The 57,671-nt window shown below is 32.8% G+C and carries 42 protein-coding genes and 1 tRNA gene (1 of these 43 running past the window's edge); 14 read left to right on the top strand and 29 right to left on the bottom strand.

The window, feature by feature from the left end:
• Window positions 1-220: 220 nt before the first annotated feature.
• Window positions 221-305: transfer RNA gene (locus EG346_RS21135), tRNA-Ser, on the top strand.
• A gap of 149 nt (window positions 306-454) precedes the next feature.
• On the opposite strand, the gene EG346_RS21130 is transcribed toward EG346_RS21135, so the two are convergent.
• From EG346_RS21130 to EG346_RS21070, 13 genes are all read right to left on the bottom strand, one after another.
• Window positions 455-1,630, bottom strand: coding sequence for a zinc metalloprotease (locus EG346_RS21130; protein ID WP_028123562.1), 1,176 nt, complete (start codon window positions 1,628-1,630; stop codon window positions 455-457).
• Entirely contained in the window at window positions 1,630-3,489 is a 1,860-nt protein-coding gene (locus tag EG346_RS24935; protein ID WP_034975277.1) for a prenyltransferase/squalene oxidase repeat-containing protein, read from the bottom strand. The genes EG346_RS21130 and EG346_RS24935 overlap by 1 nt, the downstream gene beginning before the upstream one ends.
• Window positions 3,479-4,627: a hypothetical protein gene (locus EG346_RS21120; RefSeq protein ID WP_028123564.1), complete on the bottom strand. Its 1,149-nt coding sequence runs from the start codon at window positions 4,625-4,627 to the stop codon at window positions 3,479-3,481. The genes EG346_RS24935 and EG346_RS21120 overlap by 11 nt, the downstream gene beginning before the upstream one ends.
• Window positions 4,624-4,917 carry a hypothetical protein gene (locus EG346_RS21115; protein ID WP_028123565.1) on the bottom strand — a complete coding sequence of 98 codons (294 nt, stop codon included), beginning with the start codon at window positions 4,915-4,917 and terminating at the stop codon, window positions 4,624-4,626. Before EG346_RS21115 ends, EG346_RS21120 begins: the two co-directional genes overlap by 4 nt.
• Window positions 4,918-4,970: 53 nt before the next feature.
• Entirely contained in the window at window positions 4,971-5,174 is a 204-nt protein-coding gene (locus EG346_RS21110; RefSeq protein WP_028123566.1) for a hypothetical protein, read from the bottom strand.
• Between the two features lie 217 nt (window positions 5,175-5,391).
• Window positions 5,392-5,955 (bottom strand): hypothetical protein, encoded by a 564-nt coding sequence (locus EG346_RS21105; RefSeq protein WP_028123567.1) that lies wholly within the window; start codon window positions 5,953-5,955, stop codon window positions 5,392-5,394.
• Between the two features lie 5 nt (window positions 5,956-5,960).
• A complete protein-coding gene (locus tag EG346_RS21100; protein WP_051259716.1) occupies window positions 5,961-6,815 on the bottom strand; it encodes a relaxase/mobilization nuclease domain-containing protein in 855 nt (284 codons plus the stop codon).
• Window positions 6,812-7,282 (bottom strand): hypothetical protein, encoded by a 471-nt coding sequence (locus EG346_RS21095; RefSeq protein WP_028123568.1) that lies wholly within the window; start codon window positions 7,280-7,282, stop codon window positions 6,812-6,814. Before EG346_RS21095 ends, EG346_RS21100 begins: the two co-directional genes overlap by 4 nt.
• A gap of 169 nt (window positions 7,283-7,451) precedes the next feature.
• The gene (locus EG346_RS21090; protein WP_103294177.1) at window positions 7,452-8,330 is read right to left on the bottom strand and encodes a DUF8464 domain-containing protein; all 879 of its coding nucleotides are present in this window, start codon (window positions 8,328-8,330) and stop codon (window positions 7,452-7,454) included.
• A gap of 266 nt (window positions 8,331-8,596) precedes the next feature.
• Entirely contained in the window at window positions 8,597-9,835 is a 1,239-nt protein-coding gene (locus EG346_RS21085; protein ID WP_103294176.1) for a primase-helicase family protein, read from the bottom strand.
• Window positions 9,836-9,911: 76 nt separating this feature from the next.
• Window positions 9,912-10,190 carry a helix-turn-helix domain-containing protein gene (locus EG346_RS21080; RefSeq protein ID WP_103294175.1) on the bottom strand — a complete coding sequence of 93 codons (279 nt, stop codon included), beginning with the start codon at window positions 10,188-10,190 and terminating at the stop codon, window positions 9,912-9,914.
• 78 nt (window positions 10,191-10,268) lie between these two features.
• Window positions 10,269-11,003 carry a hypothetical protein gene (locus tag EG346_RS21075; protein ID WP_103294174.1) on the bottom strand — a complete coding sequence of 245 codons (735 nt, stop codon included), beginning with the start codon at window positions 11,001-11,003 and terminating at the stop codon, window positions 10,269-10,271.
• A gap of 15 nt (window positions 11,004-11,018) precedes the next feature.
• On the bottom strand, window positions 11,019-12,260 hold the full coding sequence (locus tag EG346_RS21070) for a tyrosine-type recombinase/integrase (protein WP_103294173.1): 1,242 nt from the start codon (window positions 12,258-12,260) through the stop codon (window positions 11,019-11,021).
• A gap of 405 nt (window positions 12,261-12,665) precedes the next feature.
• Between EG346_RS21070 and EG346_RS21065 the strand changes: the two genes are divergently transcribed.
• Window positions 12,666-13,874 carry a site-specific integrase gene (locus tag EG346_RS21065; protein ID WP_123881339.1) on the top strand — a complete coding sequence of 403 codons (1,209 nt, stop codon included), beginning with the start codon at window positions 12,666-12,668 and terminating at the stop codon, window positions 13,872-13,874.
• A gap of 84 nt (window positions 13,875-13,958) precedes the next feature.
• On the opposite strand, the gene EG346_RS21060 is transcribed toward EG346_RS21065, so the two are convergent.
• A complete protein-coding gene (locus tag EG346_RS21060; RefSeq protein WP_123881337.1) occupies window positions 13,959-15,116 on the bottom strand; it encodes a site-specific integrase in 1,158 nt (385 codons plus the stop codon).
• A 102-nt stretch (window positions 15,117-15,218) separates the two neighbouring features.
• On the opposite strand from EG346_RS21060, the gene EG346_RS21055 reads away from it, so the two are divergent.
• The gene (locus EG346_RS21055; protein WP_185148140.1) at window positions 15,219-16,250 is read left to right on the top strand and encodes a type IIL restriction-modification enzyme MmeI; all 1,032 of its coding nucleotides are present in this window, start codon (window positions 15,219-15,221) and stop codon (window positions 16,248-16,250) included.
• Here EG346_RS21055 and EG346_RS21050 read toward each other — a convergent pair.
• The 10 genes from EG346_RS21050 to EG346_RS21005 all read right to left on the bottom strand — a co-directional run bounded on the left by EG346_RS21050 (window position 16,247) and on the right by EG346_RS21005 (window position 33,961).
• A complete protein-coding gene (locus EG346_RS21050) occupies window positions 16,247-20,050 on the bottom strand; it encodes an Eco57I restriction-modification methylase domain-containing protein (RefSeq protein WP_228429352.1) in 3,804 nt (1,267 codons plus the stop codon). The two genes, EG346_RS21055 and EG346_RS21050, sit on opposite strands and share 4 nt — an antisense overlap.
• A gap of 2 nt (window positions 20,051-20,052) precedes the next feature.
• On the bottom strand, window positions 20,053-22,890 hold the full coding sequence (locus tag EG346_RS21045; RefSeq protein WP_123881335.1) for a helicase-related protein: 2,838 nt from the start codon (window positions 22,888-22,890) through the stop codon (window positions 20,053-20,055).
• A gap of 38 nt (window positions 22,891-22,928) precedes the next feature.
• Window positions 22,929-28,157: a DEAD/DEAH box helicase family protein gene (locus tag EG346_RS21040; RefSeq protein WP_123881333.1), complete on the bottom strand. Its 5,229-nt coding sequence runs from the start codon at window positions 28,155-28,157 to the stop codon at window positions 22,929-22,931.
• Window positions 28,158-28,672: 515 nt separating this feature from the next.
• A complete protein-coding gene (locus EG346_RS21035; RefSeq protein WP_123881330.1) occupies window positions 28,673-29,122 on the bottom strand; it encodes a hypothetical protein in 450 nt (149 codons plus the stop codon).
• Window position 29,123: 1 nt separating this feature from the next.
• The gene (locus tag EG346_RS21030; RefSeq protein WP_123881328.1) at window positions 29,124-29,489 is read right to left on the bottom strand and encodes a hypothetical protein; all 366 of its coding nucleotides are present in this window, start codon (window positions 29,487-29,489) and stop codon (window positions 29,124-29,126) included.
• 75 nt (window positions 29,490-29,564) lie between these two features.
• A complete protein-coding gene (locus EG346_RS21025; protein WP_123881326.1) occupies window positions 29,565-29,987 on the bottom strand; it encodes a hypothetical protein in 423 nt (140 codons plus the stop codon).
• Complete coding sequence (locus tag EG346_RS21020; RefSeq protein WP_123881324.1) at window positions 29,984-30,292, bottom strand: hypothetical protein; 309 nt, start codon at window positions 30,290-30,292, stop codon at window positions 29,984-29,986. Before EG346_RS21020 ends, EG346_RS21025 begins: the two co-directional genes overlap by 4 nt.
• A gap of 291 nt (window positions 30,293-30,583) precedes the next feature.
• Complete coding sequence (locus tag EG346_RS21015; RefSeq protein ID WP_123881322.1) at window positions 30,584-32,605, bottom strand: AAA family ATPase; 2,022 nt, start codon at window positions 32,603-32,605, stop codon at window positions 30,584-30,586.
• Between the two features lie 209 nt (window positions 32,606-32,814).
• On the bottom strand, window positions 32,815-32,937 hold the full coding sequence (locus tag EG346_RS21010) for a DUF3606 domain-containing protein (RefSeq protein ID WP_123881320.1): 123 nt from the start codon (window positions 32,935-32,937) through the stop codon (window positions 32,815-32,817).
• 301 nt (window positions 32,938-33,238) lie between these two features.
• Complete coding sequence (locus EG346_RS21005; protein ID WP_228429350.1) at window positions 33,239-33,961, bottom strand: phosphodiester glycosidase family protein; 723 nt, start codon at window positions 33,959-33,961, stop codon at window positions 33,239-33,241.
• Window positions 33,962-34,276: 315 nt separating this feature from the next.
• Between EG346_RS21005 and EG346_RS21000 the strand changes: the two genes are divergently transcribed.
• Window positions 34,277-35,236, top strand: coding sequence for a tyrosine-type recombinase/integrase (locus EG346_RS21000; protein ID WP_394343284.1), 960 nt, complete (start codon window positions 34,277-34,279; stop codon window positions 35,234-35,236).
• Complete coding sequence (locus tag EG346_RS20995) at window positions 35,220-36,326, top strand: IS91 family transposase (protein WP_079467321.1); 1,107 nt, start codon at window positions 35,220-35,222, stop codon at window positions 36,324-36,326. Before EG346_RS21000 ends, EG346_RS20995 begins: the two co-directional genes overlap by 17 nt.
• Window positions 36,327-36,566: 240 nt before the next feature.
• Here the strand turns inward: EG346_RS20995 and EG346_RS20990 are convergent, their stop codons facing one another.
• Window positions 36,567-37,334, bottom strand: coding sequence for a hypothetical protein (locus tag EG346_RS20990; protein WP_123881316.1), 768 nt, complete (start codon window positions 37,332-37,334; stop codon window positions 36,567-36,569).
• Between the two features lie 283 nt (window positions 37,335-37,617).
• The gene (locus tag EG346_RS20985) at window positions 37,618-37,905 is read right to left on the bottom strand and encodes a helix-turn-helix domain-containing protein (protein ID WP_123881314.1); all 288 of its coding nucleotides are present in this window, start codon (window positions 37,903-37,905) and stop codon (window positions 37,618-37,620) included.
• A 623-nt stretch (window positions 37,906-38,528) separates the two neighbouring features.
• On the opposite strand from EG346_RS20985, the gene EG346_RS20980 reads away from it, so the two are divergent.
• From EG346_RS20980 to EG346_RS20970, 3 genes are read left to right on the top strand one after another with little or no spacing between them, the layout of a single operon-like run.
• A complete protein-coding gene (locus EG346_RS20980) occupies window positions 38,529-39,830 on the top strand; it encodes a TlpA family protein disulfide reductase (protein WP_123881312.1) in 1,302 nt (433 codons plus the stop codon).
• Between the two features lie 58 nt (window positions 39,831-39,888).
• A complete protein-coding gene (locus tag EG346_RS20975) occupies window positions 39,889-43,068 on the top strand; it encodes a SusC/RagA family TonB-linked outer membrane protein (RefSeq protein ID WP_123881310.1) in 3,180 nt (1,059 codons plus the stop codon).
• Between the two features lie 11 nt (window positions 43,069-43,079).
• Entirely contained in the window at window positions 43,080-44,429 is a 1,350-nt protein-coding gene (locus EG346_RS20970; RefSeq protein WP_123881308.1) for a RagB/SusD family nutrient uptake outer membrane protein, read from the top strand.
• A 61-nt stretch (window positions 44,430-44,490) separates the two neighbouring features.
• Here the strand turns inward: EG346_RS20970 and EG346_RS20965 are convergent, their stop codons facing one another.
• Window positions 44,491-44,805, bottom strand: coding sequence for a hypothetical protein (locus EG346_RS20965; protein ID WP_099766247.1), 315 nt, complete (start codon window positions 44,803-44,805; stop codon window positions 44,491-44,493).
• A 280-nt stretch (window positions 44,806-45,085) separates the two neighbouring features.
• Window positions 45,086-45,514, bottom strand: coding sequence for a MauE/DoxX family redox-associated membrane protein (locus EG346_RS20960; RefSeq protein ID WP_123881306.1), 429 nt, complete (start codon window positions 45,512-45,514; stop codon window positions 45,086-45,088).
• 272 nt (window positions 45,515-45,786) lie between these two features.
• On the opposite strand from EG346_RS20960, the gene EG346_RS20955 reads away from it, so the two are divergent.
• From EG346_RS20955 to EG346_RS20945, 3 genes are all read left to right on the top strand, one after another.
• Complete coding sequence (locus EG346_RS20955) at window positions 45,787-47,487, top strand: helix-turn-helix domain-containing protein (protein ID WP_123881304.1); 1,701 nt, start codon at window positions 45,787-45,789, stop codon at window positions 47,485-47,487.
• An 810-nt stretch (window positions 47,488-48,297) separates the two neighbouring features.
• Window positions 48,298-48,558 carry a helix-turn-helix domain-containing protein gene (locus tag EG346_RS20950; protein ID WP_034731777.1) on the top strand — a complete coding sequence of 87 codons (261 nt, stop codon included), beginning with the start codon at window positions 48,298-48,300 and terminating at the stop codon, window positions 48,556-48,558.
• A gap of 15 nt (window positions 48,559-48,573) precedes the next feature.
• Entirely contained in the window at window positions 48,574-48,906 is a 333-nt protein-coding gene (locus EG346_RS20945; protein ID WP_228426243.1) for a hypothetical protein, read from the top strand.
• A 168-nt stretch (window positions 48,907-49,074) separates the two neighbouring features.
• On the opposite strand, the gene EG346_RS20940 is transcribed toward EG346_RS20945, so the two are convergent.
• On the bottom strand, window positions 49,075-50,163 hold the full coding sequence (locus EG346_RS20940) for a putative endonuclease domain-containing protein (RefSeq protein WP_123881302.1): 1,089 nt from the start codon (window positions 50,161-50,163) through the stop codon (window positions 49,075-49,077).
• A gap of 292 nt (window positions 50,164-50,455) precedes the next feature.
• On the opposite strand from EG346_RS20940, the gene EG346_RS20935 reads away from it, so the two are divergent.
• From EG346_RS20935 to EG346_RS20925, 3 genes are all read left to right on the top strand, one after another.
• A complete protein-coding gene (locus EG346_RS20935) occupies window positions 50,456-55,303 on the top strand; it encodes a sacsin N-terminal ATP-binding-like domain-containing protein (RefSeq protein WP_123881300.1) in 4,848 nt (1,615 codons plus the stop codon).
• Between the two features lie 771 nt (window positions 55,304-56,074).
• Window positions 56,075-57,187 carry a hypothetical protein gene (locus tag EG346_RS20930; protein ID WP_123881299.1) on the top strand — a complete coding sequence of 371 codons (1,113 nt, stop codon included), beginning with the start codon at window positions 56,075-56,077 and terminating at the stop codon, window positions 57,185-57,187.
• 450 nt (window positions 57,188-57,637) lie between these two features.
• On the top strand, window positions 57,638-57,671 hold the start of the coding sequence (locus EG346_RS20925; protein ID WP_123881297.1) for a hypothetical protein. It continues 764 nt past the right edge of the window; the window shows 34 of its 798 coding nt (coding positions 1-34); it begins with the start codon at window positions 57,638-57,640; its stop codon lies beyond the right edge, outside the window.

Raw genomic sequence — 57,671 nt, 5'->3', positions numbered from 1 at the left:
TTTGAAAGTTTCTACATCAGTCAGGTATAAAAGCTTTGTCTTCGAATCTTATTCTGTATCAGAATATTGCATGTGCTATTTGTAAAGATGAAATTTAAATAAATACAGAACCCTGGCTCACCAATTTATTTTTTTTGTATAAAGACTAAAAAATATTTTGTCAGTTTTAAAAAACGTTATATATTTGCACCACTGAAAACAACGGTATAACCGTCATTCAGGAGAGATGGCAGAGTGGTCGATTGCGATAGTCTTGAAAACTATTGACTGTAACAGGTCCGGGGGTTCGAATCCCTCTCTCTCCGCAAAAAAAGCCTATAAACAACGTGTTTATAGGCTTTTTAATTTTCGGGTGCTAATTTAGGTGCTAATTTTTCTATATGAAATTTCATTTTAAAAGTCAATTCTATAACTTTAAATTGTGCAGTTATTTAGTGTGTTTGAAAAACAATAATTATCTCTTCATTATTCCTAAAATTATCTTGACACTTATAATGTAAAAAATTAAGACTGATAATAGTTTGAATAATTCATTAAAGCTTAAATTAAACTTCCATTGAAAGATTGAGATAACTATTTTATAAATTGTTATGGGAAAATTTATAATTGAATACCAATTTAAAAATATTTGATAATAGAAAAACAGAGCTATCATTACAATGTTAAAGCCCCCATATAAAGCAATAAGATAATCCTTTTTCGTTAGTATAGACTTTTCATTTTTAAAAGTAGATAATAGAATCAATTTTAAGTTGTTCATGGCATGGAAATTAAGATTAGGCTTGTTCAACAAGTCTGACAATATCCAATATCCATCAGCTCGCAAAAATGGGATTAGATTGTATAATGCTTTTACTGAAATAGCCAATGCCAAAATTTCCAGTATATGATATTTTATAAAAAAACCAATAATTAATAGTAATAAGCAAAAAATAATTTCAAAATAAATACCTGCACTATTTACTATAATTCTTTTCCACTTACTTAATCTCCATATATCCGTCACGTCTGCAAAAAATGCTGGTATGAAATACAAGTAAAAACCAAAGCCAATTCCTCCATGTCTTGCCTTGAAAAAATGGGATGCACTTGCATGTCCCAGCTCATGAAAAATAGTACTTATAAAAAGTAGCAATATAAAATATGGCACAAAAGTATTAGAGTTGAGAGTCGGATTATTATAATAATTTGTATAAATACTATATCCAAAAATAATGATTGAAAAAAAAATAACCGAATAAAAAACTTTCCTGACAAACAATAGTTTCAAGAAGGGAACTATTGTTGAAATTACTTCTGGTTTAAGAAAAATGAAACCATATTTTATATAGTCCGGAATTTTTGATTGTTCTTTTATTGAATCATCGTGACCAAAAGTTCCATACTGTTTTAGCTGACCAAAAAGCAATATAATTTGTGAATCTGAAATAGGTACTTTATGGCTTTTTTGAAAATCCATATTAATTTGTGATACTGTTCTGCTCCCATCTGCTAAACTTAATAAATCATAGTATTTCTGATTCAGTTTAGTATATTTATTAAGTTTTACATTATGCAGTAAATATTCACTTTCATTGAATTTTGAAAATTCAATATCTGATGATAGTTTATATACAGGGCTTTCCTCCATTATAGTAAAGCCTTTAATGCGTAAGCAGTAGTAAGCGTCTTACTTTTGTAAGGCTCATGGGCTTTAGGTTTAATAAAATTTTCCGCCTTCCAACTACCATTTTCATGCTGATGTTCTATTAAAAATTGTTGTGCGCTATTTTTCATTTTCTCAAGTTCAGGAAACTCTAATAAATTCATGCAAAAAATAGCAAAAGAAGTTGACAAATTTTTATATTGATTCTCATCAAAACTTCCATCAGCATTTTGGAAACCAATCAAAAAGTCTTTTATTTTCTGCTTGACAGCTCCATATTGTGTAGGAAACTCATTAAGCAACCTCAGACAAACATATGTACCATAAAGTTTACCATAGTACCATCTGCTCTCCCAATACCCTTGCTCTTTTTGCTCTGAAATAATATACTTGATTGCTTTTTCTATGGTGGACTTGTATTTTTCTGAATCTAATAAGGTTAAAGCATATACAAAGTTGGCTACAACTTCCACATCTGCCCCTTTTCCCCATTTGGTAGAATTGAATAAATCCTGTTTTTTCTGTTTTTCAGTAAGATTTACTTTAGGAAGAATCCAAGTTTCTATTCCACCACTAGGCTGTGTTCTTTCAGATACGGCAATACTAATTGCTTTTATACAATATTTATCTACCAATTTCCCATTTCCTGTTTTGATAAACTGTTGCATAATTTGCCCTAGATCGTCAATATCTGCTGCTATTTCCTGAACAGTTGGAAAATAAGACCAAGCTCCAATATTGTCCTTATTTTGTCTTCCTTCTATATATTGATTTTCTTTTTCAATAAAAACTTGAAGATTAAGATTAAAAGAATGTGCAATTTCCAACAAACAATCATTCAATAATGCTCTTTGAAAAGTATCTGAAGAATGGATATCAATTTCATTCTCGAATCCTTCCATACCTCCTAAATACATAAAATGCTTTAAATCAACATAATTTTGAAGAAAATCACTCTTAATGAATTGCAAGCCTTTAAAAAAAAAGTCTATTGTGACTTTATTAAAATCAAAAAAGTAATCTTCTTGAATTAATTTTCTTTTTGTATTTGCTTTTTCTTCTATTGTTTTGACATAACCATTAACTGAATCCTTGGTTTGAAGAATTGTTTTTTCAAAGTCGCAGATTGTATCCAGCCACAAACTATCCGGTGGCAATTTTTCAATTACTTTTTTAGCCTTCTCCAAATAATAAATTGATTTTTCAAAAAGAATAACACTTGTTCCATCTATATAAAACAACTTATTTAAAATATTTACATCATATTTATATTTGGAAAAGTCTAATGTTTTGGATAATTCATATACCGCCCAATTAAATTGTTTTTTGTTAAAGTCCTCTGTGAAATCTATAATATCATCATATAATTGAAACCCTATCGAAAAATATTTATGAGATTCGAGCAGTAAATTATAAATTTCGCTATTGTTACTATTTTCTGAAAAAATAAATAAACTATCAATAGCTACTTTTCCAAAGGCAGATTTCATATCTGCAACTTTATTATAATTCTCTTCACTTGGATTATTCCAAAGGTTTTTTTCTAATGATATTGCCTTGCGAAACTCTCTTTTTCTTGTTTCCCAAAGATTCCAAAAATTGTTACCATCTTCATATATTGTGGATAAAATTTTTATTGCATTCTCTTGTAAATCTAAAACATTAAATATTCTATGATTTTCTTGATTATCAATAACAGCATCTAATTGCAAAATAGATTGATAAAAATAAAAGCCTGCTTTTGAAAGCAGGTCTATTGTCACCTTATCTATATCTGGAAAATAATCGTGAAATAGTTTAGGATAATATTCGTAAAATTCTGGAGATTTCTTTTTATGGCTCATCAATAAATTTCTGTTCTTCTTTGGAAAGTAAAGTATTATTTTCTTTAATCTCTTTATTAGCAATATTTTCGGTTAGATTTTTATTTAAATCAATTTTATTTTTCAATCCTTTTTTATCTGATTCTAAAAATTTTTGAAAATTTATTTCTTGAATAAATGAAACGGGATACTTTTTTTCTTTGTATAGCGCATAACCTTTAATTTCGGTATAAACTAAAGCTGGTAGATATTTTCCGTCTTTTTTATAAAAATCATATTTGATATTATTTGAAGTGGCTACACCTTCGTAAGCTTCTCCTCGTTTGTTCTTGTTCTTGAACGACTGAGACATATTTGTTATATAAAGATCAAAACTACTAATGACTTTGTCTGTTTTGCTATATGTAAATTTTCCTTTATATGTATTTATTTCATCTTTTGTTTCAAAATAAATAATTTGAATGTTCTGGTTTTCTGAAAGTATTTTTGAAACAAATACACTATTTTTTGTATCATTTAAAAAACCAATAATTTCACTATTAAAAAATAACTTCTGAATAAAGTTTTTGGGAGTTATTTGAATATCTGTATTAAAGGGATAATCATTAGAAGATACTTTAGTTTTAAAATATTTAATGTTGTTAAAGCCGATTTGGACAAAAGAGTCGACATTATCTTGTGCCTTAAAATTATAGGCATTTGCTAAAGCCCATATGTCAATATTGGCTATTAAAAGGTTAATCATTTTCCCATCAATATAACCTTTTTGCTTTATTGTAGATTGATATAGAGAGGGCTTACTGTAATATATGCTTAGATAATCTTTTAAAGCATTTTGAAACATTTGCCTTATATCTATTTTGGATATTTTCACCTCTTCAATATCTTTATATAATGGCTTTAATTTTATAATAGGAGTTAAAGACTCCAATGTTAACTCTTCATATCCTTGAGCAAAAATATTCAGTGGTTTCTTATCATTTTTTAGTTCTACTTCCCCATCATCGTTACTATACAGCACCACATTATCAGACATAATTCTAACATTTTGAAGAGGTTTGTTTTCTTCAGAATCAATAATTCTTACTTTGATATTTTGAGGAAAATAAAATTGTAATGATAACCCCAAATAGGCTATTAAAAATAATATGGACTTCATTTAGTTGTATTATCTCTTTGATATATTAATGTTCTATCAAATCCATTTTGAAAATAAATCCGATTTGTAAAATTATCTCTGTAAATAACTTCTTTTTCTTTTCCAAGAGAAAAATTAAAACCACTCTTTTTTTGTGGTTTTTTAAAATCTATTACTATTTCTTTTTTGTTGCTTAATCCTAATATTGCAGTATCTTTTTTATATTTAAGAGAATCAGTATACTTTGGAAGTAACTGTGCGTTAATTTGTGAGGATATCAACAAAATTGTTGTAAAAAAAACTACTCTCATAAAAATTGAAATATAAAAACAGCTAATACATAGATTGTATTAGCTGTTACTTTTTAAAATGTCCAAGTGGCACTACCTCCAACGGCAGTAGTATTGGTTTCAATTGTTTCACCAGCATCAAACATTGTAGGTGCAGATACACTTACGTCCCAAGCCTTCATTTCAAATCTTTGTTCCAATTCTTCCATTTGGAAATTTTCTAATAATTCATTTTTTTCAACTTCTTGATCTAGTTGAGTAAAATTTTCTGCATTCATAATATTTTTTTATAAAATTTGACTATAGCAAATTTAAAATAAATTTTTAATTGTGCAATTTTTATATAAATTATTATGTATGATTTAAGACTATTAAGAATAAATTTTCAAATATTTACCGTTTTAATCTACTCTTTTGGTTCTGTTTATTTTTAATATTTTCCAACCCACTTACTATTTTGTTTTCCAAACTTTAAAAAAAATAAAGACAATAGACCTATTTAGCTTCGTAACCATCTTTGAATCTCAGGAATTTCTCCGCATCTTTCGGGTTTTTATTAATCCATTTTTGTACAAGTTCGGTGTTGTTTTCTAATTTTTGAATGTCGTCTTTAGGATATAGCAGTTTTCCATCCTTTTCAAATTCGGAAAGGATTTCCTCTCTAAGCTCGCTTTTGGAACGGATACTTTCGGAATACCATTTGAATGCAAGATTTCCACTTATTAGAATTGTCGAAAATGACAGTAAAATTGCACCAAAAATACCCCAAACAAGATTCGATTTTCGTAAAGCTTCAATACTTTGCTGAGATAATTCCGCAATAATTATTTTCGGGATTTGACTTACGGTTTTCTTAAATATTTCATTTTCTTTTTGATAAGTTCTTGATGTTTCATCGATTATATTTATCAAAGCCGATACAGATTGTTCAAGTTCTGAAGATACATTCATATAATCTTCAACTGAAGCTTTAGTTTCTGTGTTAGATTCAATATTTGCTTTACAGGATTCTATAACTTGATTCAAAATCTCCATTCCGTCTTTTTGTGTATTGTCCATAATTTTTAACGTTTAAATTTTTTATTGTTCTCTATTTTCATTTCATTATTTCTCAAATCCTCATTCCGTTTATTTTGTCTAAGAAATTCCGAATCATTTGATGTTTTCAATTGTTCCGAGCGTTTTGTTTTATCTTCAAAGATTTTCTTTATTTCCGATATTTTCAGCTTGCTAGTAATTTCCGAAAGCTTGTATCCTGCTTTATACTGACGTGAGGTTTCATCGTTGATATCTGTTTTAAGAACGATTCTCATTCCCGAAATCCCGACCTTGACATTGCTCGACAATGAAACCAAATAACCCCGATTCGACATTTCCAAAACCAGCTCTTCAAAATTTTTAGAATTTCCGATACTGGCAACCAGATTCTCATACATCTCATTTCTTTTATCAATGCCTGTTTCGATGTCTGTCTTTATACCCAAATCTCTACAGATTTCCCTTACAGCCTTACCGAAATTCTCCCCGATATTGTGGGATTTGACCGTACATTTTCCAAAAGTGTCAATCCGGTTTACCACGAAATGAATATGCTTTTGTTTCGTAGAATTGTGGACATCCAAGCGATATTGGTTGTTTTCCGAAACTCCGACTTTTGCAAGAGCCTGTATCGTGATTTTCGCCAGTTCTGCATCAGAAAGTTGGTCGCCTGTTTCTTTTGGTGGTGAGATATAACCTGTCAAAGCCCATTTTTTGACATTGGAATTTCTTTTTGCTATTGCTTTCATTTCCAAAAATTGTTCTTCAGGACTGCTTCCGAGAAGATTGTTTGTTCCAAGCATCTTCGCCGTTCCTTTGTCAGTTCCGTTGTATTCCAAAGCGATTTTGGAAATCAGTCTTGTTGTTGCCGAATTATTCATAATTCTTCATTCATCAGATTCTCCCGTTCGTGAATCTTTTGATAGAGGTATTGTTTTATCAATGTCAAAACGGTTTCGATTTCCAGCAGGATATTTTTTTTATTTTCAAAAGCAGACCATTCGGAATTTCGCAAAAGGTTGGTGATTCGGATAAAGTTATTGCCATATTCCAAAAGGATTTTATCAGTTTCAAATTCCTTAGCTTTCAACTCCTCTTTTGTTGCTACCATTCGAAGAAGGGTCGAAATTTTCAAACTGTATTTATTAGCTTCGTCCTCCAGAAACTTAAATTCCTTTTCGGTAAATCGCACGGAAACAACTCGTAAAAGATGGTTCGCACTTTTCTTTTTCAGCCCTCCTTTTTTTCCGAGTTCACGGAAGTATTGTTTCCTTTTTTCCGTCTCTTTTTTTTGTTCCTGCTCACGGGAGACTTTCAGGACAAAACTTTTCAAAAAATCATTCTCCATATTTTTGTGTATTTATTATTTATCAACATTCAGTTTGTTTTTCAAGACGTTTTTGACGATAGGAAAAAACCAAAAAGTTCCAATTTTACAATTAGCGTCCACGCTTTTTGTAAACATTGGGTACTTTTTGCACTAACTACCCACCATATTTCACCTGTGTTTATTTTACTCACCTTCTCCTGTGTATCACTTGCCGTTCATTGGCTGGATTTTTGTAAACCAGCCAATCATTCAAGTCTTTAAAATCTGAATACAAAACACGACAATCTTCTGCTATTTCATTTTCGTTTTTAATCATTTCAATAGCTCTGTTTCCTGCCTCGTCATTGTCAAAATAAAGCTCAATATTTTTATAATTTCCGAGAGAGTTTTTAATGTTGGAAATCATCGATACGGAATTCAAAATGATATAATCAGAAGTGTCTTTTTGTAAAAATTTCTCTACATTTTTAAAGGAAAGAAAATCGAAAAAACCTTCGAAAATTCGAAGCGATTCTGAATCGTTTTTTATGGTTGAAATATCTTTTTTACCCAAGCAGATTTTTGAATATTTATTGCGGATTTCATAACCGCCAGAATCGTTCTTGAAACCAATTCCGAAATTATTTTTATCTTTCATTCGGTAATGAATTTCGTATAAGAACTGAGTTTGATTTTCAACTTTCCTTTCTCTCAAATATTCCAAAAGTGCAGGGTGCTGGATTTCTTTCACGTCACGTATCTCATAATTTTCGCTAGGGTTTTCGAACTTCTGATCAGGAATATTTTGCTTTTGAAAAGAAGAAAAACTCTGCTTCTCTGCCCAAACCAAAACTTCATTGACCGAAGCGTTCAGGTACTTCTTCATAAAGTCGGTATTGTTTCCACCGATTCCTTCTGAAAATAGGTACCATTTGTTTAAACTTTTATTGATTTTAAAAGAGGCTTGGGATTCGCTGGCAAAGGGGTTGAGATACCAAGCTTCTTTTTCATTTTGTTTCGTGGGAAGGTGTCCGAGAGAAAGGAGGACTTCTTCCAGCGATATGCTGTTGAATTGTTTGCAGTTCATTTTGTAATTTTTAATGTTTTTTAGTAATAAATAGCAGGTGTCCTGTCGGTTTAAGTGGACGGGTTTGGTTTTGACTAATTTTTGATGAATTGATGAGAAAACCTTGTAATTAATTGAATTATCGTATTTTACATCCTCATCAAAATCTCATCATCTCATCAAACTTGAGATGTTTTACTCATCATTCTCTCATCAAAAACAAGGTTTCCAAAATTTGATGAGGCTTTTAATGAGAGATAACAGATTGATTTTCTTTTCATTATCTGTTAATTCATCATTTCATCAAATTTTTGGAGAATAAAATTTCTTTCTATTGTAAAATACCGCCCTGTTTTGTTCTGTTGGAAAAAACTTAAACCATAATCTAGGTCGTATTTGATATAGGCTAATGAATTGTTTTGAGGCTCAAGCTTCCAGATTTCCTTTAGGAGTTTTCGGACATCATTAACAGTCCAATAATTATTTCTGAACATTTTACCCAGCATACTGAAAATATCTTGCGGTACGCAATGAATCTTGCTGTCTTCTGTGCTTTCAAAAAATTCATATAGCAGTTCAGTGATCTTTGATTCGAGTTTATTGTTGTTTTTCCAAACCAATTTCTGAAGGGCTTTGGTTCTGATCTCGGAATCTGTGAACCACATTCTTGTCTCCTTCCGGCTGTGAAATGGTCTTTGGATTAGGTATCGAAGGAAATGGGGAATCTCATTGTTGAGATTGCGTAGAAATTCAGTGTTCTCGCTTTTGATTGATCTTACTTTAATAATCCAGAATCGGATCTCATTTTCATCAATCTGAATGAAGTTATCTTCATTGTTGGAACAGAGAATGAATTTTCCAAAGAATTCTACTTCTTCACGGTCTTTTCCTTTTGCCTCTTTCTTATCTTTATCAGTAGTGGAAAGGTATTTTAGGCGTTCGGTAATTTCCTTTTTGTCGAAGAATACTTCATCAATAGCAACAATCAACATCGATGTCCAATCCGAATTGAACTGACTGCTGAACGAATCTCCTTTGATGTAGGTCATATTAAGCCCGAAGATGGATTTCAGCCATTTAATGAATGTGGATTTTCCTGTAGATCTTTCTTTGCTTACAAGACAAAGGATTGGTAACATTTGTATGGGATATTGCAACAATATTTTAATATAGTCTAAACCCAGTTCCAACTGTTCTCCGAAAATATGTTCCATAAACTTCAAGGAAAATGGATTTTTTTCTTTTAAAGCTTCAAAGTTGATATTTTCTTCAACAGGCTGGTAAGGGATTTCATTATAAGTATTGTAGAATCCTTGAATGATCTGCTGGTATTGCAGATGGGAGGGGATGCAACAGAAGCCATCATACTTGGGAACTTTAGAAACATATACTTTTCCGTAGTCGCTGATAATGGTCTCCTTATTCCAGCGAACTAATATTGAGATCTTATCTCCGGAAATTAATGGTTTTTCAATCGTTTTATAGTACGTTGTTCCTACTCTTAGATAAGGAATTTTTTCGCTCATTTTAAAAAGATTTGCTTCCGTAAGGATGTTACGGAAAGGTTGAACAATAGTGATTCGGATAAACAAATGAGTTCGTCTATCTTTTATACTTTAGAGATTTGACATCGTTTAAAGCATTCATTAGATCCAAATGGCTGATTCGGTAGAATCGTCCGATTTGTTCCGCTTTAATGTTTCCTTTTAAAATGTGCGAGCGTACGGTCTGATAATCAAGTTTAAGAATTTCTGAACACTCTTTGATAGAGTACAGCTTCTTTTTCAACTCGATTTCAGGTTCTTTTTTAAGAGAATAAAGTATCTCTTTTACTTCCCCTAATTCATCAAGAATGGTTTGGAATGGATTGCTTGTCTGCATAACGATATTGTTTTATTTGCAGACAAAATTGTATGATTGGAATAACTAATCATACAATTCTACTCAATTGCGTAAAGTTTAATAGCTGATATTAAATAGTTTAGATAATTCCTGATAGATAATCTCTTCAAAATCATTGGGTTTCACAAGGACTGCTCTTGAAAATGTTCCTTTGTCAAAGGTGGAATTGTATTCATTTTCCATAGCTTCAATAATCCTGGTATCCTGAAAATCTGGATTAATAATATGATTGTCCTTCAAGAATCGGTGTATTCTGATAAAAGAAGATTTTTGATCTACAAGTAGATTGTGATTTTCATCAATGAATTTTTTGTCTTTCAAAAAATCAATGAAAATTTCTGAACTGTTTTCACCTATCATAATATCAGATAGGCGAATTTCTCTTTTTGTTTTGCTTTCTAAAGCAAAATATAGAAGAAGGGTAGCTTCAGCACCGTTGAGAAAATTCCCCTGCAACTTCATCATATTACTTGAACTTATTAGGGTGTTAGATTCTTTTCTGTATTGGCCTAAACAGTATTGGATCTTCTCTTCAAAATTATGATTTCTGGATGCGTCAATGTCTTTGAAGTGAAAACTGAAAAAATTATCCAACTTTTCGTACCGAATCAAAAACTCATTTTTCATTTTTTCAGTAAGAACAATTTTGCCAGCTTTCTGTTTGGCTTTGTCAATTCTTTTTGATAGCAACTTTTGAATTCTTTCTCCTCTGATCCGATAATAAATCATCATAGGATAACCTACAAATTCTTCCCAAAAGTTCCATTGTCCGTATAATTTCTTCTGATCCATAAACTAAATTAATAATTATTTAAAAACTTCGTTCATATAATTAACTTTATCATCTTCACTTGGTCTGTAATAGGCATTGAAGACCTCTAAACTCGTATGTCCTGTGTAACTCATAATCACTTTGTCCGGAACTTTATTGTTCTTCATTATCGTAATAAAGCTTCTTCGGGCGGTATGTGAAGATATTCTTTCCCAGAACTCAGTTTTCTTTTCGACAAGTTCATCCCCATACTTCATTGTCTTTTTGATATCCTCTGTGAAGTCCATTTTCTTGAAAACTTCTTTAATAAATTCATTCATCTTTTGATTGGAAATATTTGGAAGTTCATAATCGTATTTTTCAAGAATTGCTCTGGAAATACTGTTTAAAGGAATTGCCAAATTTTTGGATTTACTTTTCAGATCAATCACTCGTATAAAGTCTCCTTGAATATCTTCTTTTGAAATAGAGCTGTAGTTTCCAAAACGCATTCCGGTTACACAACCAAATACAAATAGATCTCTGACCCTTTCCAATCTCTTACTAGTGCTGAAATCATATTGATGGATTTTTTCTACCTGCTCGTAGTTAAGTGCTATCTCGTCCGTTCGGAACTTAGGAGGTTTTTTAAAATTGATAAAACCATTGTTGTAAGTGTATTTTTTGCTCAAAGTCCAATAAAAGAACGTTTTTAACAATCCCACGTTTCTATGGACGGTATTGGCAGAATGGTCTTTTTCTTCAATACAGTATTTGAGAAACTTATTATAAATCTTTTCATCGAAATTCCCTAAGCTTAATTTTAGTTTATATTCCTCTTGGAAATTCTCTAACAACTTTTTGTTATATTCATATCTGTTTTTTGTTGATTTAGATATTCCTTTTCCTGAATAATCATTTTCTTTTTCTTGAACAAATTCATCGTAGATTCTGAAAAAATCATCCTTTCTTTTGATCTTTTTAAATTCTTCATCAAATCGTTGTCTTATAATATCAATTGTTATCTCTTCTCCGATGTTCTTGTAACGATTGACAATTTCGGTGAAATAACCGATGTATCTATCGAGTTGTTTTTTTATACTTCTATGGCTCTCGGCTCTTTTTGTTCTTCCATTTAGATCGTTAGGTTGTCGGTTCTCGAAATCCCATTCTTCGGGTTTAATTTTTTCACCAGTAGAATAGATAAAATTCTTATTTTCATTTCCAAAATAAGAACGGAAGTAAATTAATGTTTCCTTTTCGCTGTTGGGTTCTTTAAGTTTGAAGGTAGAATTCATAAGGTGCTAAATTAGGTGCTAATACTTTCATAATTAAACATAAAAACAACTTGTTTTCATTGATACAAATATACTTAAAATATTGATAAATAGGATACTTATACAAAATTAGATATGTTAATTTTAACAAGGTTCATTTCCCTCACTCTCCGCTGGTTGAGAAACTAAAATAAGCTAAAACGCTGTAAACATCAATGTTTACAGCGTTTTTTGTTTTTGCGCTAGTATCAAAAAAAATCAAAATAGGTCACGATTTTTATGACCTATTCCGTGACCCATCCTGAAAATTTGAAAATAGGTCACGAAAAACTCAGGGAAACCCGACCAATAGGCAGTCTAACGATTGTACATCTTGCAGAAAGTGGTAACAAAAAGTAAATTATTAACAATTAAAGTTACCACACTATGAACAAAACATTCAACCTATTATTCTTTATCAAAAAGAATAAAATCAGAACAAACGGAACTGCTCCCATCTACTTACGGATCACGATAGATGGCAAGGCAGCGGACATTGCCGCTAAAAGGTACATCGACCCACAGAAATGGGATGTTAAAGCACATAAAGCAGTTGGCAACTCTCAGGAGGCGAAAACGCTTAATGTCTATATTAAAACTTTGGAACAACAAGTGTACGATTCTCACTACCAGATGCTGAAAGAAGAAGACTTTGTAACATCTGAAGGTTTAAAATCTAAACTGCTTGGAACTGATGTTTCAACACGAATGCTCATTCCTATTTTTCAGGATCATAATGATAAAGTGGAAGCACTGGTTGGTCAGGATTTTGCGCCTGGAACATTGGAGCGTTATAAAACATCGTTAAAGCATACGCAGGAATTTTTAATCTGGAAATATAAAACTTCTGATATTGACATTACAAAGATCGACCACGCTTTTATTATGGATTATGACTTCTGGCTTCGCAGTGTACGTAAATGCGCAAACAATACCGCGGTAAAGTATATCAAGAATTTCAAAAAGATCATTCTATTATGTATGGCGAATGGCTGGCTCTCCAAAGATCCTTTTTTAAGCTACAAAGCAAAGCTTAAGGTAGTGGAACGTCCATATCTTACCAAAGAGGAAATTCAGACGATTTATGAAAAGGAATTTGCATCAGACAGATTGATTCAGGTGCGTGATATTTTTCTTTTTAGTTGCTATACAGGTTTAGCGTATGTTGATGTAAAGAAATTGACGAAATCTAACGTCAATATTGGAATAGATGGCGATCAATGGATATTCACACATCGTCAGAAAACGGATACCTCAACAAGAATTCCGTTATTGCCTTTAGCCCAGAAGCTAATTTTAAAATATGAAAATCATCCGGAAAGTGTAAATTCAAATGTCCTGTTTCCTGTTCTCAGTAATCAGAAAATGAATTCCTATCTCAAAGAAATTGCGAGTGTTTGTGAAATCAATAAAGAGTTGACATTTCACATCGCAAGACATACATTTGCGACTACGGTTACATTGTCTAATGGAGTACCAATTGAAAGCGTAAGCAAAATGCTAGGTCATACGAATATAAAAACTACTCAGCATTATGCGAAGATCTTGGATAAGAAAGTGAGTGATGATATGGCGTTTTTAAAAGATAAATTTTAATGATAAAAATCAAAGAATATCACAGTATCAAATTTGATCCGATACTGTGATATTTTGATTGTTATATTTTTCATACTAAATATGTTATTTATCCCACTTTTTCATTTCTTTTATTTTAACTGTATCAACAATTTTTGCATAAACTTGTGTTGTACGAATACTTGTGTGTCCTAACAATTTGCTGACTACTTCTATTGGAATCCCTAGTGAGATTGATGTAGTAGCAAATGTATGTCTGGCTACATGACAAGTAACCTTCTTATTGAAACCAAGCTCTATTCCGATCTTTTTTAATACTTTATTGGTCACTTTGTTACAATACATTCTGAAAACATTGCTTTCGTTAAAGGTTTTAGAAGGAAGAAACATTTTTGCTTTTTTACTTAGAGGAATATTTACTAAATATCCGGTTTTGTGCATACGAAGATGTATAGAATTATCAATTATAGAGTCGGTCGAGAATGTTTTTAAATCTGAAAACCGAAGTCCAGTATAGCAAGCAAATAAAAAATAACCTAGAATATTTTTTTCTAATGGTTTCGTGAAATCATTCTTTGAGTAATAATCGGTAAGTCTATTTAGTTCTTTAATTGATAGGAAATCTCTTTTACCATCAACTTTTTTTATGGAAGTATATTGAAATGGATTCGTTTTTATGTAGCCGAAACGCATAGAGATATTTACAAATGTTCGCAGCACTCTTAGACTTTTACTGGCAGTATTTTCATTATTGCCTAAAGTTGTTAGCATATATTGTTTGTAATCGTTTATGAATTTTTCGTTAATATCCGAAAAGATAATTTCTTTCTTAAATTTAAGAATCTTAGAAATCTGAGATTTATATCCGAACCAAGTTTCCGACTTAAATTTTGTTTTATTTTCTTCTAAATAACTGAGAATATAATTAGTAAAACTTTGTTCTGTTAAATAATGATTTAAACCAAGTAGGCGGTCTTTGAACTGTACTAATGACAAAGGATATTCTTCATTTAAAAAATTATCCACCAGCAATTTGATGGATTTTTTATCTATAGCTTCCAGTATCATATTATACCTTCCATAATGATTATTTTGAGATTTAACCCTTTGACTTCTCAATGACCAGTCTCGCATAGGAATTTTTACAGGTGTAGCAATTTCTATTTTCTTTCCTTTTAAAAATGCTCTCAAATAAATTGGATATAACCCTTCTTTGTTCTTTTCTTTTTTTATTACAAAGCGATAGCTTATCTGTATACTCATAATTATAAGTGAAGTATTTGTGAAGTAAATAAATGTTTAAATTACAATATAGAGATATTTAAACTGATACAAATCAACAGATATGCTTACGTATATGCAGATATGGGAAAACCTAGGCCGCTAAAAAGTAATTCGGGTAAAAGTTTTCAGGGAAGCATTGTGCTTGGAAAAGGATTTATATTAACACCAGCAGAAGCTTTTGCTTTGATTAATAAAGATCCCAGAAACAAAGAAGTATTATATCCTTACCTTAATGGAGATGATCTTAATAACAGTCCTACTCAAGATCCATCTCGATGGGTAATTAACTTTTTAGATTGGTCAGAAGAGAAGGCTCGAAGCTATCCAGACTGCTTTGACATAGTGGAACGTTTAGTCAAACCAGAGCGTTTTATACAGAAAGATAAAGGAGCTAAAGAAAAATGGTGGCAGTTTTTAAGATCCAGAAAAGAACTTTATGCTACTATATCTGAGTTAGACCAGGTAATGGTTTTAAATCGTCATGCCAAATATTTATTAATTTCTATTTGTAAAAATAATATGATCTTTTCTGAGGCAACTATCGTATTTGCATTCAATACATTTTCAGAATTAGCCATACTAAACTCTTCTATCCATGATGTCTGGGCTTGGAAAAATAGTTCAACAATGGGGGCTTCTACATTACGGTACTCTGGCACGAACGCTTTTGAGACTTTCCCTTTTCCTACAGTTAAATCTGAGAAATTAAATAGTCTGGGAAATGAACTTCATCTAACTCGTTTAAAAATAATGAAGCATTATCAATTAGGTTTAACAGATTTACAAAATATATTCCATAATATTCATCTTGACAATAAAACTGAAATATACGATGATATAATTAAGCTAAGAGAGATATACAAATCGATTGATTTCGAAATCATTAAATTATATAAATGGAATGATATAGATTTGAAACATTACTTTTACGAATTAAATCATCTTCCTGAAAACGATCGCTCAAGATTTACAATAAATCCTACTGTAAAAAAAGAAATTCTGAAGCGGTTATTACTATTAAATCTTGAGCAATCTAAATCTGATAACTTAGGTAAAAAAAGATTAAGAGTTGTTTCAAAAAATTCAACCAACACTTTATTTCCCGAAGATTAAAATAGTTTCGGGAAATTGTATTTTTTCTTTTGATTATCTACCTTTTTATGATTAGGCTTAATGTTTTTTGAATTTTCAGATACTTCCTCTTTGTAACGCTGGTGATTGAGCATGAGCAGACGTTTTAGTATTTCCTTACGAGCTTTTGGGTGAATGGTGTAGCGAATTCGATCAATTTCAGGTAAATATTCAACATCATAAAAATCATTTTGTAAATTTATGTCTGTCCAACCATATTCCTTTATTACTGCTTCATCTATTAATTTATGTAAAAGGCGAAGTCTTTTAATTCCATCAATCACTTCTTCAAAAGAAGTATTTATATCTATTTTAATCAAATGATTCCGTAAGAGTTTTACTTGTTTATCATTTTCATTAATTTCTTCTGAAATACCCGACGAATGAAAAAGATTATAAATTTTTGTAAGTCCGAGTTGAGTTTTTAACATTAACTCCTTACGAGATAATAAATACGCATTTCCCAAATCTGCTAGGTTTTCGATATCTTTAGGAAATGCAAAATTTTCAAAACAGTCATTAGGTGCAAAATTAATTCCATTTGAACCTATTGTAGAAGTGTTTTTCCAAACCCAACAATCATATATCGTGGATTGTAAAATCGCAAAAATTCCTTTTTCTTCAAATGTTAAAACAACAATCTTATCCATAAAAACATTGGAAGATTCAATAAAAGTTGTTACGAAATACTTTGATACTCTCGTAATCACCATTACCTGGTCTAACTCAGATATGGCATTATATAGAGCAGGTCTTTTCTCACCATATATCCACCACTTTTGAGGTAGCGGCTTTCTTAAAGCATATGTACCTATAATTTCATTGCCATCATTGTCTTTTTTCCATCGCTGTCTTTCAGACTTAACCAACTTTTCAACAATCTCGTAACAGTCAGGATAAGATCGAGCCTTCTCTTCATCCCAGTCAAAGAAATTTATGACCCATCTTGAGGGTTTTTGTTCAGGATCATTGTTTAAGTCGTCACCATTTAAATATGGGAAAAGTACGTCCTTATTTCGCGGGTCTTTTTCTATCAGTTTTTCTGCTTCTTCTGTCGTTAAAACAAACCCCTTCCCCAATACGATACTTCCTTGGAAACTCTTTCCTTTATTCGACAACAAAGGCCTAGGTTTTCCCATCACTTCGGAATCATCCAAATAGGAGGTAATTCGATCCACAGATTTATTATCTAAAATAAACTGTTTTTTCCATTCACCTTTATGGATTGTAATCAAAGAAACCTCGACGGCAGCTTGTCCCGGCCATTTCATAGAACGAATCGCATGATTAATAACCCCATTGCTTGAACATATAACATCTAAACCGCCTTCACGTGCAGATCCCTGAGCAATAGTATTCGTAGAAATTAAAGACTGAAATCCATTTGTTTTAATTACATCAAAAATTCTCCTGAAAAAATAAGTAACTAAATCTACCGCTCCAACTGGTCTGTAGGTATGTTTTAGATACTCAAGGAAGTTTGTTCCATAATTCCCGGTAAGCTTTTGTCCTCCTAAGAATGGTGGATTACCTAAAATACAGTCAAAACCACCTTGTTGGAAAACTTCCGGAAATTCCAGGAACCAATGAAAAAATTTTTTGTGTTCCGCAATTGCCATACTTGCACCTCGATCTAAAATTTGGGTACCAGAATTCAAATAAGTTTTGTATTTACTATGTGTCGTCAGTTTTTCTTTGTTTTCTGTAGTTTTGGGAATAAAGAACTGTGCTACTTGTAAGTTTGCCAATTGCTTGAGTCTAAACCATTTTTTGCCATTGGTTAAATCGTGATAAGCATTGGCTTTTTTTTCAATCTGCTCAGAAGTACTTTCCGGCATTTGGTTAAACTGATTTATAGATTTTTGTACGTCTACAAAATCTTCATTAACGGTATTCAGATCAAAAAGTTCGCTCATCTGCGATTTACGCTCCTCGTCATTACGCTTTTTAAAAGCGGAAGCTATTGTTTTTTCGTCATCAGGAAGAGCCTTAAACGCTTCACTGGCAATGCCATTTTGGAGTTCTTCATAATGTGCTAATCCCAAAATGGCGTTACCATTTTTAATATGATGGTCTAAAAAATTTAATGGCTCACCAGGATCATGAGCTTCTAACCATAAAGCTACTTTACATAGTTCTACAGCTAAGGGATTTAAGTCAACTCCATAAATACAGTTTTTAATTACATCGCGAATTGCTATACGCAAAACAGATGGTGTAGGCTGATCTTCATTGCTTCTTATTCTTGCGAGTTCAAAGCCAATTCTTCGAGCAGCGGAAAGCAAAATATGCCCACTTCCACAAGCCACATCACATACTGTAATACTCAACATTGCCTTTTCAGGATCAGCTTCTTTTAATTTGTCGGCAATCACATGATCCAAAGAATGGATAATCAATGGTTTTACCAACTCTTCAGGAGTATAGTGTGAACCTGATGAAGACCGGGCATCTCCTTGTTTAAATCTAAATTCGGCATTTTCTACCACGGGCTCAAATTCTAACAATCCTTCATACACCGAGCCAAATTCTTCTACATCTAAATCGGCATAGTTTACCCGAATGGTATGTCTGTTTTCATTTTCAAATGTGACTAAAGATTTAAATACATTCAATACATCTTTATTATTCAATGCGGTTGATTCGATACTCGCGATAGCGTTTCTATTAAAAATTCCAGAACTTAACGCATCAATTCCTAATTCTTTGCCATAATATCTATCTTCAAAAAGCCTGAATGTTGTCATTAATGATTGCCAAAGATCCGTCTTCTTTGGATCAATATAAATGGCTTTATTGACCAGAAAGGTAAGCCGTTGAATGCTGTAATACTTGTAGTAAATATCCTTGAGCTTCTTTTTATCATCGGTTAAATTTTCTTTATAAATCAGATTACGTTCTTCGATGACTAATAGAAATAATATGCGATAAACAGATCTTAGGATATGTAAGTAGTAGTCTTTTGCGGAAAGTGTTTCTGTTTCAAAAGCACTTCTTAATTCAGTATTTTCTTGCTGTGCAAGTAATCCATTAGCTAAAGATAGTATTGAACCTTTAACAGCATCGCTTAAACGTTCACGGATGCGTGAACCTGAAGCTAAAGCCTCATTATGATAATATTCAAGCGTAGCATCTTTTCCATCTTCTTTTTTATCATTGATACGCGAAGCATGTAACAGACGGTAGAAAATAGCAAATTCAGCATAGTGCCCTTCTTCCATCATTTGTTCCAGATTGAACTCCAGATAACTTAGTCTTGAAAGTCTTGTAGCATCACGCAATACACGGAAATAGTTTCCATTAGTTACAAAGCCATAAATGTATTCAGTAGAATTAATATATTCCTGCACCAAAGAATGAGGTGATAGTCTCGGCCCACTCTCTGCTTTTTTATCCATTGATTGTTCACTACCTACAATATGTATAGGAAACCCATCTTTATTGGAAGCTCTGTGAGATATAGCATAAGATTTTCCATTGACAAGTTCCGCATTGGAAAGTGCAACCTGGTAGCCTAAAAGATTAAGAAGCGGAACAATCCAATATTTACGGGTTTCAGAAATTCCTTTATCTATTTCAGAAAATGAACTCCTTTTTTGTTTAAAGATTTGCCAATGTGTATTGAGCAGGCTCCAAGCGTTATTTATCTCATCACGGACTAATTCACTAGGTTTTAATCCAAAATCTTGGGGTTTCTGAAAACTGATATCATCCTGACGAATCTTTTCGAGAATTTCGCTTGTGAAAATATTTCCCTGTATATTTATAGTTGTTAATTTCATAGTTAAAAAAGAGATTTGGGTTTTGGCAAAAGGATATAAACACCCATAACATCAGGTGGAAGTACAGGGGTTGATTTTTCGTAACTACGTCCACCAATCAAAGTTTTAAATCTTCCGTGTGCCTCTACCAATCTATCTGCACGTTGTGTGGCAATTTCTATAAATGCATCTTTCTTATTTTCAAAAGAATTTAGTTCTACCGTTAAAAGTTGCTGTTGCTGTTCAATAGAAATATTACTTAAAGGAATAGATTCGTTTAGTAACTTATTGGATGTCTCAAAATCAACATGTTGTAAAACACCCTCATTTTCTCTATATCCCCATAGATACATTTCTTCTGCTACAGATTCATTTCTGGAACGGATTTCTTTGACGACATTTCTAACTCTAAACATAACTAAAGTCGTTTTACTTTTTACGCTTTCTGTTTGTATCACACTTGTTCTTGCTAAACCATAAGAATTACCTTTTTCCTCAAATGCATTGCTTACTATATAGTGACAAAGTTGCTCTACAAAACGATGATTTCTTCCAATATACTGGTATCCTTTGGGGGTGGGAGAATTAAAAGCAATTTTGGTTTCTGTTTTTCCTTTTAATTGTTCTGTTTTAGAAAGTAACGAAACTTGAAGATGCTTTGGAAGGTTCGTTGTCTGAACTTTATAACCGTCCAAATCAGATGTAACAGCTGCTCCTAATGATTGTAAGGCAAATACAGTAAAACTTTCAACAACTTTTGGATCACCAATAGCTTCATCTACTTCTTGCAGGTCTTTTTTAATTGCTTCAGCATCTACAGATTCCTGAGCGAAAATAGAGCGTAAGTTTTCTCCTTTTTTACGAGCCATTTCCAACTCGTTATCAATTCTTATTTTGTCTTCGGCAAAAAGAGTCAATTGTTCAGCTTCTGATGAAGTTTTTAAAATTTTCTGGGTAAGTTCTGTCATTAGCGACTTATTATTTTCGCCAATAGGAATCGTAACACCAATACTTTTTTGAATTTCACGCACTTTACGAATCAGTACTTCTAGAATAAACTTATCCATAGGATTATTTTCCCCATAAAGCATATAAGTTTTAATAATCTTGGAATCTTGTCCGAAACGGTCAACCCTACCTTCCCTTTGTTCTATTCTGTTCGGATTCCAAGGAAGATCATAGTGCAATACTGCATTAAAATGATCTTGTAAATTGATTCCTTCACTTAAACAATCTGTAGCAACAAGAACTCTTTTTTTATGTTCTCCCATTCTTTCAATTTCTTCTTTACGCTGTTCATCAGCCAATTCAGAAGTAATTGCTTGTACTAATATATTTTTAGGAAGAGCTTCTTTAAGCTTCTCTTCTACATACTTTGCAGTAGCAATATAATGACAGAAAATGATTGGTTGAAAGTCTTCCTTTAGCCAATTTCGAATCAGATCAATAGTATGCTTTATTTTAAGATCTGTTCCTGTATCTTCATTTAGAAACTCTGCCTGCTTTAACAATTGAGTAAGGCCTTCCAATTCTGCTGTTTTATAATCAACAGCATTTAACAAATCTGATCTTGAAAAATCTACTCCAAAATCATTTTCTTCAAACAAAGTGTCTTCAACAGCATCTGTGCTAATATCGATGAGTTCTTCCTCTAAGGTCAGCTTTGCTTGGCGTTTTGCCAACATTTCTTTAGCCATAGCAGGACTTGACATAGCCCCCTTAATTAAAGCAATCGCAGCCCAGGAACGCAAAAGTCTTGTATTTTCATTATCCGTTTGTACATCTGAAATTCCTCTTGCAAATGCAACTAATTCATTATAAAAAGTTTTGGTGTCTTCTGATAATGTGAAACCTACTTCTTTAGAATCTCTTTCCGGAAATAAAGTATCCTCGTTTAACCATCTACGAATATTTTCACGCTTACGCTGGATAAAATACTGTGCAATTTTTCGTCTGTCAGCTTGCTCCAGTTGCTCAAAATTTAGTTGTTGGAAGGTTGTGTTTAATAAGCCTAGAAGAGAAAGAAACTCTTCATCCTTACCACTATGTGGTGTTGCAGTGAGCAATACCAGATGTCGCTCTTTATTCGCAGCAACATCGTAAATTAAGTTATATCGCTGTTGCTGATTTCTTGATGATGCACCTTTAGGTAAAGTACAGGTATGAGCTTCGTCCACAACGACTAATTCAGGGCAGTCATTTAGAAAGATACCTCTACGTTTATCTGTTTTTATATAATCAACCGAAATCACTTGATACGGGATATGATAAAAGACAGAACGATCATCAGGTACCATGCGATCCAATCGGGATGCTGTACTGGAACGGATTATCTCTGCATCAATGTCTAATTTATCTTTTAATTCTTGTTGCCATTGTTCGCATAGATGAGGTGGACAAATCACCGCAAATCTTTTGATTTCACCTCTTTCAATAAGTTCTTTGATTATGAGTAAAGCCTCTATTGTTTTTCCAATTCCGACATCATCAGCAATCAATAGTCTGGTGACTTCCTGCTTTAGTGCCATTACTAATGGAACAACCTGATAGGATCTTGGTCTGAAGGATAATTTACCCATACTTCTAAATGGACCTGCAGCATTTCTCAAAGAAAGTCGAGAAGCGTTGTACAAAAGTTTTGCTGTCTCAAAGTTTCCGATCTGACTCGTTGTTGGTTCTTTAAAGGTGGCTTTTTCTACAGCTTCGATATCTTTGGCTAAAGGCATAAAAATACCAGTAATTTCTTCATCGGAACCTCCAAGTGGTTTTACCAAAATAATCTGATCTTCATTTGATGGGAGCACCATCCAATCGCGATTTCTATATCGTACTAAGTTGCCTGGACTATATTTGTTATTCATTTTTTATATACTTATAAACCTGTGATTTCATTAAAAGGTTATTGTACTTTTCTAAAAATATCCTTACGTCTTCTGATCAAATCTTCCAAAGACTCCGTGTAATGCCATCGTATAACATCGTGAGTTCCTTCTCTTAATATCTGATCAATCATTTGATCACGCTTTTTAACTTCTTCAAGGTCATGTATAGAACCATCACAGAATATTAATGTAAATCCGGAACTGTTCTTATAAACAAAATCTGCATTGATATAATAGCTATCCAGATTTACCTGCGCACGATCGGGAAGTGCATATCCATTTTCGTAAAGATGTTTTATGAGCTTAAGTTCTGTACTACTATTCTTATCGTATGCCTCTAGTAAATAGCGATATTGTTCTCCCCGATCATTTTTACCTCCCTGAACAATTTCAATATCACAATCCATAAGACTTTCAAGCACAGTATGAATTTCCCTTCTATCTAGTTGTTGATGGTGTATCTGATTATAGTAGCTTAATAAGTCCTGATAAGTGGCTTTAGGTAATGATTTGCCCAGTTCTGTTTCTGTCCTGGATTGAGGATCATAATGTATAATCTCATAGGAAGTTCTAAACCATTCTTTCATTTTTGGAGGATCCATTAATTGTGAAAGAATACCAAGAGAGCCTTCTGATGCTTCATGAATAAGAATATTAGGCTTTTCTTTATCTCCCATTACACTTACCGCCATTTCACTTTCTTCTACAAGAAATAATTTTTCTATCCCTCTTTTTAAAGCATAACTTAGAGATACAACCTGTTCAGGTGTAGTTCCAATATTACCTAGGGGCTGAATATATAAAACATCAGCGGTATCTTTAGTGTAAAGCATTATTTCGCTTTCCGTATTCTTTTGTAGTTCCTCGTTATTCTTAAGACTTCTTTCCTGCACCCAAACCCCATTTCTCTGATCAATCTTGAAACCAAAATTTGGTGATCTTCTCGCTTTTTTATTAAGTTTTATAAGGTTTGTTGTTTTACTGAAATATAATTGCAGTAGTTTTTCGCCACCTTTTTTTAAAACCACAGATTCAGCATTTTCAATTCCATGGGGAAAATTAAAATACGAACAAACTTCGTAACCTGCACGACTTCTTTCTTCTTCAATACAAGATATTTTTTGTAATGGAATACCTTCACATTCCGAAAACTCTATAACCTGTGTATATAATTCCATAGCATCTCCTACAAGGGGCTTCTTATTAATCGGATCAATATTAGCCATATTGATTTCTGCATTCATAAAAGCGTAACCCGTCTTACTTGAAACCTTTATCTTTTGTAGGGTATTCTCAAGATCTGAAACCATCATTCGATTAATCCTAAACTTACTTCCGGAATGATAAACCGTATTTAACGGACCAAATTCAGATAAAGCCAAAGCGCGAGGTCTCGAAATAACCTCTACGTCATCTTGATAACTTTTGCCTAGTACAGCTCGAACCGGAAGGCGAGTAAAATTATAACCGGGTAAAAATCCTTCTGCTGCCAAATAACGAAATATATAAAACTCAGAATTGCTTGAACTCTGTTGTTCTTCATTTTTTAGTAAAGCTATTTGCTTTCTCGCAAATCTTTCTTGTTTGGCAGCTTCTTTTCTCTCTGTGCTATCTGATTTATAAGTATGATTGTCCAAAATTGCCTGAGCTTTATTTCTAAGTATACAAGCATTTTGAAACATCGTTATCCAGCGTTTGAACGAAGAGTCAAAATGGACAGTGAATTTCTCAATTTTGTCCAAAATCCATAATTGAGTAAACCAACTGGTTTTATTAAGTTCAGGCAATAAAGAATACGCTATTTTTTCAAATTCTAATAATAAGTCTTTTTTCATTATAGAAATAAGATGTTCTATTCCTCCCAATATATCATGCTTTAAGAATACGTTTCTTTCATCAGATAGATCTAACACGTCTGCGACTGAAGTTTTTAGTTCTTTAATCTCAAGTTTCATCAAAAGAAAAGCATTCAGATGGGAGACAATTAATTCCTCATTAATCAAATCAATCCTGGGCGGTTGCACAATGCCAGCAACCATTTCTGCAGAATTATTGAAATAATTGACATCATGAGGAGACATAGTGGAACAATACGTAAAAACTAATGCTGTTTGTCCACCTCTTCCTGCACGTCCACTTCTTTGAGCATAGTTTGCGGCATTCGGAGGTACATTTCGCATATGTACAATATTCAGATTGGCAATGTCGATGCCTAATTCCATTGTTGGAGAACAATATAAGGTGGATATTTCTCCTTTTCTGAAAGCTTCCTCACGATTAATTCTTTCTTGGGCACCAATTTGACCGGTGTGTTCTTTGGCAATTAACTCTTTTTTGAACTCACTAAAATCAAATTGATATAATTTTTTAAAATATGGATTTGGCTGAAGTTCAAGTAATTCGTTTTGATAGTTGAGCCTTGTTTTATCAATTTCTACAATACCATCTTTATTGTGTTTCCAAATAATATTATCGACAATCAATTTATATAAATTTTGATTAGGCAATCGTTTATCATTTGTTTTTCTTATAAAATTTGTATCGCATAACACTTTCAGAATTTTATTGATCCACAACTCATATTCGTCTTTTTTCAATTTAGTTAGTCCGCACTCAATTCGTGAACGATTTAAATATTTACCTAGACTTGAGCGAACACCAATAGATGCATCGAAAATTCCTTTTATTTTAGGTTTGATAGAACCTACAACCATTACTCGTGGTTTATCTAATTTTTCTTCTACACCTAGTGACCACGGCTTATCTATATCTAATAAATCCTTTATTAATGTTTCAATATTAGCCACATCATCAAAAAAGCGATGGTCTAAAGCAAAGTTTGTTCTAAAATAATCAAGAATATTTTTTAAAATCTCATATCTCTTTGCTGCTGTTAATTCTTCAAATAGATCTATACCTTTAAATTTCTCTTGAACATTAGCTAACTTTTCAAGTTTTTTATATTCAATTTTTATCAATCCAACTTGTTCCAGATTGGGTAAAACATATCGCCACCCTCTTTTTAGGTCTTGAAATGCACGGTATAACAAAAGATATTTAATAGCATCTTTATTCCTGTCATTACCGAAATCCTCATCCTCTGAAGGGTTTCTAGCATAATCTACTTCTTTTAAATTCAATGCTTTCAATAACTCTTCTGCCAATTCATGTACTTCAATGGACTCTCCTTTATGCTTTATTGATTTAAGTAAACCTGCTCTAAAACGAACCGTATTATAGAAGTCATTAAAATGACCAGCCTGTAATGATGCATCTTGCCTATTGTCTGTAAAACTTAATAACTTCTGATCCGCTAAATCTTCATCTGATAAACTTCTTACTACGGACATCGAAAGAATTGAAGTAGCTGTGCTACGTCCTTCAGACCCTAATCTAGCTAGCTTCGTAGAGTCTTTTAAACGACTATCTTCATAAACTATAGAGCATGTGGGATCTAATACTAATGGACTAGGAATAAAATATCCTTTGATCGGAAATTTAGGCTCAAAAGAAAATTGTCCTTCACTATTGAAATATATCTCGTGAGGCATTAACATTTGATAATACGGTGACAAAGCTGTTTCTTGCTTGTTCCACCATTCAAGAGGCATTAAATCTCTGAAATCTTCATTCCAAAATTCTTCATCTTCATCCAATATAATATACCCATATTTGAAATCTCTTATATCAGGATTTTTTTGATTAATGTCTTCTCTCTTTTTATTTTTAAAGTCTTTAATAGAAGTGATAGGTAAAATTTCTGAATTATCAATGTCCAACTCAACAGTCAAAAACTCGTAACCTGAATATCTGGAAAATAATAACGGATATAGTTTTCTCTCTTTACCTTCAATCTTGACGAATGGTTCATCCGAAGAAGTTATATAGCGTGTATTTCTTGGTTCTAGCGTTACCGATATAGCCCCTGTTTGAGAAATGAATTGATGAAAACGGAAAGGAAGAAAGGATTTACGAGTTCCTTTTTTCCTATTATCTTCATTGATTCGCTCTGCCCACTTTAAGAGATCAACAACTGTATTGTGGATTTCATCTTTTGACATAGACGTTTCACAATATATTTTTTCAGTAATCTGATCGATACGTTGTGGCTTTCCTCTTTCTATTATATCTTGGTTGTACCGAAGTGCAACATTCATTTCTAACCAATTAGCAAGATCATTATTTATAAATTCTTCTTCTGAGCCATCTAAACTGATTCCGCTTCTCACAGCATTTGCGAGCTGAAAAGGATTTACTTGTTTAGCAAGTGTGCATGGCTCAAGGTATTCATTAATTACGCATTTATATGAAATTTCTTTACCAAATATTTGTGTGGTAACTTCTGCCACTTTTTTCTTTTTTTCTTCAGGAGACCCGTGTGAAGCCATTGTGGCTGAAGTACCTATAAAAATTAAATTATTCATTACAAGAGCTTGAATTCTCCTGTTTAAAAAACTTACATCAGCACCTTGTCTTCCCCTGTATGTATGTAATTCGTCATAAACTAAATATTTAAGATTTTTAGCCATTGAATCTCTTAACCAGTTCTCAGACTGTCTGGTCATTATTAATTCCAGCATCATATAATTGGTTAAAAGAATGTCGGGTGCATCATTTTTTATCTGATCCCTCTTATTACCAGATTCCTGTCCTGTATATTTTGCAAATGATATGGGAAATCTTTCTGTTGTAAGGCTTTCCAGATGATTAATGATTTCATCTAAGGTTTTATTAGATTTGTCAATATCCGGAAGAGTTACATATTTTTCTAAATAATTAATTTTATATTTCTTTATTTCCTCTTCTTGGGAATTTATTAAGGCATTCATTGGATACACCAATATAGCTTTTACCCCATTTTCCTTTCCGTTACCCCTTTTAAAAAGATCATTAAAAATAGTAGCTAGGAAAGTTAATGATTTACCTGAACCTGTACCGGAAGTTACTACGAACCCTTGATCTTGAATACCTATTTGAATTGCTTCGGATTGATGCCTGTATAATTTGTATGAGCCCAGCGATTTTGCTAAATTAGGATGTATTGTATTTTCCTGAATAAGTTCGTCAAAAGATTGACCTCTTTCAAAAGAAGGGTTGAATTGGATAAGTGGTTCAGGTAGAATATTTTTAACTAAAGTAGAATTATTAACAAAATCTGAAATTCTTTGATCTTTAATGTTTATAAAAGATTGTAAGTATGATTTGTAATCAGATATTACTTTCTCATGAGTTTTAAAGGCGTCCATTCTTAATAGCTTTTAGTAAATATAGTAATTGTGTTAAACATAGAAAAGTATTATAAATCCATACTTTCTTTATTTGCTGAAATTTTTGATGTTATTGTTTTATTTAGAGAATATTTTAACTAATATAAACTTTCCGAAATATTAGCATATCTCCAAAATGCTTGAGCGTTTAATAATCTCATTAAATGTCTTTTAGTTTATTTTGAACTAAGCTAAGAGGGGGTTTTTTAATCGATTTAAAGTCAACTAAAATATAAATAATAACTATCTATTATTTACGGTTTTCCGTAAACTACAAAAATAAAAACCATCATAAAAATTTCGAATTATTAGGAGTCAAAACAATTGGATATATGGGAGAGATGGAAACATGAAAAAATATTCTTGTTTACAAAATCGATTTGCCGCGAACGGTAAAATTGAAATATAGAAGTGGAGAGATACCTTTGTTTACGGTTCAACAAAATGAATTGATTAACACTTAATTCAAGCTGCTAATTCAAGGTTGTAATATTTTAATTTATGAATTCAAAATTTTGTATGTCAAAGCTTGTTGAAACTGTCTGATTTATTTTAATCAATTTTTCAGAATTAATGTTTAATTTGTCAGGATTTAAGGGCATTGCTACTAAATGATATTTTTTGCTTTCAGGATTGGATAAAAAAGTTTTGTCATAACTAAAAATTCCTCTTTTTGCAATTTCCACAAAATCATATATATATTGTTCTATATTGATTTGATTTTCATTATTACCTAAAATTTCTATTAAATTAGGATTTATTTGTATTTCAAATATTGGTTCTAATTGAATTAATGACTCAAAAAATGACTCATTATACTCATCACTATTGAGAAGATTTAGTGGTAAATCTCCTCCAGCTGAGGCTAAGTGAATGATTTTTTCATCATCTCTAAAGAATATATTTAAGTCTAAGGTTCTTTGTTCAATTACAGAATATGCCATATTAAGAAAATGTTATTTGACAATTTTTACAAGTTGGGATTTTTTGCATTGTCCTAGGTCTAATAGCAGGAGAGAAAATTATTTCGTTTAAATTCAAATAAGGAAGCTTTAAAAGCACATAGTTAGCAGCGTTTACTTCCGAGCAACATCCAATAAAATTACCATTCTGTTTACTAAATAAATCTCCAATACTAATTAATTTTTCTCTAAGTTTATTTGTCAATATTAACGGAGAAATTGGCTGAGATCGTTCAACTTTTTTAAAATATGATTTTCCAGCCCCAATTATTGTTGCAGGATATTGTTTCCTCATTTGTAATTTTAAAGCATATTTATATGCTTTTCTATTTAAAGTTGTATTATTCATTTCAAAATTATAAGTCTTTCAGTTAGTTTAACAAATGGCTAATTGTAATGCATTATCAATTCTATCACAGAAAAATTACTCTACTTGAAAACAACAATTTATGAAATCTTTTTCAAGAATCTCAAGGACTTCATTTTCATAATAATATTTTTCAGCTTCAATAACGTAAACTTTACTAAGATTAGTCAAAGGTTTAATAAAAGTAAAATAATTCAATAAATGTCTAGATATCGATTGTGCTCGGGTATTTTTTTTAGGTAAAATTACAAATATCAGAATCCCGGTTTTCTCAAATCTTAGAAAGTGACCTGCTTTCAATAATCCTCCTACAAAAGTTTTTCTGCTACTGGAATTTTCAGATTCTAAAATAACATAATTATTTGTTTTGCAAAGAACAAAATCAGGTTTGTATCCCTTTTCTACTTCTTCACCTTTCGTAAAAACTTCGTAGTCTTTATATTTATGTTTTAGTGATTTAAATACTCTGTCTGAAATCATTTTCTTGGTTCTACAATTACATTTAGATGCAAATTATATGGTAAAGAATCACCATATAGTGCTAAATCAATACCGTATTTAAGGTGGTCATCTCTAGTTTCTTTTAGAATCTTGAATTGAGTAGATAAAACTTTATATTTTACCCCTTCAATATCAATTTCAGTGATTTTAGTTTCATATTCTGAGTCTTCAGTTATGAAAAACATCATTTTCAATTGTTCAAACTCTTCGACATTTGCAAAAGGACGTGATTCTCCATCAAAATAAAAACTAATTTTTGTTTTAATATTGGAATTCGGTTTCATGAAATTTTAATTTTTTATTAATATTAGGATGTAAAATAAGTTCAAAAATATTAAATTTATGGTCGTAGATTAAATTTATGTTAGCACTTTTCAAATAGCAAAATAAAAGTTGTTTCTTAATTTCATTTGCGGGTTTCGGTAAACACAAAAATAAAAATCGTAATAAAATCCATTGTTAGTATTTTTACTGAATTTTCCAGCGATTATAAAAATTCTTTATAATCTATAGAAACAAAAATCCCAACTCTAGTCAGGATTTTAATCAAATCTACAGATCTTAACCGTATTTAATTATTTTAATTGTTTATTAATTGTTTCAAGTAGCTTTTTAATGTTTACAAGTTCTTCGCTTGATAATTTTGTGCTATCATTAGTTTTTGACCACCTAATAAATGCTTTTGCTAATTTATATTTTGAAAATCCTGTAATCTCCTTTGTAAAAATGTCTATTATAGGTCGAGATGGATATGCATCTGATATAGATTTAACATCTACTGAATATTCAGCTTTAGCAATTTCTATTAAAGTTTCTCTGATTAAATCTTCGATTTCAGCTTTAGGAATTCCAGAAACGTAATCTTTAGTCCTTAATATATTTTTTTGCCCTAGAGATGCAACTAAATTTTCTTGTTGCGCAGCTTGATCTCCAGCATTATCACTATCCAATAATGCTGCAACTTTTAAGTTATGAGCATGTAAGATAGTAGCATAATACACAACTTTACTAGCAGAATTAGCGAATACTAAAGCTATTTTTTCATCTAAATTTACAACATTATCATTACGAAGTATTTGTGCAATAGTTTCAATGTACCAATAATCAGTTAATCCTTCAAGAATAAGATTTCTTTGCTGAGTAAATAAACTTTGAGCTAAATCGTAGCCCAAAGCTTCTTGTAAAGGTAATAAGCCTGCAGGATCGGAAGATGAAATTGTAGTATGAACTTTTGTGCCGGTATCTCTGTCGCTTAATTCTATTACTCTAACTATATCTAGTTCATTCGGACCAACTAAAAATGGAGAATGAGTTGTGAAAATTGTTTGATTTTTTAGTGATAATTGATTTAATGTTTCTCTAAATTCTCTTTGTTTTAATCCATGTAAGCTAGTTCCTGGTTCATCCAAAAGCAGTACGGCATTCTTATGTTTATCTTGAGCTTCTGCGAAGAATACCACAAAAAAAGAAACCATCCATTGAAATCCTTCGGATCTTTGATCTAACTCTATTTCAACACCTAGTTCATCTTCCACTGTAACTTTAAGATATTGACCATCAGCAGAAATTCTTATTTTTTCGGCTTCAGGTCTGTTAGGATTTGGGTTCCAAATGTTTTTAATTTCTTTGGTAAGTCGAATACTTGCAGCATTTAATTGATAAGTTCTACTATCAAGTTTATCTTTATACGCTTTTAATGCTTCAGGATCTGATTTGTCAGGACTTTGGGTTTTACCAATATTTGATAATTCACGAGCATCAAAACCTAATAGTTTTAATAAACATAAATTACCATAATCATAATACTTATCATCTTCTAATAATTTTCTTTCTACTCGTTCTGCAAGATGCTCTAAATGAATAGATGGTTTAACTTTAAAAAAGTTGCTAAAAAGTACGAACGTGGGAACTCTCTTTTCTAATATTTTTAAAACTTCATCTTCTTGTTGATTAATTTTTAATTGAGCTAAAAGTTTATCATATCTCTCTTCTTCCTTGGTGTTATCTTCTTCAATGAGAGGATAGAATTTTTCTAAAAGCTTTATTAGTTCCGCTGATGTTACATCATCTATTAAATCATCCTCATTTTTCAGATTTGTTATTTTTAGTACCTGAGCACTCGGTTTGTTTTCTTCAGTATAATCATTTGAAGCCTCATTTTGCTTATCAAGATGAGCAAGCAAGCGTGCGACATCTTTTTTTATATCAACCAATTTTATTTTGTTAGGAGCATTATTTAAATAATGATATGCAGAATTATCTAAATGTATAGTTCTGACATATGTACAATTATGAAATTGAGTTGGTATTGATTCTTTGTCTGCATCATCCAATTCAAATTCCCCAAAAACAACTTCAATATCTTTAGCAAGAATTTTTTCAGTGGTAATATCATTATATAAAGATCTTGGATAATCACGAATAATATCAAAGCCTTCTATATCAATTGGTTTATTTAATTGTTGTAATGCTTTTAAAATTACAGTTTTACCAGCCTCATTGGGTCCAACTAAAATAGTTTTTAGTTTCTCAATATTAAAAATTCCAGTATCCTTCACACTTCTGAAATTTTGAATTCTTGCGTTTATTAGTTTCATATTTTTTATATTTAATTTGGTTATGGAGATATTAGCTGTCAATTATTTTGAAATATAATTTTTTTTAATTTATACAAATTACATTTTTTCCTAAGCTACAAAAATAAAAACCATATGAAAATCCTCGTTCAGTATTTTCACTGAATTTTTCTAGTTAATAAAACTCTGTTTACTCTACAATAATAAATCCCAACTTTCGTCAGGATTCATTACCCTTTCAACTTCTCCTTAGTAACACCGAACTTCTTTGACCAGTAGTCAAGTTCCCAGCTTTCATTTACATTTACTTTGGTTGCATCTTGTGGTCTTCTTTTACCTAAATCATTGCTCATACTAAATAATTTATTGGTTAATAAAAATAAAGGTAAGTAGATTTTGTATCAGATAAATACGGGTTTCCGTAAAGACGAAAAAATCCCAACTCTCGTCAGGATTAATTTTTTACAACTCTATTTCTATTATTTTACTAATAATTATTTTTTATCTCTGCAACATTTACATATTCCTCAATATCAAAATTAAAAAATTCGTGTAAGGTGACATTCAGCTCTCCGAGAGTTACTAATAATGATTCATATTCGAGATTGCTTTTTCACTTCTCAGTCATTTTTTTGTTTTACTATTTAGAACAATTTATTTTTTAGATTCAGATATTCCGATTATTACTCCAAAATCCCCATCGATTTGTTCCCTTTTTTTTGACGGAGCGTACACTCTAGAAACAAAACCATCTAAATAAAGAGCTTTTTTACAACCATATTCTTTAAATAGTTTAGCAAAATTGTAAAAATTAATTTCCGCTTTGGACATTGCAAAAATTAATTCTCCATTTTGTAAAATTCCAACACCATTTCTAATATTCAGATTATTAGATTCTTGTTGGAAAATCGGATTTATTTCTCCGCCATCAATTAAGAGCATTGGTCCAGATTGTGTGGCAAATATAGTTTGTGGCGTTTGTTTGTATTTTTTTGTTTCAATAATATTTGATTCTCCACTTTTGGTTAAATAGAAAATTCCATTCGGCTGTAAATAAAAGTTTCCATTTCCAGTAAGTGTATCTATATTTTTTAAAATTTTAGAATTTTCTATATAAAGACCTTTTGGCGAATTATCATTGTCAAACATTCCACCATTCATTGCAAATAGTAGATTTTGATTTTCAGATTCTAGTCGTTTTTTGAGGCTTTCGATGTTTTTAAAGGCACCATTATTTCCTTTCCAATAAAATCTGACATTTTGCTTTTGCGGATTTGTAATGTAGATTACAAAATCTTTTTCATCCGTAATTTTTTGTCTGCAGGATAAATTAATAAACAGAATAAGAAAAAGTAAAAAATCGATATTTGATTTCAATATAATTTTTAACACGGTACAATTCATTTTTCAATAGCATCTAACACTTAAATATATGCAATTGTTTTGGTGAGCGCGCATTTGCTAATAGTTAGAAATAAAAAATATTACATCTCTCTATATGTAATGTTAACAAAGCTATCACCTAGAATCCCGTGTCAGAAAACTGGCAATTTGCCCGCATTTTGCCAAATCGTGTTGAACTAAACCTCCGGTAGCTTTTCCCTTCGCTGTTTTATTAACTTTGGTAAAACAACAAAAAATCTTTAAAATGGCTACAAAAAAAAATCTCCGGAGGAGTTAAGGGTAAACAAAATTCTGAACCGCGCCTCGAGCGAAGTTAGTGGTTTTGCTGAACTGCTGCAACGCTTTGAGCGGAATATTTCTATCCTGGGCAGGAGCCCCAGAACCTTTGATAATTATTCCCGTCATGTGGCGGCCCTGGCGCTGCATTTTAAAACCCTGCCTACCGAGTTGGATCCCGAACAGGTCAAAGATTATCTTTTTGAACTGCAGCGGCGGAGCAGAACCCCTTCGCAATCGTATTTTAAGCATACTGTATACGGTCTTCGGTTCCTGCTGAAAACTGAGGGTTTGCCTTATAGTTTTCTGCACCTTCCCACCATTGCTAAAGTGAAGAAACTTCCTGTAATCCTGAGTCGGGAAGAGATCTGGCGTATGCTTCAGAGTGCCGAACTCCTGAAACATAAACTGCTCATCGGTCTGATATACGGCTGTGGACTGCGCTGCATGGAAGTAAGGAATATCGAACTTCAGCATCTGGATTTTGACCGGAAGATGTTGCATGTTGTTCAGGGTAAAGGGAGCAAAGACCGTTACGTTCCCTTGTCGGAACATTTGATCCGGGGACTGAAAACCTTCATCAGTATTGAGAATCCGGTTCAGTATTTATTCAATGGAAACCATAACAGGAATATTGAAGAGATTGATGCGCTCAGCACAGGGGCTTCACGGTCTGCCAGCAAAGATTTCGATTCCCGCTACAGCCAGCGCGGTGTGCAGTGGGTAATAAAAACCATTTCTAAAAAAGCCGGCATCACCAAAGACGTTCACACCCACACGTTGCGGCATTCTTATGCCACACACCTTTTGGAAGACGGCGTTCCGATCATCATGGTACAGAAACTTCTGGGTCATGAGCGTATTGAAAGTACAATGGAATATCTTCATGTGTGCCAGCTCTCGGACCAAAAACCGCACAGTCCTTTGGATACGGTATTTACTTTATGCAGCAGGAATGCAGGCCCGAAGTAAAGGTGCGAGTGTAGCAGAAGTTCTTCGCAAAATCAATTTATCATCCCAAAACTTCAGCGTTCATCAGGAAAAGACGCTTAGGGCATTGTCCAACTGCCGGACTTCTGCCTTGGGTGGTCATATTGATACGTGTGATGGTTGCGGAAATCTTTCCATCAGCTACAACTCCTGCCGTAACCGGCACTGTCCGCAGTGTCAGGGACACAAAAAGGAAGAATGGATCCAAAAGCGCGAACAGGACCTCTTGCCCTGCAGCTATTACCATGTGGTTTTTACCCTGCCGGAGGAGTTGAATGGGCTAGCAATATCCCAGCCCCAACTCATTTACAAAGCCTTATTTGAGGCCGCCTGGGCTACTTTAAACCAGTTCGGCAAAACCGAAGGCCTTCAGTTGGGAATGATTGCCATACTTCACACATGGGGACAAAATCTGAGCCTTCATCCGCATCTGCACTGCATTGTGCCGGGAGGTGGTCTCACGATGCAGGGAAAATGGAGAAAGAAAGTAAGGACGGATAAGTTTCTGTTTCCAGTAAAAGCGCTGAGCAAAGTCTTTCGGGCAAAGTTTGTGACTTCCTTAAGAGCCTGTGGAATTACTGACCGGGATTTAATGGAGAAACTCTTCACCAAGAACTGGGTCGTATATGCCAAGCGGCCTTTTGGCGGCCCGAAACAGGTGATCGAGTACTTGGGGAGATACACTCACAAAGTCGCCATCAGCAATCACCGCATAAAAGAAGTGACGGATCAGCAGGTCCGTTTTGAGTACAAAGATTACCGCAAAGGCGGCGAAAAAAAGGAAATGACTCTTGCAAACACGGAGTTTGTCCGGAGGTTTTCGATGCATATTTTACCGAAAAGATTTGTAAGGATCCGGCATTACGGCATCCTGAGCAGCAGCTGGAAGCGTGGGAAACTGCAGGCACTGCAATCCGATTTGAAAATCAGAGTTACTGCAGCAAAACCGAAAACTTTGCTCCGGAAATGTCGAAGTTGCAAGGAAGGAAACTTAGTCACTATAGCTGTTTTCGGGCAGCGCGGTCCGCCACCGGAATTTCTTTTCGTTATCCAACCATTGTCTGCAAAATAACCTTTGCGGGTAAGGGAATTTATATGCTGCAGCGAAGAAAAACCTGCAGAAAACCACTCATAAAGGCTACCAAATGCCACAAAAAAAAGCAGTCATTCCAAAAAACTGCTTTGTTACCCTAAATCCTAAAATCGAAAACTCCATAGACGGCCAAAAAAGCTCCCGGAGCTTCCGTTCAACGGGCTTTCATCTCGTGTCCTGCGGACAAAACGAAAGCTTAGTTATTAGCCGTAGTTCTTGCTATTCTAGTTGGTTTCCATAATCTAGTAAATCAATGTGGACGGGTGTAGCTATATAGTTTCCATTTTCCATACTCTTTATAAAATCTTCTTTGCTTATTCCAAATGCATTTGAAATATAATGAAAATGAGGTTGCCCATTTTTCCAATTTTCTTCCCCTCTCATACTTGCATATGTTACAAACAAGCAATGCCAATCCTCGTCTTTTTCAAAAAAGTGTGATACGATAGATTTTCTGTATCTAATCACATTATTGAGTTGTCCTACAGTCATTTTTGTTTCTCCAACGGTCTTAACCTTTCCATCATCTTTAATATGAATTATTGTAGGCACATCTTTAGGATCAATTCCATTGCTTAATTTTTCAAATAAGTATCTACTATAAACCATACCAAAATCTTCATATGATTTAAAAATTAAAGCCATCAATTGGTCAGGATTTAATGACTGTCCTTTTAGTAATTTTACTTGTACACTTTTCTTAGTTGTTTCAAGTAATTTTAGAAAGTTTTGAGGCACTTCAATTTTTTCAAATTGATCAAAAAAATCTCCTAATATATCTTTAGCCTTTTTTTCAAAAAAATTATCATCTAACAAAGAAGTCAAAAAAGGATTTTGAGCATATAATATATCTCTTAAACCCAAAGCTCTTTTTTCTAATTCAACTTTTTTGTAGTATTCGATAGGATTTACTTTTTCAATTTTTTCTTCACTAAATATTCTAGTAAATCCTTTTTTGTCGTCGTCCCAAATTAATCTTGTATCCATTTTTTTGTAGAATTAACACTAATGACCAAATATACGAAATTATTACACGATTTAAATATTTGTAAACTAATGCATTACGCCTAAATTCCACTCTCTATAACGAAACTTTTTGTATATTTATTTAAGCACATTATGAAAACACAAATCTACATTATTATAACAACCAACTATCATAGATTTTCCGTTTGAATTTACACATTAAAAAAAGAATTGAATAAAACAGAAAATGTTCACCATCTGTGTTAGAATAGGTTGTATAAAAGGTTGAGTAAGAATTTAAATCTTAATCTTTTTTGTTTTTTGAAACAGCATTAAGAATATTGTTTTTTTTCTTATACTCACTAAAATCAAATTCCATATCTGAGATATTTATTTTGAGCCCCGCAGCTAGTGCTATTTTTACCACTGTTGATAATAAAGGAACATTTTCCTTATTAATAAGCCTATAAACCTGCTTTCTATCAATGTTGGCTGCTGCTGCAAGATCTGCCAAATCTATATTATTGTCTTTCAAATATTCTCTAATGTAGTCTGCTACTGCAATACAAAATGTATCTTCAATATTATTCATTCAATAAATGTGACATATTTGTCAAAAATTTCATTGACAAATATGTCACAAGTCAAATAATAATGATATATTTGTAAAATAGGTTACTGAAATGTAACTTTGCGATACTTCAATGAATTATAGAAGCTATTGCTTAGAGTCTCGATCTGAAAACTGGTAATTTTTAACGTACGAGAGGATAAGCAGATAGCTCACGACCTAGGCGTGGGCTCTCTTATCTGTACGTAAGGTATACCAGTGCCCCAGATCGGATATGTAGAGTTTCCACGCCGTTTTATTTCCAATGTTGTCCGATATCATCTCTACACCCTAAGCTGCTTTCTAAAAATATAATAACAGACTGCACGATACAATGGGGTGTACAACTCATTGTGGCTTTTAAGCTTACACGGGACATAATTTTCATTCATATTAATTTTTTTACGATTGTTTGGGCAGGAGATTCTCCTCCCACAAGGAAGTCTCCTCTCAAGCATATCATTTCAAACAACGATTAAAAAAGTATTTTAAGACACAGATATTTATACTAAACATTAGAAAAAAAAAGCCCTTTCCCTCAGTTTGCAGACCACAGGAAAGAGCATAATCAGTCATTAATAATCATTAAAAACCTATTCAAAAATATGAAAAATATTTTTTGCAGGGAACTTATGTCCTTTGCTTTTACTATAATGGCAACAACCACATCCTTTGCCCAGAAAAAGTTTGTTAAAATTGGAGATCCCATTCCTGAAATTTTTTGGACAACACCTTTACAGGTTGTCAATCATCCTCAGAAAACGATTGATCTATCTGAAGATAAGAACAAATTAATCCTGCTGGATTTCTGGAGCACTTGGTGCAGTGCCTGCCTGATGAGTCTCCCTAAAATTGAAGCTTTACAGCAAAAATTTGGGGACAAGGTGAAAATACTTCCTGTAAGCAGCCAGGATAAAGCAGCCTTGGAAAAATTCTTTACCTCTCCAAATGGACATAAGTATAAGAGTATGTTGTCCACATACGGAGATAAGAATCTCCATAATTTGTTCCCACATACGGGTGTTCCGTTTATCGTATGGATCAAGGATGGGAAGCTTTTCAATACCACAGATGCCAAGCAACTCAATGAGCAAACTATCAATGAAGTATTGAGCGGACAAAAATCGTCGTTGCAAACTATCATTCAAATGAGCAGGGAGAGACCTCTAATGCTTTCCGAAGATTACGACCGTCAGAGAAATGTCCGCTTGCTCAATTATTCATTCTTTGTCAAAGGACAGATCCCCGACATCGGGGCAGGAGGGACTTACCGAAAAACAGCATCAGGAAAAATCCACGGCAGGCAGTTTACCAATCTGCCATTATGGGATATGTATTATGCCATAGGATATGAACTTTTCAAGCAACAGGATAAAACATCTTTCACGGAAAAAATGATGGTTATTGAGGTCAATCAACCTGAACAACTAATGCCCATAGAAAAAGCAGACGGTTCAAATGATGGAGCAAATCTTTACAACTACGAATTCATCATCCCAGAACAGAAGTCTGATTCTCTATACAATTATATGCTCGAAGATCTCAATCGTTATTCCGGCTATACCATAATCCTTGAGAAAAGACCTGTAAAATGTTTTGTGTTAGTAAGAACAACCACGAAAGACAAACTGGCGACCAAAGGAGGTGAGAAGCGTTCCACCTTTCCACGAACCCCATCCATTCTGAGAAATGTACCTCTTAAAAATATGGTCAATATGCTGAACGGTGAAATTAATATCAAGGAACTTTTTATCGATGAGACAGGATACACAGGCAATGTAGATCTGGAAGTTTCAGGAGTCAAAAATATTGTCACCTTAAAAAAAGAGCTTCAGAAATACGACCTTGACCTGATACCAGAAGAACGTCAGGTTTTGATGATGATTATCAAAGACCAGCGCAATTAAACATTCCCATCGTTCGAAAAACTATTGAATTTACATTAACGCAAAACTTTATCAGACTATGAATAAATTATTAGTGCTTCCCGTCATATGCTATTGTGTGCCCATTATGGCACAGCAGATGTTTACAGGAAGCGTTATCGACGAAACAACCCGCTTACCCGTAATAGGTGTAACCATCGCCATACAGAACTCAAAGACCGTGACCACGACAGATAGAAATGGAAAGTTTAGTCTCAGTACCAATGAGAAGAAAATCAATCTTGTTATTCTTGGAAAAGGATATGAAGAACAAGTCATTGTTTTGGAGCTTCCTTTGACAGAACCCTTGAGAATTAATCTATCCGAAAAGATAGCCCAAATTGATGAGGTGGTACTTACAACAGGTTATCAGAAAATCCCTAAAGAACGTTCAACAGGTTCTTTTTCATCGGTGAGTAATTCTGCCCTGAATACACAGGTATCCACCAATATCCTTGACCGATTAGCTGCTACAGCCAATGGAATTGTCATCAACAAAGGAACATCCCAAGGAGGATCACAAATTATGGTCAGAGGTCTAAGTACCATTCAAGGTCCTACAACTCCTTTGATTGTAGTAGATAACTTTCCTTACGATGGTGATATCAGCAATATTGACCCCAACATTGTTGAAAGCATTACAGTCCTTAAAGATGCTGCCGCATCGAGCATCTGGGGAGCAAGAGCAGCCAACGGTGTGATTGTCATTACAACCAAAACGGCAAAGTACAATCAGCCTGTGACAGTCAATTTCAACACCTACTTAATGACCAGCCCAAAGCCTGATTTCAATTATCTGAAAATGATGTCAAGTGCAGACTTCATCGATATGGAACAGGAACTTTTCAAAAAGAATTTTTACAACACCGATATCAATTCTACCAACCACCCCGTATTATCTCCTGTGGTCGACCTACTGAATAAAGAGAAGAAAGGATTGCTTTCATCTGAATATGTACGAAATGAAATAGAACGTCTCAAGACCATTGATTCCCGTGACCAATACCGAAAGTATATGTACCAACCTTTGGAGAACAGACAGTATTCATTGAGTATGGCGGGCGGAGCTCCTCAGTTTTCTTGGACATCATCTTTGGGGTATGATGACAATACGGGAAATCTCGGAGAAAAATACGAGCGTGTGAATCTGCGCTTCCAGAATACTTGGCAACCTCTGAAAAACCTTACCCTGAACACTGGAATCTTCTTTACCCATTCCGCAACCCAAAGCGGTCGAAGTGCGTATGGAAGTATTATTATGAAAACCAATTCCGTCCCTTATATGGAAATGGCAGATCAATACGGAAATGCATTGTCGGTTTCAAAATCTTATGAGCAGGGATATAAATCAGCATTAGGCAACGGAAAATTGCTGGACTGGAATTACTATCCTCTTACCGATTGGCAGCATAATTCCGCCAAAAGCAAAAGCTCAGAGATCATTCTCAATGCAGGATTAAACTACAAAATATTGAAAGGGTTGGATGTTGATATAAAATATCAGTATCAGACAACCTCAGGACTTTCCAATACGCTGTATGATGAGGAAAGTTACTTTGTAAGGGATTATGTGAACAGGTTCACAGTCATCAACAGTAATGGCAGTTTGACCTTCAATGTTCCCAAAGGAACGATAATGGATAAGACCAACTCGCAATTACTGATCAATAATTTCCGAGGACAGTTCAATTTTAACAGAGGTTTTGGCAAACATCAGGTTACAGCCATTTTGGGAAGCGAGGTAAGGGATTCGAATTCACAGTCTGACAATAACCGTTATTATGGCTATGACCCCAATAATCTTTCGTTTGGGATGGTAGACCTCAGCAAGAGATTCCCAATTATTGCAGGAGGTACAGCGTTTATCGACAATCTGAACTCTTTGAGGGAATCCACCAATCGTTTTGTATCGGTCTATGCCAATGCAGCCTACACATTTGATAACCGATATACCATCTCCGGAAGTGCTCGACGTGATGCCAGCAACTTGTTCGGGTTGAAGACCAATGACCAATGGAATCCCTTCTGGTCAACAGGCATTTCGTGGAATCTAGCCAATGAGAAGTTTTATTCTGTAAGCTGGCTCCCGAATCTGAAGCTAAGAGGTTCATACGGTTTCAATGGGAATATCAATCCTGCAATGGTTGCCGTAACCACGATGGCATTACTCGGTGTTTCAACATACACGCAGGAGCAGATGGCGAGATTTGACAATTACTACAATCCGCAGCTTCGTTGGGAAACGGTCAGAATGATCAATGCAGGATTAGATTTTGCAACCGAAAATAACCGGATCTCAGGTTCTGTAGAGTATTTTCAGAAAAAAGGAGAAAACCTTTTCGGGCAGGTTCCGCTGGATTATACCATCGGATTGAGCAGTCTTGTATGGAATGTTGCAGGAATTGAAGGAAAAGGCGTTGATGTGGAAATCAAGACCATCAATATCAATAAATCTTTCAGATGGCTCACCACTCTTAATTTCAGTACTTACAAAGATAAAGTGACGAAGTATTATCCGAGCAGTACCATAGCCAGAAACTTTGTACTTGCCTCTGTTCCCATATCCGGAATTGAAGGTTTACCTGTTTATTCGATGTTTGGATACCAATGGGCAGGACTCGACCCTCAGACAGGCGATCCCAGAGGGTATCTGAATGGAGAGGTCAGTAAGGATTACGCCAAGATAATGGGAGCCGATGTTAAAGACCTGCAGTATTTTGGTTCTGCAATACCAACTGTGTATGGTTCTTTCACTAATACTTTTGCTTTTAAACAACTAAGCCTTGATGTCGGAATTACCTATAAGATGGGCTATTATTTTAGAAGACCATCCATTAGCTACACCAGCTTATTCAGGGAATGGAACGGTCACAGCGATTACGAACAAAGATGGCAGAAACCAGGTGATGAAGTCTTTACCAATGTGCCTTCCAATCAATATCAAACGAATTCCAATAGGGATGCATTCTACGCAGGTTCCGCTGCACTGATTGAAAAAGGTGACCATATCCGTCTACAATACATCAATCTTGGATATGAGATCAGTAAAAGGCAATGGCATGGTTTACCACTTAAAAGTCTTCAGTTGTATGCCAATGTCAGCAATCTCGGAATACTCTGGCAAGAAAGTAAAAGCGGGATCGATCCTGATTTCAATTTAGGAAGCAACACCTTAAAACCTCCTATGACCTTTACATTAGGATTAAAAGCTAAATTTTAAAATTGATAGAAATGAGAAAAATTAAAATACTACTAACATCGTTATCATTAATTCTAATCTCGTTTGGATGCAGTGATTTTTTAGACGAAAAGTCTGATCTGAAGCTGGCGACTCCTGATAGATTGGAGGACAACCAAATGCTTCTCAACAATTATGGTTTCCTTAATGTGGATTTTGCTTCGAGTGGAGAAACGAGTTCGGATGACTATTATCTTACGGATGCTGATTACAATGGTTTGAGCTTCGAGGCTTCTAAACGTCTTCACATATGGATGCCCGATAATGTTGCTCCTCCCATCTCATCAGGAAACGATTGGTCTACCTGCTACAGGAGTATTTATATCTGTAATGCCGTTTTATTCAATATGCAGGATAAGAACTTCACAGGTGAACAGGCAGATAATATCAGAGGTCAAGCGTTGGCGCTTCGTGCATTCAGATATCTGGATGCTGCACAAATCTGGTGTCCCGCTTATAATCCTCAAACTGCGGGAATAGATTTGGGGCTTCCGTTAAGATTAGACCCTGATATGAATATCCCATCGGTACGCTCAACAGTCAAGCAGACCTATGACCAGATCATCAGTGACCTGCAAACCGCAATACCATTGCTGTTGCCGAAACAGATTTCCGGTATGCGGATATCGAGAGCCGCAGCTTATGGTTTGTTAGCTCGTACCTATCTTTTTATGGGAGATTATGATAATGCGCTTAAAAATTCCGAACAGGCATTAAGCATCAATAATGACCTTATGGATTTTAATACCCTCAATCCTAATGCTGATTATCCCATTGAGGAATTAAATAAGGAAGTCCTTTTGTGGACAGCGATAACATATGAATCTCATTTAATGCCCGCAAAGATCCCTGACCACATTTATCAAATGTATGACAGCAATGACTTACGCAGAACTATGTTTTTTAGGAAAAATACGACTAATGAGATTCTGTTCAAAGGTTATTATAATAATGTCAATGGACCGATTGTTAGTGTGACGACAGATGAACTTTACCTGATGGCAGCTGAATGCAATGTTAGGCTCAACAAGATTCAAGAAGGTATGGGGTATCTCAATAACCTGCTCGTCAAAAGATGGAAAGCAGGAACTTATGTTCCGATAGTTGCCAATTCACAGGCAGAGGCTTTGAATATTATTTTAAAAGAAAGAAGAAAAGAGCTTTTGATTCGAGGACTAAGATGGTCTGATCTAAAAAGGTACAATCGTGATGGTGCGAATATTACGCTTACCAGAACTATTAATGGGCAAACCTACACTTTGCCACCCAATGATCTGAGATATGCCATCGCTATTCCTGAAGATATTATTACGCTTACAGGAATGCCACAGAATCCAAGATAAAAAATAATAGGGTTGGCAAATTATTGCCAACCCTACTTTTAAATCCTGATTGAAAGGACTATTATTGTCTTCTCTCACTCGGATGAATAGCAAGAACTTGAGAATTAGTCATTCCTCCGATCACATCAACCAAATCCTGCCCTTCCGGAACTGTGATTGTACAAGGTTTATTTCCTGTGGTCAGACATGATGAACCTGCTCCTACTGCCCAGTTAGACTCTTGAGAGAAAGCACCTGCAGAAGTGTCTGTACTGTTGTAATAGAATTGTTGGTCGGCTGCCTTTTTTTCGATGATTTTAAAAGACATCGTAGCACCTGTAAACATAACAGCGGCAATAGCTACCGCATTTATTTTCAAAAATTGGTTGAATTTCATAATTCTGGTCTTTTTATATATCAAAAAAGATTACCATAAAAACTTTAGAAACCTGTCTGAGAAGTACGATTGAGTAGGTTGAAAAATTAATTATACCCATAGATTAACGAATCTTGTCGTACCAAAATATCCTATTCTACATATTCTCAAACAAATTGTTGTTAATAAATTCATTTTAGAGTTTCGGATTGTTAGACAGATTTCGGCTGTCTAATTCTAAGGTTAAACATTAATAACAAATTCCAATCATAATCGTCCGTAAGTAATTACGGTAACATTCTTATCTAGCAGGCCTGCTGTATTTTATATTCATTACTAAAGCTATTGCAGCGAGTAGGACGCATCCTATATTAAAAATCAGGTGCTGATTCCAGCTCATTTTCTCTAAAATTCCTCCGCAGGAACAAGGGAGCTTTTCGGTTGTACTTAATATTAGTGCAATATATCCTGTGAAGACGAGCATCAAAATGAAACTTCCTATCATTCCTACATTTCTGGTCTTCCGATAACACAATAATCCAGCAATTATCAATTCCAGAATAATGATTGCAAAAGGTAAGAATCCAGCGTATGCATTTAATAAAGGTGATTCCGAAATCTGAATCTGAAAATTTTCAAAATCCATTATTTTACTGATGCTGGCATAACAAAACAACAGTATAAAGAAATAGCTGATGAATTCTACGACTCTTGTTTTGACTTTTTTCATAATATTTTATGATTTATTAAAATTGATTTGCTGATTGATTCACTTGGAATTCTGAAGTCTAAATTACACTGACTGTGAGGTTGAGAAAAACAATAGCGGGAAAGAAATATGTTTTCTACGTAATGAAATATACATCCTTCCCACTATATTTAATTTTAACTAATTGAAAGTTAATTATTTAGGGGTTTGTTAGGAATGGAGCCGGAATCTAAGCTTGTTCAAGTACATTTTGTAATAGATTTTTCCGGTAAATTTGAATATATCATAATGTTATGCATTATCATCATAAGATTTCACTTCTGATTTTTAATTTGTTCTTCTTTTTTCTTAACGCCCAGGAATTACAAAGTTTATCATACAAGACGATTTCAGACTTGTATGAAAACTATCCTGAAAACGATTCAAGGGCAATGATTTTTGTGAATAAGTATATAGAAAAAGCAAAAAAAGAAAATAATTGGAAAAAGCAGATTATAGGTTATGAAGATGCCATATACTACACCGAAGACATCAACCGCAAATTGTCTTATGCCGACAGTGCTATCGTGGTGGCATTCAAATCTGGTGACCGTGATATTATTTCAAGGGCATACCTCGGAAAAGGCATTATCTACTATTATAACAAAAGACAATATAAGTATGCTTTGGAGCAATACCTTAAAGCTTATCAATTTTCTCGGAATTCAAGCAACGATTATCTGATAAATAAAATAGACTATCATCTCGGGATGGTAAAAAGTTATTTGGGCTATTACGAAGCAGCAGCAGTTCACTTTAGAAATACGACGAAGTATTTTGAGGAACATATGAAAGAAAACCTTCACCCAAACATAAGGTTGAATAATGAGTCAGGCTACTTTAATAGCATTTACCGCCTGAGTAATTGTTATAAAAATCTTCGTTTATACAATAAGGAAGATTCTTTGATTAGCATCGGGTTACAAAAATTGAAAAACATCAATGAGCATTTACTTGAATATGGTTACTTTCAAAAAGGGAAAGGTGTACAACTTTTAAGAAAAGGGAACACAGATGAAGCACTTAAACATTTGAAACTTTCACGCGATATTTTGGTCAATAATCAGGATTATAATTCATTAACCGCTGTTTATTTTTACTTAGGGAAACTGTATTGGCTCAAAGGAAACAGAGCAGAATCACTGGTTTATCTGAATAAAGTGGACTCTATGATTAACAAGGTTCAATTTACTACTCCCGAGATCCGGTCAAGTTATAAGTACCTCATTACGGATGCAACAGAGAACGGTAGTTTGGGTAAGCGACTGTACTATAGTGACCAGTTTTTACTAACGAATTCAACCTTGAATGTTGATTTTGCAATGTTGTCTTCAAAAATCCACGAAGAATATGATACGGAAAAATTACTAGAAGAAAAACAAATATGGGAGAATAAACTGCATAATGATTTTTACTTTCTAATTGCTACGCCAGTTGTGATTTTTCTTATATTTTTTTTAGTAATCAGACTGCGTAATAGAGAAATTAAATTTCCTGGAAAATTTATTAAACTATTGAAAAAGTTCAGGAAGTATTATTTTTTTCTAATTGCAAACAAAAAAACTTCTGAAAAGAAAAAAACACACAGTCCCGAAATCATTGAAGATATTAAAGAAAAACTCAAAAAGTTTGAAGAAGAAAGGCGATTTCTTGACAAAAACCTGACCTTACCAATGGTTGCGAAAATGTTTGGCAGAACACACTCTCAACTATCTTATGTACTGAATGAACATCTGAATGTTTCTTTCACGCAGTATCTAAAGGTTTTACGAATCGGATATATTACCAACCTTCTAATGGAAAATAAATTGTATCGGCAGTACAAAGTTGAAAATCTGGCTCACGAATGTGGAATGTCTAGCCGACAATTATTCTCAACTCATTTTTACGAAATTAACGGAATAAGACCGATAGAATTTATAAAGAACAGGAAGAAGGAAATCGATGAGAATTGATTTATGTATAAAGGGAGCATTACTCTTTTGTATGTCCTAAAGTACATTCTGCAATATAAAAAACAGCGCATTTATTGAAATATGGAAAACTCATCCCAGCTTTTCGCTCGGAGTTTCCCACATTCCAACAAAGTTTTCACAACAACAGCAAACCTTTTAAAAATTCATAGATGTGTAAAATAGATACAGGTACTCAATCGACCTGCGTAAAAAAGATACAGGTTCTTAGCTGACTTGTGTAAAAGAGATATAGGTTGGTATTTTCCTGTACAATAGCAACCTGAGTAAAAGAGATACAAGTATTCGATTGACCTGCGTAAATTAGACACAGGTTCTTGGCCGACGTGTATAAAATAATACAAGGTTAACCTGCGTAAAAAAAGGCCAGGTGTTATTTTTATCATTTGCCATCTCCCAAAACAGATTTACAAAAAATAGATATTGGTTTTCAATTAATTACGTAATAATTATGATTCTGTTTCTTTTTTTTAGAGCTCTGAAATAACATTCGTTGATTTTAACGGCAAGATGTGTCTTTGTATATACAAACTTTTCAAGTTTGATACCCATAGACTCTCTTGCCTTTTTTGCAAAAAGGGGAAAAAACTGCGGGACTTGTTTTTTGTTTTCCTTGAAATCAGATTTAAGATTCCAAAATAATCCAATTTATTCTTTTTTAATCTCCACGCTTTTCCAAATTATTCCAAATTGTTCTTATTCAATCCAACTCCCTTTAACACTCTTGTTTTAACGGTTTTGATGTTCCAATTTTGCAAAAGAAATTTTATCAAAAACAAAAATGAAGAAATTATGAGAGTAAACCTTGTTACTAAAGAAGACCTTCAGGAGTTCAAAACCGAATTGCTTGAAGACATTAAAAATCTTTTTAATATCAAAATTTCAGAGCAGAAATTATGGCTGCGTTCATCAGAGGTCAAAGAACTTCTGAAAATTTCTACAGGAACATTACAAAACCTTCGTGTCAGTGGAACCTTATCCTACACTCGTGTTGGAGGTACAATATATTACAATTACAAAGACATCGAGAAAATGTTAAATGGCAAAGGATAATTTATTATTAACAAAATGAATTACATAAAACATCTCACAGGTTTCTATGAAAAGGTGGCTCAGGATAGTACACTTAATCCTACACATATCAGCCTGTACTTAGCATTATTCCAATTCTGGAATTTCAACCGTTTCCGAAATCCGGTCAGTATTTCACGTGATGAAGTGATGCGAATCAGTAAAATCCATTCAAAAGCCACCTACCACAAATGCCTGAAGAATCTACATTCTTCAGGCTATATTGATTATCAGCCGTCTTATAACCCTTTTAAGGGAAGTCAGGTTGTTATGCTGGATTTTGCGGGGAAATTGAAACCTGTTTTTAAGAAAGGAAGAATGAGAAATTGAGCTCTACGCTCAATAGAAAGTAAAAAGTAATACAAATAATTCATCGGATAAGGATTTTTTATAAAACAGATAATTTCTTAGTGAATATAATTTAAAGTGACTTGAAATTTCAATTATTAAGAGTTGTTATTATCTAATAATCTTTATCTAAGAACTTTATAAAAATAATCAGACGGACTTTATTTGAAGAGCGCTTTCAATAGTACTATTAATTGATATATATTTTATATAAGGAGACATTGAGGTATTGTGATAGTTTCTTACCAAAATAAATTCTGTATTTGTTAGATCTTCCAATAGTTGAGGATAAGCTGGGTCATCTGCAATTAAAAGTACTTGTTCTAATTTTTCATCTTGTATTTTATCGTAAATGGAGAAGCATATTAAATCATGGGTTCGTATATAGTAAATATTAATTACATAGTTTTCAATTTCTACTAGCTCGGAGTCAAACGAATAGCTCTCAATACTATGGTAATTTGAAATGAAAATTGTCATTTCAATAAATATTTTTCCTTTTATCTCTTCTAAGTTTTTGAAATGTCCTAAGTAGCTACTTAATAATTTTAGAAATAAAGAATTCTTTACGCTTTTATTAAATGATTTTATTGTATTATCATTTTTAAGCGATCTAATAGTATTACGGATTTCATTATTTAAATAGATTCCATCAACCAAAATACTAACAGACGGTTTAACCTGTTTTATTGTTTTTAAGAAGCTAAAGTATTTTTGTCTATATGCATTTGAAGCCATTGATATTGAATCTTTGGTTGACCATGCATCGACAATTTCCAAATCTTCAATTTCATGAAATCCCTCCAACCAAATGTGATCTCCTGAAATATTTCTTACATATTCTGAAATAACTTTACAGCAGAGCTGTGGAAATTTAATAATTTGAATTTCTGCAAATCTGATTATGCCCCATCCTTTGTCCAAAAAATATTGATTTCTAATTTCATCTTTATCATCATTGGTATGAATTGGTTTTTTCCCTCTTAAGCTATAAGGTTCATCGATTTCAATATCTAAATACAAATTATACTGCGGAATATGTAATACGTAATCAGGATGGTAAGGTCTAGATTTTCCATCGTCTATTACTACATTCTTATGAACATAGTTCTTAAAATAATTTAAAATTTTTTTTTCAAAAAAACTCTCACTTAATCCTGTTCTGATGTTTTTTGCAGGTATTAAATTTTCTTCCAAAAGCGTATTTTGAGGATAAAATATGTAAGGGTACTCTTTCATAGGAAAAATTTAACAAAAACAATAATACTAAAATAAAATTGAGGCATTTAACAATAGGATATGGTTTTCCGTAATTATAAATTATTTTTTTTGATAAATTTGAGAATTGATGTACTAAATATACATTACCAAAAACTAATAACAAAAAAACGTAACTACAAATTGATTATTTCCTTTTTTGATTTATCGCAAAAACTTAAGAGAAAAAAACTGTTTCGAATCACCCTAATCAGGTGGAAAAAATGTACCATGGATTTTAATAATTCAATAACCTTACGCACATCCCAATAAAATGACTACAGAAACAAACATCCAATCCTTGGCAATCCATCAGCTCGATTATATAAAAAAGATGTATGCAGAAGAGCCGCACTTTATGCTTGAGCATTATCAATTAGAAAAAACTACAACATATGAATATGAAGGGAGGGAATTACTTGAACTTCTGCAAAATGCAGATGATGCAGCTGAATATACTTCTAATCCAAAAGTTCTAATTCAGTTAATTAATAATCAGCTTATTATTGCTAATACAGGGCAGGTGTTTTCTAAAGATGGGCTCAAATCCATCTTTCACAGTCACCTTAGTTCAAAGTTCAACCAAAAGAATCAGATAGGTAATAAAGGATTAGGCTTCAGAACAACCTTATCATGGTCTGAAAAGGTATCAATTTTAAGTGGTGATCTCAGAATAAGTTTTTCAAGTTCAAATAGTAAAAATATCCTAGATGAGCTATTTAAAATAAATCCTTCAATTGAAGAACTTATTTTAAATAAATATTTGAGGATGGAAGATGCAATTTCAATTTTCAGATGTCCGGAAATTATTGACCACATCACTTTATTCCCGGAATTAGATGGATATGATACGGTGATTATTCTAGATCTCAAAGATATTATAGTAGTGGATGGTCAAATTAAGAAAACGACAGTGGTAATTGAAGAACAGTTATTAAAAAATGTTGATCCTGAAATTTTATTGTTTTTGAATAATCTTAATGAGATTAAAATTGCAACACCTAATATAAATCAGTTAATTACAAGAAAGAATATATCTGAAGAAAAGATAATGGATGATTGTATCTTAAAAAGGATTTCGGTGTCGAATAATGAATTTCTAGACGAATGGAATATTTTTATTAAACAAGGAAGCCATCTACCAGAGTTAGGTACTGAAAAAAATTATGAGGTGGCTGTAGCATGGAGAGATGACTTAAAAGGTGCTAAGAATGTTATCCATTCATACTTCAGAACTGATGTTGTTTTCAGTTTCCCTGGAATCTTGCATGGGACTTTCGAATTAAGTAGTAATCGGAATGAGCTAATCAAAGGAAAAGGATATAATGCATTTTTATTTAAAGAGGCAGCAAATCTAATTTCAGAAGTTGCGCAAATTATCGCACGTAACATTAATGATAAGATTAGTTATTTACCGCTAAAAATAACGGATGTGGATTTTCGTAATCTCAACAGTATGATCAAAGAAATGTCTTTTGAGATGAACCTGTTAAATTCACTTAAAGAACAGGAAGTTTTTCCCACTATAAATAATAATTATATACGTTGGAACAAAGAAGAAACTTCTCCGGCTTTTTACAAAGACATTATTTTTTCTCAATATTTAGATCCCAGTACCTATGATCAGTTACTCTTACACAGTAATGACGAATTTGTAATCAATCTTCTCAAAAAATTGGAATACTGTACTTATAATATTGAGGAAATTATTGAAAGCATTGCAGAAAAAAGAAAAAGTATCAATATTCCAGATTATGCAAGATTGATTAAGGCTATTCAAGAGTGTGCTCAAGGTACTGATTTACAGAATACTAATGGTCTTTTTTACGATAAATTCCAAAATTTATTAACATTTGGATCACCTATATTTCTGCCTAATAATGGTGCAACCTACGCTGTGCCAGAAGAAGTTGGTATTAAGCTAATGGATGATGAGCTTGCAGGAGAGCTTTTAAAATGCTATGATGCTTACGACTATAAAAATCTGACTGTACAACTTGAAAACTTTAACATCAGAGAATTTAGTTTTACTGAGGTTGTTGAATCAATAATAACTTTTTATTCACACAGACCAGAAGTATCAATTACTGATGTAAAAAAAATGCATCATATCATTTTTAATTTATTCAAGGTGAATTCTGAAGATGGCAGACAATGGAAAGGTTCATCTATTAAGATGATTACTAAGAAATTGACAATAGCCAATGCAGATGAACTGTATTTTGGTAAAGATTATGATAATTTACTGAGCGAAGATCTTTATCACTACAAAACAGAAAAAATTGTAGCATCCCATAAAATTTATGGGGTTGATAAGCTTGATATTTCAACTTGGAAAAAATATTTTGAATGGTTGGGAATTGAATATTTTCCTAGAAAAATATATTGTGATGCACCACATGATTATGCTGACTACGTCATGCTGAACTATGATTATCTAAAAGGTATTGAAAATAATGTATTTATAGGTGGTTATGTAGAGTTTAAAAATTTACTGACGGTAGGATATGGAACTATAAAAGTAGTAGCTTTAGATGACTTCGATGACATTTTGAAGAACAATTCAACTGAAATGATAATTAACTGGATCGATAAGGATCCTAAGATTTTATCTATTGTCAATGAAAATATTGAAGATGATTCGTGTCTGATTAATTTTAAATTATCAAATATAAAATCTGCTCTAACAATCAGAGGTGGCAGAATGAAGTCTTATATAAAATGGAAATTAGGGCATTTTAGTTGGTTGCAAACGGAAAGTCAAGTTAAAACAGAGCCTGTTAGATGTGCCACAGCGGCATATATCAATGAAGATTTTAGAGGACTTATTGAAAAACCCAAAATCGATTATGAGAAATTAAAAAAACTAAAGGTTGAAAAAGATAAAATTGATTATATCCTTAGCCGGGTTGGTGTCCATAAATCTATAGATACTTTCCCTCCTGTTTTGATTTATTCAATCCTTAATAAATTACCTCACATTGAAGAAATAGAGAAGAAAGCCAAAACGATATATAATCAGATAGCAGTCAACTATGATGATATTTCCCTCCCTAAATTACAAAGTTTGGAAAGGGAAGCGTATATAAATAACGGAAAAGTATTTTGTAAAGATGGTAAGTTTAATTGTGTTGATGAGGTTTTTTATGTCAATGATAGACGATATGGGGAAGCAGTTATCAGGCAGTTTAATGTTATCGACATTGAACGGCGAAGAGGCAAGGATAAGATTACTAAAATATTTGGAGTAAAGCCTTTGGATAAACTTGAGCTTAGTGTCGTTGGAAGTCCGGTAATTCATCCTCTTTCTCCAAAATTTGAACAGGAAATCGAAAATTTTAAACCTTATGTTTATGTTCTAAGAAAAGAACAGGATAGCGGGAATGAAAAAAATATAATTAAGACCACAAAGTTTCAACTCGTCTCAAAATTAAAAGCAACATCAAATAAAGGACAATATGTTAAAACGTTTGAATTGAATGATTTTGAATATTTATATATTAAAAAAAGAAATATGATCTATTTAAATATTCCAGTTCATTTTAGTGAGGTCACTGATTTGAAGGAGGATATTCATTTTTGTTCCGCAATAGCAGAGATATTTTCGGCAATAATTGATGTTGATTCTCAGCGCCTACAGATTAGAGAACTGTTTTCAAAAAGCACATCTGTCAGAGATGAGCTATTGCGTTCAGAGTTAGATGACGAAAAACTGGAAAAACTACAAGATGCGAGAGAAAAGTTAGGGATTACTAGCGATCCAAAAATAGATTTTTGGATGTCATTTGTTAAGTGTTTTAAAAGTAAAAAGATGTCTTTAAAAGATAATACTGATAATGAAATTTTGACCTCGCTTTTAAAAAACTTTCCTGATCAAATTCCAGTTATTACAAATTCAATTGATTTAATCAATTATACCGATTTTAGTGATGAAGTAACTTTAGAACATATTGTATTTCTATTAAAATCTTTTGGAATTACTCTAGAGCAATTTAATAAATACCATTATCCATCAATTGATATTAGTTTATTATACGACATTGAATTTAGACGAGCTATATCAGATCATTCAGAAAGTCTTAAAAGCTTATTATATACCAAATGTTATAGAAACGATTTAAATAAAAAAGATTTTCTTAAGCTTAATAATGAGTATGATACCCTATATTGTGAGAATTTAAATGATGTTAATTTTGATGTAATTACAGATCTTAAAACTGTAGTGCAAGATCGATTTGACATCAATTTAAATGATGCATATAATTCTATCGACCTACGCCAATTGCATCGTCAAAATAAAGAAAAGTTATGGGAGTTTTTAAATATTGAAAAATTAGACAGTAAACTTTTCAACCAATTTTTGGATGATCTTGAAATACAGTCATTGCTATTGTTTGACGATGAGTTTCTAAATATACAGGAAATTTTGATGGAATGGTTAGGGAAGAATCAAAATGAATCGATTGAACCTAATAATAATTCCTCAAAATCATTCAAAGTAAGTTTTGGTAATACTCAATTATTTTACGATGATTTTTTTGATTTGAGATCACAACTTGATAATTTGCTAACTGATCATGACTTACAAAATATAATATTTGAAAACATTAAAATAACAAGGAAAGAAATTTCATCAGGAAACAGAAATTCTTCGGGTAAGAATCCTGCAAAAGGATCAAATCTCAGAAAACAGAAAGAAGAAATTGGCTTTTTAGGAGAATATATAGTATATAATCATTTACTTAAACTAAGTGAAGATAAGTCAAATGTAAGTTGGGTATCGGCTTATGCTAAAGAATGTGGGGTCAATTTAGATGGAAAAGATGGCTGGGGTTACGACATTGAATATTTGCCAAAAGGGACGAAATATAAACATTTTGTTGAAGTAAAAGTTGTAGGCTGGGATGACTCATTTCACATAACTCCTAGAGAAGTTCAAGCTGGCGAGCGTTTAAAAAATAATTATGAAATCTTTTTAGTTAGAAATTTGGAAAATATTTCCTCTGTGAAAATTGAAAAAATACAAGGAATTTTTAATTACAGAGGTCAATCTTTTTCAGATAATGATATGTTCACAGTTGTAAATGATAATTTTATTTTAAAGTTTAAGAGAGAAATCTAAATATCAGGGACTTTTTCAATTAAATGACAGAGCTCTTATGTAATTTCCAAATAGATATCAAATCATTTCCTAAATAAAAGACTTAGAAAAAATAAATGATGGGGTTTTATTAAATAAGAGCAATTAGTTAGTTTTAAGATTTCTAAAGAAACTTGGCGAAAATTCAGCAATCTTACTTGCAAATCCGAACGAAAATTTCTACTTTTACTACGTAAAATTTTTATATTGAATTTTACCGCTTTTTGCAAATGCCCTATTTAAGGCCTTTCACAAGATGCTACAGCGAAATGCTTATCAATAAAAGGACGAGAAGAAGTTACAAAAACCCTCTCTCTCCGCAAAAAGCCTTAGAATATTTATTCTAAGGCTTTCTTATTTCTGAATCATACGTACTTTTCTGGCAGTGTTACAATTATCATCTGGTACTTCGTTTAACGCTCATATGGTCTTAATTACCCTTAATTTCATTTTGAGAGAAAAAGATAGGTAACTAACTTATTTTCCATTTTACCTAAAACTAATATTATTCGGTTTTTTGATTGTCTGTCAATTCGTGTGTTTTTATGTTTTTTACTAATAATATTTTATTTTAGTGATTTTTTTTCTTTAAAATGAGGATTTAGTTTATAAATAATTATATTAGCGGCTAATTTAACGAAATATAAATATAGAATTTTTTTTACGAAATTCTTATGTCTTTAGTTTCGTGAAAAAGAATGATAGACGTCATTTTGTATCATCACAAACCGAAAAATATTAATAAAAACATCCATGAATTCACCCGAAGTAATCAGTAAAACAAAATGGTTTTCTAAATTTTCATTATCTTTTTTAGCAATTGTTGGTGCTATAAATACTGCTCTTTTTATAATTTTACCTCTTTTACCTTATAAAATTTCACAGTTTATATTTCCCATAGGATTTTCCACCTTAGGATTGGCAATACTATTCTCATTTGGTTTTTCTTTTTATTGGCACAAAAAAGAAAATAACGGAACCTTTAATTCTCTAAAATGTATTTCCTGGCTTTCAACACTGTTGCGGTACTGGATTGCATTTTTACTATTGGATTTTGGCTTTCAAAAAATATTTGAAGTTAATTTTAATTATTCATATCATATCAATGATTCTTTAACAAGCGCATTAACGGGTCCGGAATTAACCTGGAAATATTATGGGTTTTCTTATGGACTTGCTGTGATTTTGGCCTTTTTCCAAATCATCGGGAGCGTTCTTTTGTTATTCAAACGTACAACTTTACTAGGCATTGTAATACTTTTACCCGTAATGCTGAATATTGTTTTGATTAATGTTTTTTATCGTATCGGACCCATTACATTATTGACATCGATCCTGATCATATTAGGCTTAGTTAATCTGTTTTTACAGCAAAAAGTTAATATCATAAGCTTCTTTGATCAACACAAAAATAGACTACCCTCTGTAGGTAATAATTTTTTCCGCTCAATCGCTCGTGTTTTATGTATTCTGATTCCTTTATTGTTTGTTATTTACTATAATTATGACGTTCACCTTTCAAGAAAGTTTTTTGGAAAATGGAAAGTTACATCGATGACACGTAATGGAAAATTGGTTAAAGAAAATCAATGGCAGCAAGATACTTTGGCCTGGAAAACAATTTATATTGAAGAAAGAGGAAAAATGTATTATTGCCCCAATCCATATATGTATGTGGATAGTACTTCACTATTTATGAAATATCATCACGATGATAAAGGGCAGAATTTCAAGGTGATATCTTACGAAAGAAATCCGAGGAAACCTGATACAATTCCTGTTCAGATAAATAATTTTAGAAATAAATCAATGCAATGGAAAATGATTTTATACAAAGACACTATTCAAATGGAATTAAAGAAATAAAATCTTTAATAATACCAAACCTGATCGTCGTTTGATGAGAGCTCCATAGTCTTGAAAAAAGGTCTGGGGATGTAGATCCCTCTCTCTGTCAATACCTGAAATGACTTTTATAAATGTAGAAAAGCTTTTAAAGCCTGCAAATTTTTAAATTTGCAGGCTTTACTTTTTCTCATCTCTATGATTTTCATTCATTTTTTTAGATCATATCTTACACAAAGGGGGTATTGATAATTGAAATAAGACTGAATACATTTGATTCATAAAAGAAAAGAAATATTTTTTGAATCCTAAAACTTACTATATATTATTTTCTTTCAAATTAAATTTAAAGACGACAGTTTGTTGTATAAATTATATTAGAGCAAAGTCGATGTTTGGATATAGATCGGAATTTCAACTCCAATCTTCTTATAATCAAATAGATAATAATTATTAACCATAAAAATTTATATGATGTCAGATAATCAATTGATCAAAGGTTTTA

It is taken from the genome of Chryseobacterium carnipullorum (assembly GCF_003815695.1).
Classification (GTDB): Bacteria; Bacteroidota; Bacteroidia; order Flavobacteriales; family Weeksellaceae; genus Chryseobacterium; species Chryseobacterium carnipullorum.
Note: the sequence above shows the minus strand (reverse complement) of the source record. Positions and strands in the feature narration are given on the sequence as shown.

Coding starts and splice junctions, on each gene's coding strand:
- EG346_RS20940 (WP_123881302.1), bottom strand. CDS start 50,163: ATGAAAGAGTACCCTTACATATTTTATCCTCAAAATACGCTTTTGGAA.
- EG346_RS21065 (WP_123881339.1), top strand. CDS start 12,666: ATGAACAAAACATTCAACCTATTATTCTTTATCAAAAAGAATAAAATC.
- EG346_RS20935 (WP_123881300.1), top strand. CDS start 50,456: ATGACTACAGAAACAAACATCCAATCCTTGGCAATCCATCAGCTCGAT.
- EG346_RS21075 (WP_103294174.1), bottom strand. CDS start 11,003: ATGGATCAGAAGAAATTATACGGACAATGGAACTTTTGGGAAGAATTT.
- EG346_RS21110 (WP_028123566.1), bottom strand. CDS start 5,174: ATGAATGCAGAAAATTTTACTCAACTAGATCAAGAAGTTGAAAAAAAT.
- EG346_RS21085 (WP_103294176.1), bottom strand. CDS start 9,835: ATGAGCGAAAAAATTCCTTATCTAAGAGTAGGAACAACGTACTATAAA.
- EG346_RS20985 (WP_123881314.1), bottom strand. CDS start 37,905: ATGAATAATATTGAAGATACATTTTGTATTGCAGTAGCAGACTACATT.
- EG346_RS21115 (WP_028123565.1), bottom strand. CDS start 4,917: ATGAGAGTAGTTTTTTTTACAACAATTTTGTTGATATCCTCACAAATT.
- EG346_RS21050 (WP_228429352.1), bottom strand. CDS start 20,050: ATGAAATTAACAACTATAAATATACAGGGAAATATTTTCACAAGCGAA.
- EG346_RS21020 (WP_123881324.1), bottom strand. CDS start 30,292: ATGAAACCGAATTCCAATATTAAAACAAAAATTAGTTTTTATTTTGAT.
- EG346_RS21060 (WP_123881337.1), bottom strand. CDS start 15,116: ATGAGTATACAGATAAGCTATCGCTTTGTAATAAAAAAAGAAAAGAAC.
- EG346_RS21120 (WP_028123564.1), bottom strand. CDS start 4,627: ATGAAGTCCATATTATTTTTAATAGCCTATTTGGGGTTATCATTACAA.
- EG346_RS20930 (WP_123881299.1), top strand. CDS start 56,075: ATGAATTCACCCGAAGTAATCAGTAAAACAAAATGGTTTTCTAAATTT.
- EG346_RS20975 (WP_123881310.1), top strand. CDS start 39,889: ATGAATAAATTATTAGTGCTTCCCGTCATATGCTATTGTGTGCCCATT.
- EG346_RS21025 (WP_123881326.1), bottom strand. CDS start 29,987: ATGATTTCAGACAGAGTATTTAAATCACTAAAACATAAATATAAAGAC.
- EG346_RS21015 (WP_123881322.1), bottom strand. CDS start 32,605: ATGAAACTAATAAACGCAAGAATTCAAAATTTCAGAAGTGTGAAGGAT.
- EG346_RS20970 (WP_123881308.1), top strand. CDS start 43,080: ATGAGAAAAATTAAAATACTACTAACATCGTTATCATTAATTCTAATC.
- EG346_RS21070 (WP_103294173.1), bottom strand. CDS start 12,260: ATGAATTCTACCTTCAAACTTAAAGAACCCAACAGCGAAAAGGAAACA.
- EG346_RS24935 (WP_034975277.1), bottom strand. CDS start 3,489: ATGAGCCATAAAAAGAAATCTCCAGAATTTTACGAATATTATCCTAAA.
- EG346_RS20995 (WP_079467321.1), top strand. CDS start 35,220: ATGCAGGCCCGAAGTAAAGGTGCGAGTGTAGCAGAAGTTCTTCGCAAA.
- EG346_RS21045 (WP_123881335.1), bottom strand. CDS start 22,890: ATGAATAACAAATATAGTCCAGGCAACTTAGTACGATATAGAAATCGC.
- EG346_RS21130 (WP_028123562.1), bottom strand. CDS start 1,630: ATGGAGGAAAGCCCTGTATATAAACTATCATCAGATATTGAATTTTCA.
- EG346_RS21090 (WP_103294177.1), bottom strand. CDS start 8,330: ATGAACTGCAAACAATTCAACAGCATATCGCTGGAAGAAGTCCTCCTT.
- EG346_RS20955 (WP_123881304.1), top strand. CDS start 45,787: ATGCATTATCATCATAAGATTTCACTTCTGATTTTTAATTTGTTCTTC.
- EG346_RS21095 (WP_028123568.1), bottom strand. CDS start 7,282: ATGGAGAATGATTTTTTGAAAAGTTTTGTCCTGAAAGTCTCCCGTGAG.
- EG346_RS20965 (WP_099766247.1), bottom strand. CDS start 44,805: ATGAAATTCAACCAATTTTTGAAAATAAATGCGGTAGCTATTGCCGCT.
- EG346_RS21105 (WP_028123567.1), bottom strand. CDS start 5,955: ATGGACAATACACAAAAAGACGGAATGGAGATTTTGAATCAAGTTATA.
- EG346_RS21035 (WP_123881330.1), bottom strand. CDS start 29,122: ATGGCATATTCTGTAATTGAACAAAGAACCTTAGACTTAAATATATTC.
- EG346_RS21055 (WP_185148140.1), top strand. CDS start 15,219: ATGGGAAAACCTAGGCCGCTAAAAAGTAATTCGGGTAAAAGTTTTCAG.
- EG346_RS20960 (WP_123881306.1), bottom strand. CDS start 45,514: ATGAAAAAAGTCAAAACAAGAGTCGTAGAATTCATCAGCTATTTCTTT.
- EG346_RS21010 (WP_123881320.1), bottom strand. CDS start 32,937: ATGAGCAATGATTTAGGTAAAAGAAGACCACAAGATGCAACCAAAGTA.
- EG346_RS20980 (WP_123881312.1), top strand. CDS start 38,529: ATGAAAAATATTTTTTGCAGGGAACTTATGTCCTTTGCTTTTACTATA.
- EG346_RS21080 (WP_103294175.1), bottom strand. CDS start 10,190: ATGCAGACAAGCAATCCATTCCAAACCATTCTTGATGAATTAGGGGAA.
- EG346_RS20945 (WP_228426243.1), top strand. CDS start 48,574: ATGAATTACATAAAACATCTCACAGGTTTCTATGAAAAGGTGGCTCAG.
- EG346_RS21040 (WP_123881333.1), bottom strand. CDS start 28,157: ATGGACGCCTTTAAAACTCATGAGAAAGTAATATCTGATTACAAATCA.
- EG346_RS21030 (WP_123881328.1), bottom strand. CDS start 29,489: ATGAATAATACAACTTTAAATAGAAAAGCATATAAATATGCTTTAAAA.
- EG346_RS20990 (WP_123881316.1), bottom strand. CDS start 37,334: ATGGATACAAGATTAATTTGGGACGACGACAAAAAAGGATTTACTAGA.
- EG346_RS21100 (WP_051259716.1), bottom strand. CDS start 6,815: ATGAATAATTCGGCAACAACAAGACTGATTTCCAAAATCGCTTTGGAA.
- EG346_RS20950 (WP_034731777.1), top strand. CDS start 48,298: ATGAGAGTAAACCTTGTTACTAAAGAAGACCTTCAGGAGTTCAAAACC.